Genomic DNA, 43,785 nt, shown 5'->3' with positions numbered 1-43,785 from the left:
TGATGGCTTTAAGAATAGAATATTATCTAAGATAATGGCAATGACTGTTATACAATGCATTAATAAACTAAACAATAGAAATATTAACAACTTAAAAACTCGTATTGCTTAAATGCACCACGGGTTAGATAAAGACTTATTTAACTGAATTTATAAAATAAAATCTTTTTACTTAGCAATGAATTTCATCATCCTATAAACCTGTAGAAGGCAGAATAAAAAATTTTGTATCAGGAAAATCAATTTTAATCGCTCTAATATATAAGATGAATAAAAGTTAATTCTTTTTTTGGAGACTTGCTTTGATGGATTACTCAACTTTAAAATGGACATTTAGAAAATTTTATATTTATTTCGTAAATTTGCCTTCTCTTTTTTAGTTATGGAATCAGGTTTAAAATCAGTGGCATTTCACACCTTGGGCTGTAAGCTCAACTTTGCAGAAACTTCTACTATCGCCCGTCAGCTTACCGATGCGGGTTATAAAAAGGTATCCTTTGACGAGGCTGCTCATATCTTTGTCATCAACACCTGCTCGGTTACCGAAAATGCGGACAAAGAATGTAAGCTAATTGTAAAACGAGCACAAAAAGCCAATCCTGAAGGTCTCGTAGTGGTGTTGGGGTGCTACGCACAACTTAAACCAGAAGAAATATCAGCCATTGAAGGTGTAGACCTTGTATTGGGGGCAAAAGAAAAATTTAATATTCTGAGCTACCTACGCGATCTTGAGAAATCTAACACGCGGGCAGAAGTACACGCCTGCGAAATTGAAGAAGCTGATTTTTTTATCGGCTCCTATTCTATTGGCGATAGGACGCGCGCTTTTCTTAAAATTCAGGATGGATGTGATTATAAATGTACTTATTGCACCATTCCTTTAGCACGGGGGATTTCTCGTTCAGATGCCCTGGACAACGTAATTAACAATGCACGTGAAATTGCCTCACAGGATATCAAAGAAATTGTACTCACAGGAGTCAACATCGGCGATTATGGTAAAGGGGAATTTGGCAATAAAAAACACGAACACACCTTTCTAGAGTTGGTAAAAGCACTGGATCGGGTAGATGGAATTGAGCGAATTCGAATTTCATCCATAGAACCTAATTTGCTCAAGGACGATACCATTGATGTAGTTGCCGCAAGCAAAAGCTTCGTTCCTCATTTCCACATTCCTTTACAATCGGGCAGCGATCATATTCTAAAAAAAATGAAACGCCGCTATTTAACTACACTTTATAGAAACAGAATCCATAAAATCCGAGAACTCCTACCTGATGCTTGCATTGGCGTGGATGTGATTGTAGGCTTTCCAGGGGAAACCGAAGAGGAGTTTCTTAAAACCTATCAATTTCTAAACGACCTGCCTATTTCTTACCTTCATGTCTTCACCTATTCTGAAAGGGAAAATACCGAAGCGGTAAATCTGCCGGAAGTAGTCCCCATAAACGAAAGAAAAAAACGCAATAAAATGCTACGCATTCTCTCTGAGAAGAAGAAAATGGCCTTTTACCAAAGTCAGATTGGAAGAAGTTTACCCGTACTGTGGGAACATGAGAATAAAGAAGGCTTTATGTATGGATATACCGAAAACTATATACGAGTACGCAAAGTATACGACATGAGTTCCGTAAATAAAACAGAATGGGTAAATCTACATCAAATAGAAGCTGATGGTACGGTAAGTATTCAACTAAATTTTGATGCTTTTTTAGCTAAAGTCTAAATTTTAAACACCATAATATACAGGGGACCTCTCTCTCCTATAAACATTTCGTCTAAAGGCTGATAACCCACTTTTTTATACAGATCATAGGCACGTGTATTCTTAATATGCACCCCCAATGCGATTTCTTGTATTGGGGAAAAACTTTCTTTTATAAAAGAAGAAAGCTGTAACAGCGCTTTTTTAGCTATACCTTTCCCTTGGTAATAAGGATTTAAACTTAATGATCTTAGAATGACCACCTTCTTATCCCTAGGTTTATAGAATCTGTGAAAAGAAAAATCTAAAGAAAAGAATCCCACGGCTTTTTCATGATATAAAATACTAAAGTTAAGGTAATCTTGGGCATCTTCTTTTGATGCATCCAAAATATCCGCAGGTTCAGATGTAAAACGGGCCTGATCTTGTGTAAGTGCATAAGAAGTGAGTGCATAAAAATGTTCCGGGTTATATGCTATAATTTTAACCATAATCCATAATTTTTCGTCTCTAAACTAATAGATCTTAAGCATTATATGTTTTAATACTATGTTAAATTATAATGCATATAAGTTATAAATATATAACAATTGTAAATTTCCAACATCATGATTTATGGAAAGAGAATAAGTGTAAATACACTTACGCTATAATTAACCTTCTACTTATACCACCGTATGCAACTATGAAAAAATATACTCAAAATGATATATGAATCTTTTTTCTAGAGGAGCATCTAAATTGGATAAGCACCAATTTCTTAATTGAAATGAAGCATGCTATCAACAAACATTTACGTTATTGGATCCTAAGACATAAATTTAAAAAAGCTAAAAGCTTCTCTATTCGATATGAGTTTCCCAAATAGCTTAATAAAGCTATAAAAAAAGCCCTTCTTAAACAAAGGACTTTCTTTAATATATATGTACTTTTTCTCTTTTTCTCACCTTTACCCCAAAAGAGGAAAGGAACAAGAATTAGTAGTCTAATTCGAGTTTCTCTTTTGTATAATCTCTTATTTGTTGGGTGAGCGCTACATTATCTTTAAGACGTTGACCGTACGAAGGCACCATTTCTAAAAGTTTTTCATGCCACTCTTTATGCAGCTTTTCTCCAAAACATTTCTCCAAAACGTTAATCATAGCAAAAGCAGCAGTACTCGCTCCTGGCGAAGCTCCCAATAGAGAGGCTATACTACCCTTATCATTGGTTACCACCTCAGTTCCAAACTCGAGTTTTCCTCCTTCTGCTTCATCTCTTTTAATAATCTGTACTCTTTGTCCAGCTACGAGTAAATCCCATTTATCAGCATTTGCATCTTTCACGAAATCTCTTAAATGAGCGATACGCTGGTCTTTATTCATAGTGACCTGTCGGATGAGATATCTGGTGAGTGACAGATTATGCCACCAGGCACCAAATAAGGAGCGAATATTTTTAAAATTAATACTTTCCGGCAAGTCCAGATAACTTCCATTTTTTAAAAATTTGGTAGAAAATCCAGCAAAAGGCCCAAAGAGTAAGGCTTTTTCCCCATCAATAATTCTAAGATCTAAATGCGGCACACTCATGGGGGGAGCACCTAATGTAGCCATGGTATATACTTTTGCCTGATGCATAGCTATGAGTTCCGGATCTCTGGTAACCAACCATTGACCACTTACGGGGAATCCTCCATAGCCTTTGCTCTCTTTTATACCAGAGCTTTCTAATAAGGATAAGGCATAGCCCCCTGCCCCAATAAACACGAAATCGGACTTTACTTCTACAGATTTATTATCCATTCGGTTTTTAATTTTCATCTTCCAGGTACCCTTTTTCTCCACAAGATCTTTTACTTCATGGTAGCAAAAAACATCTACATTGGCCACACTCTTTAGGTGTTCCACCATTTTTCTGGTTAGAGCACCAAAATCGACATCTGTTCCCATTTCCACACGGGTAGCTGCTAACTTTTCAGAGGCGTTTCTGGATCGCATAATTAAGGGGATCCATTCTCTGAGTTTATGATGATCTTCAGAAAACTCCATACCTTCAAAAAGGTGAGTTTTACTCATGGCTTGATAGCGGTTCTTTAGGAATTCTATATCTTTTTCTCCAAAAACCAAGCTCATATGAGGACAAGAATTAATAAACTCCTTAGGTGAATGGATATAACCTTTATTCACTAAGTATGCCCAAAACTGTTTTGAAATTTCAAATTGTTCTACAATCCTCTCAGCCTTAGCAATATCTACAGAACCATCCTGTGTCGGAACTGTGTAATTTAGCTCACAAAAAGCGGCATGCCCTGTACCAGCATTATTCCACGCCGATGAACTTTCCAACGCTACATCTTTGAGCCTTTCAAAAAGTGCAATTTTCAAATTGGGATCAAACTCGTGGAGTAGGGTCCCTAAAGTAGCACTCATTACACCTCCTCCAACAAGAACCACATCATATTTAGATTTCGGATTCATTTTATTATAAAGTTCAGTTAAGTTTAGCAGTTAATTTTTTAAATTGTTTTTCAGCATCTTTTCCCTCGTAAAGAATATTGTATATTACACTTACAATGGGGAGTTTTAATTTTCTTTTCTTCCCAATCTGATAGATACTTTTAGTCGCATAATAACCTTCGGCAACCATATTCATCGATTGAATAGCAGATTTTACGGTATACCCCTTTCCTATCAAATTACCGAGCATTCTATTACGACTGAATAAAGAATAAGCAGTTACCAATAGATCTCCCAGGATAGAAGATTGGTTTACATCTCGGGTATTAGGATCAATCGCTTTCAGATAAAGGGCCATTTCACGAATGGCATTGGATACATATACGGCATTAAAGTTATCGCCATACCCCAGGCCATAAGCTATTCCCGCTCCTATAGCATATATATTCTTCAATACAGCACTGTATTCATTTCCTAAAATGTCGCAAGATTGGTGTACTCTTATAAAGTGAGATGATAATAACTGGGCTATGATGCCACTTTTTTGTTTTTCAGAAGCAGATACGGTAAGGTAGGAAAGTCTTTCCATAGCTACTTCTTCAGCATGACAAGGACCAGAAATAACTGCCTGATTTTTTAAATCTATCTTATATTTTTCCTTTAAAAAATGGGCCACTATATCGTTTTGCTCGGGGACTATACCTTTAATAGCGGATACAAAGAGTTTATTCTTAACACTAACTTTCAAAGTTTGCAGTGCCTTATCCAGATAAATAGAGGGGGTTACTAAAATAATGACATCACAAACGGATACCAACTCATTAATATCAGTACTTAAACGCAATTGCTTTAAGTTAAAAAGTACCGCTGTAAGATAGGACGGATTATGGCGCCTAAGTTCAACAGCTCCCTTTACAAATTCGTTTCTTACACACCAATGAACGATTTCACAGTTTTCGGTGAGCATTTTCACAATAGCAGTAGCAAAACTACCACTTCCTACAACCCCCACACGCATCTCTGTATCGAACTTTTTTTTAGCCATTATCACAATTTAACTCGTACAAATATACAACTTAGCCGATAAACACTAAGTTTTAGCCTTTTATCCATAAGCGAGGATGAAGGAAAAAACATTTTTACAATTAAGAGATATGACTTTATAATTGTATAGCAATATTTGTTTTTTTATCAAAATTTATAAATTTAGAAACGATATAAAATACTTTAACCTTTGAAAAGAAATTTATAAAAAGACTATCGGCCCTAAAATAAAGAGGACCGTCTAGCTAGACGGTCCTCTTTATTTACTTAAGAGTAGAGAAATCCATTCTTCTCGTTGTAGTTTTTTATGTAGGCGAAGTTTTTGCCCTTCACACACCTGTAGGATATCTTCCTCATCAAAAAAACATAAACCCGAAAGCAATAGCTGCCCTCCAGGTTTTAATACTTTAACATATCTCGGAATATCCGAGATCAAAATATTGCGATTGATATTGGCTAAAATAATATCATATAAAGTTGTATCCAACTGATCAGCGGTCCCTAACTCTACTCGCATTGAAATGTTGTTACGCTCCGCATTTTCTCTAGAATTCTCTACTGCCCATTCATCTATATCGATCCCCAGAATATCAGAAGCTCCCTTTTTTCCAGCATAAATGGCTAAAACCGAAGTCCCACATCCCATATCGAGTACTTTTTTCCCTTTAAAATCCATATCCAACATCTGCTGAATCATGAGATAAGTAGTCGCGTGGTGGCCGGTGCCAAAAGACATTTTAGGTTGAATGATAATTTCTTCTTCAAAGCCTTGAGGCTGGTGAAATTCAGCCCGAATCAATACTTTATTTTCTACATTTATGGGCTGAAAATTTTTCTCCCACTCTTCATTCCAATTAATATTGGGCATTTTTTTAAAAGTATAGGAAACCTTTACTTCTTGATGATTGAGCAAGCTTTTTATTTTCAGGGCTTCTTCGTTGAATAAATCCGATTGAATGTAAGCCAGAATTCCATTATTTTTTTCGGTAAAACTATCAAATCCTAATTCGATAAGTTCTGCCATTAAGATCTCACTCCATGGTTCAACAGGCTCTATATTAAAATCAAATTCTAAATATTGTGTCATCTATCCTATTTTTAAGGCGAATCTGCAAATTACACATCCCTCCTCGCCTTTTGTTATTTCTTTTCCTTCTCTCTTCAGATTATTGAAAATTTAATCAAAAGCTTTAATAATCGCCGTAAAATCGTCAATTTTAAGAGAAGCGCCACCGATAAGACCACCATCTACATCGGGCTTAGAAAAGATTTCTTTGGCATTGTCTGGTTTTACGCTACCTCCATAAAGAATAGAGACTTCATCTGCTACCTCCTGTCCATATTTCTCTGCTATGAGCCCCCTAATATAAGCATGTATTTCCTGTGCCTGCTCTGGGCTAGCTGTTTCACCCGTACCAATAGCCCAAACCGGCTCATAGGCAATAACGACTTTTTTAATTTCATCTGGCGTAAGGCTGAAAAGCGCTACCTCGGTTTGATCTTTAATCACATTAAAATGCTGTCCTGACTTTCTTTGCTCCAGTGTTTCTCCATTGCAGTAAATGGGAATAAGGCCTTTATCCAATGCTAATTTCACTTTTTTATTGCAATTTGCATCGGTTTCACCGTGGTATTGTCTTCTTTCAGAATGTCCGATAAGCGTTCCCGTAGCACGAATAGAACTAAGCATATCCACTGATATTTCACCGGTAAAGGCGCCTTCTGTATGCAGGGATACCTCTTGTGAGAATACCCTCACTTCATGCTGGGTAAAAATATCCATAGCTGCTGTAAGATAAAGCGAGGGGGGAGCTATATATACTTCACAACCCGAAGTATGCTTCTTTTGGTATGTCGAAAGCTGGTTCATCAGCTCTTGTGCTTCAGAAAATGTTTTATTCATTTTCCAATTTCCAGCTACAATTTTCCTTCTCATAAATTATATTATATTTTTATTGATTCTTATCTGAAGATTAACATCCTCTCCATAACCTTTTGCTACAACTTAATACCATGAAGTGCTAAAAATAATCCGCTGTTCTTATTTATACTCTTGAATTAAATTTAATCGTTTCAATCGTTAAAATAATCTTTTGCCTCCTCTTTGAGTACAATCTTTCCATTTTCCAGAATAAGTAAAAAAGGGTTACTTCTGGCAATGGTTTTTATCGCTGTAGCATCCATGGTTCCATGAGGTACCTTACTGAAGGTATCTATTTGGGTAGAAACGGCATATATTTTTGCTTTTTCTCTTAAAAGCCCCTTTTCTATATTGTCGATTAAGCTTTGGGAAAGTTTTTCTGGTTTATAGGTAAACACTATAAATATTCGGGGCTCATTGAGAATTTGATCGGTAACATCCTGCCCATCAATATCGGTAATTTTAAAGTTTTTAATGGTGGATTCGTAACCTTTTTTCTTTAATTTCTCATAGGTTTTATCCGACTCTATCTGCCAATTTGCATCTTTCCAGATGTTAGAAGAAAGGTATTCATCCTGAGATAGGCTTTTGTGCTGACCTGTTTGTGTATTTTTAAGCGTATAAAAAACTTCGTATTCCGAAGGGTTTTCCTCTATTTTAGCTTTTTCCCACCTTAAATCAGTGCCTATTTTATAATCTCTAAAATCTATATAAGGTTCTCCTAGTACTCCTTTTAGTATTATAATGGATAAAAAAATGCAACTCAGTAAGAAGAAAGTTATCCTCGGGAAGCCACTTTTAAAAAAACAAATATTACTGCCTAGATCTCCTTTATAGGCTCGCCATAAAAATAAAATCAGCCCCAGCAATATGATGTCTTTAAGAAAAGAAGTCCAAGGTGTGAGTTTTAAAGCATCACCAAAACAACCACAGTCTGTAACGACATTAAAATAGGCGGAATAAAAGGTGAGGAAACCGAAAAATATACAAATCACCAGAAGACACAGCAAGGTGTCTCTAAGTTTTATTTTTAGGAGAAGTAAAACGCCTAATAAAAATTCGACTACTACCACAAGTATAGCAATAGGTAAGGCCCATTTTTCTAAAAATGCTATGTTAAATACAGCTGGTGAGAAATACTCTTCTAGCTTAAAGGAAAATCCGATGGGATCAACAGCCTTTAGGAAACCCGATATAATAAAAATAAAGGCTACAAAAACTCTAATTATTTTTTTCATCGTAATATTTTTTATTATTAGTAACGCCTAATTCATTTTAATTAAACAAAAAACAGCATAGTTCAACATATCAAAATAGTTAGCGTCTAAGCCTTCTGATACTAAAGTTTTTCCTTGATTATCTTCAATTTGTTTGGTGCGAAGCACTTTTTGATAGATAAGATCAGTAATAGAAGATATTCTCATTTCCCGCCAGGCTTCACCATAATCATGATTCTTTCGCATCATTAATTCTTTCGCCCGGTGAGCGTAATCATCGTATTGTTGCATGATGTTTTCTGCATCTTCTTCCAAGGATTGGATAAATCCTCTTTCCAGCTGGATAAGCCCTATAATAGAATAATTGATGATTGCTATAAACTCAACCCGTTCATCCTCATCTACCATTTTCACACTACTCATCTGCAAAGTGCGGATGCGGTTAATCTTAATATAAATCTGATCGGTAATCGAACTGGGTCTCATCACTCTCCAGGCAGCTCCGTAGTCCTGCATTTTTTTACTAAATAATTCCCTACATTCGGCGATTATTGACTCAAATTCAATTGCTGTATTTTGCATAAATTAGCATTCTCATGTCAAAGATACAAATTTAGCCTAAAGCAAGAAAGCTGATGAATATGAATATAGAAAAAAACGTGCATAATCAGACCTATAGCCTCAATTGTCGTGGCAAATTAATTTCTCTTGAAAAACCCCTTATTATGGGTATTCTTAATCTCACTCCCGATTCTTTCTCGGATGGAGGTTTGTTTAATCAAGAAAAATACGCTTACTCACATGCAGAAAGAATGATTAAGGAAGGGGCCTCCATTATTGATATTGGCCCTCAATCCACTCATCCGCGTTCGCAACAAGTAAGCGCTAAGGAAGAAAGAAAGCGTTTAGGCCATATCATTTCACAGCTAAAAAAGGAATTTCCGGAAACTTTACTATCGGTAGATACCTTCTATGCGGAAACTGTTCAATATGCTGCGGAAGAAGGAGTGGATATCATTAACGATATTTCAGGCGGACAATTCGATCCAGAAATGTTCGCTACTGTGGCAAGAGTAGGCCTTCCTTATATCTTGATGCACGTGAACCCGAGCTTCTCCCAAATGCATGATACTTTAAAGCATTCTGATATTATCTCCGATATCAATTATTTTTTTACACAAAAAATCGAAGCGCTTAACCAACTGGGCGTTCATGATCTTATTTTGGATCCCGGATTCGGATTTGGAAAGACCATTGAGGATCAGCTCAAGATAGTGCAAGACGCCGATTTATTGGGATTTAGAAGGTGGCCCCTCCTGATCGGCATATCGCGAAAATCATTTATCTACAAACCTTTGGGTCTCTCCCCACTGGAGATTACTACACAGACTCAGGCTTTACACCTTAACCTCCTTAAAAAAGGCGCTAACATACTCCGTGTACACGAGGTTAATGAAACTAGAAAAACCATTGAAAAATTCTTACAGCTCTCCTGAAATATTGAGATAAGCAAGACATATGAACAGCTTTTGTATGCCCTCTATTTTTTAACGATCAACAACAATATCTTATTCAGCATTATTAAAATATGCGTAATTTCATATCACCAATATACTGTTAGTGTATCTATTGAAAATAAATTTGTAAATCGCTTATCAGTATAGAAATGAGGTGTTGTTCCACACTTAAAAGCAAAATAGTATGTCACATGATCTTTTGGAAAAACATTATGTTAATCGTATGGGCTGGCTAAGGGCCGCTGTGCTCGGGGCCAATGATGGTATACTTTCCACCACCAGCATCACCATAGGTGTGGCCGCTGCCCACCCTTCTCGGGAAGCTATCATACTAGCTTCACTAGCTGGTCTCGTCTCTGGCGCCATGGCGATGGCAGCCGGAGAATATGTATCGGTAAGTTCACAAGCGGATACCGAAAAGTCGGATTTGGAAAGAGAAGCTCAGGAACTGGAAAACATGCCTGAAATAGAGCTGAATGAATTAGCCAAAATATACGAAAACAGAGGTCTAAATCCTACACTGGCCCTAAAAGTTGCGCAGGAACTCACCCACCACAATGCCTTAGAGACCCATGCCAGAGATGAACTGGGCATTAATGAAATCACCACCGCAAAACCTCTTCAAGCCGCAACCTCATCATTCGCCTCTTTTACAGGAGGTGGTTTATTACCTTTTTTAGTAGCTCTTTTCGCACCTATCTCCGATATGATTTATTATGAATATGCTTTTTCGATTGTATTCCTTATGTTGTTAGGGGCCATTGCGGCTAAAACTGGCGGCTCTAAAATAAGTATAGCGGTAGGAAGAATTTGCTGTTGGGGAACCGCTGCTATGGCTTTAACAGCTATAATAGGTTATATTTTTGGGGTTAGCACCTGATAGACTAACTTCCTGATAGCAAAAAACAGGTATGGGCAGCTCTCATAGCTCTTGTGTGACCACAGAATATGAGGTTTATAAGAAAAGCCGATCAATATATGCTTTTAGTCTTGAGATAATTTCTTGCTAAAGGTTTTGTTAAATATTTTTTTATCCTCTTTCAGTTGCTTCAAAGTACAAGGAAGTATATAGGAGGTAATGAGTTCTTGGTCTTTATTAAAAAAAAGTATCCGCTTTTCCTCTTTCTCATCTATCATTTTTTCGAAAATATCCCACATGGAAACATTTTGCTGCTTAAGCAATTCAAAAAACGCTTCTGCCTTAATCTCTACACTCTTCATACTGCAAAAATAAAAAAAACATATTAACCTCTCTGACCGGAATCTTCTTCCTTTCTATTTTAGAGGGTATAAAACTAAAGTTTTTACACCCTCTAAAAAAAGAAAATATACTTGCAGAAGAATTATTTCTCTTCCCTACGTTGTAATACTTCATCAACCATACCAAATTTTTTAGCCTCTTCGGATATCATCCAATAGTCCCTATCAGAGGATTTCTCTACCCACTCATAAGTCTGTCCAGAATGTTTGGAGATAATATCATACAACTCTTTTTTGAGTTTTAACATTTCTCGTAAATTGATTTCCATATCAGAGGCCACCCCTTGCGCACCTCCGCTAGGTTGGTGGATCATAACTCTAGAATGTTTTAAAGCAGAACGCTTACCTTTTTCTCCAGCTACCAATAAAACAGCTCCCATAGAGGCTGCCATCCCTGTACATATGGTCGCAACATCGGGTTTAATGATCTGCATGGTATCGTAAATCCCCAAGCCTGCATACACACTTCCCCCTGGAGAGTTAATATAAATCTGAATATCCTTACCCGGATCTGCGCTTTCTAAAAATAACAACTGAGCCGTCACAATATTGGCTACCTGATCATCAATCCCTGTTCCTAGAAAAATAATCCGGTCCATCATCAGTCGGGAAAAAACATCCATCTGAGCCACGTTCATACGACGCTCTTCCATAATGTAGGGGGTTAAATTGGTAGGGCCATACATCCCCATATACTGATCAGTAGCGAGACCATTAACGCCCTGATGTTTTACCGCGTAATCTCTAAATTCTTTTTTAATATCCATCGATTTAATTTTATCTTCTAACATGTTCTAATTTTATTCCAAACGAATATATGGACATTCTGGCAGATATCAACTACAATATTCTATATAGCACTCTATCCAATTCTATTTTAAGCTTGCTAAGCTTTAGTATTGTAGCATAATATTGTACATCATTCCCAGGATCTTGCTGTATTTTCAGCTGGAGATCTTTAATAATTTTCAATATATATTCGCGTTTATGGCGTAGGATAATATCCTGCACCAATTTATCGACCACCTCTTCTTCTGTACTGAAATAAATATTAAATTTATTCCAATCACTTACTTGATGGGGTTCTATTAATACGTCCGCAACTTTTTGACTAACTTCCTCATCCATCAAACTAAAGAAAAATTGCCCCGAACGAAATGCACTCTCAGCAAAGCCCTTTTGAATTTCATTAATAATTTTCTGGTGCAAAGGGCTCTGAATTTCATAGGAATCTTCTTCAAAATGATTCAATATTTCTTGGATAACAGAAGACTTGATCACTTTGTCTTCTTTTTTTCTGAACATTTCCCTATCACCATACTTTAACATCAGTTCTACTAATTTTTCTTCTAGAAATAATAATGGCGGAATAGAGGTCTCAAGCTGTGCAGTTTCAATTTTTTTTAACTGAGGCGGCTTAGTTTTTTCATGCTGCTGGAGGTGGTTCTTTTGATTCTGAAGTTCATTAAACAAATTCTGCTCGGAAACAGATAGCAATTTTGAAACCTGTTGTATAAATATTTCCTGCTGAAGATGATTGGGAACAAAAGCTATACTCTTGACCACTTCTTTAATAAGCTCTGCTCTCTTAAAAGGATCTTCACCAGCGTCTTTCTGAAGCACTTCTATCTTAAAGTGAATAAAATCTACTGCATGTTCCGCAATATATTTTTTAACATATTCCTTAGGGAAAGCTTTGGCAAAACTATCCGGATCATGTCCATCGGGAAAGAGCATTACCTTTATATTCATGCCCTCCTCCAACAACAAGTCTATACTCCGAAAAGAGGCCTTTATCCCCGCGGCATCACCATCGAACAAAATAGTTACATTCGGCGTAAGTCTTTTGATTAATTTTATCTGTTCTTTGGTCAATGCGGTACCACTACTGGCTACTACATTTTCTATACCGGATTGGTGTAAGGAAATAACATCCATATAACCTTCGACCAACAAACAGTGGTTTTCTCTGGATATAGATTGTTTGGACTGAGCAATACCATACAGCACATGAGATTTATGGTAAATTTCGGTCTCGGGAGAATTAAGATATTTGGCCGTTTTAATATTATTCTTCAAAATCCGCGCACCAAAACCTAATACTCTTCCTGAAAAGCTGAGAATCGGGAATATCACCCTTTCTCTAAAGCGATCTATTCCGCTAGGTATATTTTCCGGAAAAATAGACAAGCCTGATTTTTCGAGCAAATCTCTATCATAACCTTTTTCCTGTGCTATTTGTGTAAAAGCATTCCGAAGTTCTGGCGAATAGCCCAATTGAAATTTCTTAAGCACTTCATCATTTAATCTCCGCTCACGAAAATAGGAAAGTCCTATATTTTGTCCTTCTTCTGTTTGATATAATTGCTCTTGAAAAAAATGATTCGCTACTTCGTGTATTTTATACAGCAATTCTCTTTGGTTACGAGACTCTCTCTCAGTTTCCGAAACCTGCTGTATATCTTCTTCTATCTCTATGCCATATTTTTTAGCCAAGTAGCGTAATGCCTCGGGATAGGTGAAGTTTTCAATTTCCATAAGAAAAGAAACTGCTGTTCCTCCTTTTCCAGAGCTAAAATCTTTCCAAATCTGCTTACTTGGCGAAACAACAAAAGAAGGGGTCTTTTCATCATGAAAGGGGCTCAATCCCTTATAATTTCCTCCCGCCCGTTTTAGTTGTACATATTCGCCCACCACTTCTTCTACCCTTACGGCGGAAAATATCTTATCTATGGTGTTTTTTGTAATCATCTTAATCTTTAAAAAGTAAAATTAGCATTATTTCTAAGAAAAAAGAGATTGCCAAAGCAATCTCTGTCATATACTTAAAAAATTGGATATCAGTCTGTTTTTGAAGTTTTTTTCTTAGCTTTGGACATAAACTTAATTATCACAGGAACAGTAGTAATGACCACCAAAATAAGGATAATGAGTTCCAAGTGGCTTTTCAGATCAATCCCCATCTGGTCTCTGAACATTTTATCCAGATAATGCCCCCCATATACCAAAGAGAAAGACCACAATACACCCCCTATTATATTATATAGGGTAAATCTGGCCTTGTCCATTTTTACAATGCCGGCTACAATAGGGGCAAAGGTTCTTACAATAGGGAGAAATCTCGCCATAATGACCGCTATTCTGCCATGATCATCAAAAAAATCATGCGCTTTAAACAAATATTTTTTCTTGAATAACCAGGTATCTTTCTTTTCATAGAGCACAGGACCACTTTTATAGCCAAACCAATAGCCTGCCATATTTCCTAAAATAGCTGCTACGGCTATTAAAGTAGCTAAAATGGTGGTATCCATATAATCGCTTCCAGTCGATCCGAAACTCTCCGAAATAATGGTGGTAGCATAAATTCCGGAAACAAATAGAAGACTATCTCCGGGCAGAAAAAAACCAACAAATAAGCCTGTTTCAGCAAAAATAATAAAAAGTATGATCCAGAGTCCTCCTTTCGTAATATAATAATCAGGATTAAGCAGGTTTTCCCAGTTTTTCATGTAGTAGATTTATTGATCGACAAATATAAAAAAATAAAATATTCTAATGTTAAAAGCTATTCTCGTTTTATGAATAGAAATTTTATTTAATATAATTGTTTAACTTTTATGAGAAAGTAGAGTTTGCTCTTCATCTACCCCCTCTTAACGCAAAAATAATCTTCCAGCGGGCTTACTTAAAAAACTTGATCATCTGCTGTATTTTGCCCTTCATTCATGAGGAAAGCTTTTAGAAAAGGGGTAATATTACCATTCATTACAGCCTCTACATCGGAAGTTTCATAACCCGAGCGCACATCTTTCACCAATTTATAAGGATGCATCACATAATTACGGATTTGACTTCCCCACTCTATCTTCATTTTACTCGCCTCAATTTCATTGCGGGCTTTCATTCGCTCTTCAAGCTCTATTTCATAGAGACGAGATCTTAAAAGTTGCAGTGCTTTTTCTTTATTTTGAAGCTGCGAACGGCTTTCTGAATTTTCTATAATAATACCCGTAGGGGCATGCCGCAAGCGTACGGCAGTTTCCACTTTATTAACGTTTTGCCCACCTGCACCACTGGCCCTCATGGTTTCAAAAGTAATATCAGCCGGATTGATATTGATTTCTATACTATCATCAACCAAAGGGTATACATATACCGAAACAAAACTGGTATGTCTTTTTGCATTGGAATCAAAAGGGGAAATACGCACCAAACGGTGGACTCCATTTTCTCCTTTTAAATATCCAAAAGCATAATCTCCTTCTATCTCCAAAGTCACTGTTTTTATGCCCGCAACATCTCCATTTTGATGGTTGAGCTCTTTTATTTTGAAACCTTGTTTTTCGGCCCACATTATATACATCCTCATCAACATACTAGCCCAATCACAACTTTCAGTACCTCCAGCGCCAGCGGTAATTTGGATAACGGCTGACAATTCATCTCCTTCGTTAGAGAGCATATTGCGAAACTCCAATTCTTCAATTTTTTCGATTAACCTGGGAAAGGCTTTATCCAAATCTTTTTCACTTTCTACATCTTCTTTGGCAAATTCCTGCAACACCAACAAATCTTCAAAAGCGACTTTAATTTCATTATAATCTTCAACCCAACGCTTCTTGCCTCGTAATTGTTTTAAAAAAGTCTCAGCAGCCTTAGGATCATTCCAAAATTCGGGTGCAGCCGTTTTTTCGTCATCGTTAATGATTTCTAACTTTTTTTTCTCAATTTGTAGATATCTATATAAGTCTTCAATACGCGCTAGCACATCTTTTAACTGGTCATTATTTATCATTTAGCAAAGATAAAACTTAGATGGTGAATGCCGGTAATAATTTATTATTTAATAAATTAATATATATTTACAAAACAAACACACTCCAATATACCTTCTACTAAAAAAAATAGTGATCATAAAAAAAAACAACATACGATATTGATGGAAAATATTAGAGAAATATTTGATAGTATTATTCAGCTTACAGATGAAGAGTTCAGCTATTATCTTAGTAAGCTATCTTACAAAGAATATAAAAAAGGAGAAATCATTACGAAGAAGGGCAGTATAGAAAATTATGCCTATTACGTACAAAAAGGGATTGTGAGACGCTTTATCGACAAAGGAGAAGGAGATCTTACTTTCTATTTTTCTTTTGAACACGATTTTGTTTGTGCTTACGACTCTTTTATTACCCAGACGCCGTGCAGATATATGTTACAGGCTTTAGAAAACACATCAGTGATGAGAATGTCATGGCAGGATGTACAAGATCTTTATCGTCAGTCCCTAAAATGGGAAAGAATAGGCCGGATACTCAATGAAAAAGCCTATTTAGAAAGAGCTGAGCGCGAATTTTCCCTACTTGCCCAATCCCCACAGGAACGCTACGAAAGCCTTTTTCAACAAAATCGAGAAGTTATCAAAAGAGTCCCTTTGAAATATATAGCCTCTTATATCGGTATTACTCCACAAGCCTTAAGCAGAATTCGAAAGCGTATTTTTTAACCGACATTCATTTTATGCAGTATGGAAAATACATAAATTTGTTATAGTTTTAAATTTTAAGTTTAAAATATTATTTGATCTCAAATTCACAAATGACAATGGAGCGACTCCTATCGCTTTGAAAAGAAGTTTATTGCCTGGATTTTCTTCAGGCAATATTTTCGTTAAAAACCTATCTTTATAAAAATAAAGATTCATAGCATCTTAAGAAATATATTTACCAAATAAGACTATTTATACGCTTGCATAAATAGTACTCTGATACAGCATGTTATCGGTGAACATAAAGGTAAAAAATGAGTTTGAAAATTTTTAATATCACTTCACTCTCACTCCCTTAATCTTACATTAACGATATGAGTGTTTTGTACCCTTGAATGTTTGCTGTATAATTGAGTAAACTATTCTTTTACATATTATAATGATATACTTCTTCCAGATTGAATTGAATTACGTCTCCTGTATCTGGATATTTATCTGCTCACTTGAGAATTCTATTTCGTTCTTCTAACTGTAAAATTTTTACTAGTAGATACTTAGAGCTATTACCTGCCTTGCCAAAACTTCATTAAAGCTATCGGCTAAACAGAAGTTTCAGCCGATAAGCTTATGCAAGCATCACCTATAAAATTCAGCGTTTTTCTTTTAAAGACCAGCCTTGCCTTAATCCTATTATAAATATCACCAATAAAAGCTCTCCCGCCCCTAATAGAATATCTCCTGGTACCCGCATCCATCTAAAGAAATGTATAATATCCTTCTGCATAAATTCTGCTGAACGTGCATACCAATATCCCTCTTTAATAGATGCTATAGCTTGCATAATTCCTATGGGCAAAAGACTAATTACCAACATAAGAAATAAGCCTATATTAATTAGCCAAAAGGCTGAAGCGATTAACTTTTCATTCCATTGTCGTTCGGGATATAAACCCCGCAATACAAACATCATCAATCCTATACCTAAGATTCCATATACCCCAAAGAGGGCGGCATGTCCGTGTAAAGCTGTGGTGTTGAGTCCTTGAATATAGTAAAGCGCAATGGGCGGATTAATCGCAAACCCAAAGATACCAGCCCCCAAAAAATTCCAAAAACACATGGATATGAAACAATAAATTGGCCATTTGTAAGCTTGAATCCAACGAGTGGATTTACTCAATTGATAATTATGATAAGCCTCATAACCAATAAAAACCAAAGGTACTATTTCCAGAGCACTGAAAGTGGCTCCGACTGCCAAAACCGATATGGGAGTCGCCGAAAAATAGATATGATGAAAAGTACCTAAAATACCCCCACTTAAAAATACAATGGTAGAAAATAGTACTGCACGAGTTGCTGCTACCACGCGTAACAATCCTAATCGGGTAAATAAGAAAGCTGCTACTACGGTAGCAAAAACTTCGAAGAAGCCTTCCACCCAAAGATGCACCACCCACCATCGCCAATACTCTGCAATAGCCATATGCGTCTGCCTACCATACATTAAACCTGCTGCATAAAAAACAGCGATCGCAACGGAGGAAGCTATAAATAAAAGAAGCATATGGTGGCTTTCATCCTTTCTTTTTAAAGCAGGCATCAGGGCACGTAACATCAGAACTAACCAAAGCACTAATCCTAATAAAAGTAAAATCTGCCAAATCCTACCCAACTCTATATATTCATATCCCTGGTGACCCCAAAAGAAATTAGCCTCTAATCCTAACTTCTGCATTACACCTAACCATTGCCCAGTAAGAGAGCCTAATACCACTATCAATAAAGCAAAAAATAATATATTGACTCCTAATTTTTGGTATTTGGGTTCATAGCCCGACACTGCAGGAGCTATATACAAACCGGTGGCTAACCAAGAGGTCGCAATCCAAAAAATAGCCAACTGTACATGCCAACTTCTTGAGACCGACTGAGGGACGTACTGATCCAGTGGAAAACCATAAAAAGCACTTCCTTCGACTCCGTAATGAGCCGTCACCACCCCCGCCAACATTTGTACCAGTATTAATAGCCCCACTACCCAAATATACTTTAAAGTGGCTCTCATAGAAGGAGTGGGCTTCATATTACGCAAAGGATCCTCTAAGGGGAGAAGTTCTTCTACCTCTTCTTCTTTATTTTTAGCATAATATAAAGCCATGAAGGATAAACCTGCTAATAACAATAATATACTAAATCCCGACCATATATGCAGAGCGCTCGAGGGGATGTTACCTACTAACTCATCGTGAGGCCAGTTGTTGGTGTAAGTGATACTATCATCAGGACGCTGCGTAATACATACCCAAGTGCACCAAGCAAGAAAAGCATTCATTTTATCCATTCGATCCCTATTTTTAATGGTATTAATAGGAATAGCATAAGCCTCTCTTAATTTATTCATAGAAGGATCGTCCATAAAAAGACGACTGTAATAATTGGCCAATTGCTGCTGTACCGTTGCACGCTGGGGAGATAAATAAATCGTATTCGTCTTTTCATCGAAAGTATTGGTACGCAATTCTTTTTGTAATATAATTTTATATCTGGCTTGTTCTTCTTCGCCCATATTTTTATAAATACGCCCCTCTTTTCCGGCCAAGGCTTCTAATAAAAGCAAGGCTTCCCGATGCAGATAATCTGCTGTCCAATCGGGGGCAATATAAGCTCCGTGCCCCCAAACACTCCCCACAGTTTGACCGCCGATGGACTGCCATACATTTTGACCATCTTTTATATCTTTCCCCGTATAGAGTAGCCTGCCTTCAGTAGTCATTACCCGCTCGGGAATAGGAGGTACTTTTCGATAAATCTCCGCTCCATAATAAATGAGTACGGCAAAAGAGATTACCATAACGCCTATTAAATAGTACCACAGTCTTTTAGATGTCATATTTTTCATATATTTTCTTTTATTGTAATCTTAACTCTCTTTCTAAATCAATAGACTTTGGAAATAAAATATTGTTTTCTAAATGGATATGGGTATGAAGATTGTTTTCAAAGTCCTCTAACATTGAAAAAGTAACTTTATAGGTATTACAAGCATCTTCAGGCGGGGTATATCTATTGGTAAGCCCGGAAATTTTTTGAAGTCTTTCTCCTTCCACCTCATGCTCATGTCTCATCATATTAACTGGATATTCAACCCTTACAAAGTGAGGAGTAGTTAACTCTTGTCCGCTATTCTTTGTCTTTACCATATTTCTGATAAAGGGAAAAAGTATCAGTTCTTCCTTTTTCATATGGACACTTAGATCTCTAGCCGATTCGTTAAAGAGCTCACGAACATCTAAAAGTTCGGGATGTGCATGGCCATGCACCTTACAAAGTTTATCCAAAAATGATTGTAAAACCAATGTCTTCTCTTCTACATATTGATGATGGGTTTTCTCTATATAATCTGCTAATAAATCTAAAGGCCAGAAGGTAAAATCAAAATCTGTGGATTTATCTTTAGGTAAACCTTCTATTTCTGTATAAATTAGATATTCGTCCACTCCATTTTTCTCACAAGCTTCTTTAATCGTTCTGCTTCCTTTACAACAAAAGTCGATTTCATATTTCTTAAAAATAGCAGCTGTTCTAAAGTCCTCAGCCACCATTGCACCGATGTAATCTGTTTGTATATTCATAATAAAATACCTTTTTATCTTTTATTTTTATAATTTTTTTTTATCTCTTTAAACCGCTTTTAAAAGCGGACTCTTTTCGTTTTTTATTTTTTTAAGGAAAGAATATATTTCACGATCAATTGAGCCTCCTCTTTAGCTATACCAGGATGCGGAGACATCGGGATTTCTCCCCACACCCCTTTTCCTCCCTGTATAATTTTATCCGCCAAATAGTCCAAGTCGGCTTCTGTATATTTTGTAGCTATTTCCTGATAAGATGGCCCTATTACTCTACTATCGATAGCATGGCAAGTGAAACAATCGGATGCTAGCATGAGCTTGCTTCCTTCTTCTGGAGAAGTTTTTTTTTCTGAAACAACTTTAGGTTCCTCCAGCATCACATTGGATTCTTTTTGGTCCGACTCTACAGTCGTATTTTTTTTAGCACAAGAAGTTAGCATCCAAGCAGCAACAACTGCAATAAAAACAACTTTTTTCATTTATTTTTTTATTTCAAATTTTATGGAGGCGGCTAAGGTTGATATATGTATTCCCAGTGATTGAAGCTGAGAAAATAGTTTAAATAACTTCTGGTTTTATTCTTTTTATTTGCAATATTATACACATAAGAATCAAAATACACTTGATCACCTCAGCATAAATAAAATAAGTATGTAAAGAACCAGACTCAAATGTTTTATGGTGATCTACCCAATCTACCTGATCGTTTAATATGGGCAACATCCAAAATTTTTGCAAGCACAAGAGTAATACTAGAAGGCCATATATGCAGAGCAGAGATTTGGTAAGCTCTTTTTTTAAAAACATGAAATTGAGACCAATCCCTATTGCTAAACCCATCTGTATATAGGTAGAAACATTAAACATTAACTTTCCTAATTTTACGGCAACAGGCAAGGTCATTCCCTCCACCTGAAATTTTAAGGGTGCCTCTAAAAAGCTAATGCTCAATAATACGCCTAACCAAAAAAATAAAGCAGCATATACAAATGGATATCTAACTCCTATTTTCATTTACTCAATGTTTAGATTTTAATAGATTTGAAGCAATTTATTTTTTCAAAAAGATTTCACAAGCGTCTAATTTATCGACAAACTCACCTATCTTAGAGCTTTCCAGCATCTCTTTTAATTTATTCCGAATTTGTTTAAATTCATAATGCACAGGACAAGGATGCGTATGGGAGCATTCCCTAAGCCCCATCGCACAACCTTTAAATATACGCTCACCATCCACTTTTACTACAATATCTGCTAGAGATCGGTTCAAATCGTTTTGGTCCAGATAAAAGCCTCCTGTAGGTCCTTTTGCAGACTGGACCAAACCTTTTTTAGTCAGATCCTGAAGAATCTTAGCAATAAAATATTCAGGAGAGTCTATTCCCTTAGCGATATCTTTTATTCCGACGCGATTTCCGCCCCTTGTTTTTTGAGCAATAAAAATCAACGCTCGAATGGCATACTCACAAGTTTTTGAAAACATTTAAACTCTTTTATAAAGCAAATATACAATAAAAAAATAAAAGACCTTTTTATCCTTTATTTTTTTTATAAATTAAATATGTTCAACTTAGCTGCGACCTGCAATGCGTGTATATTGATGACCTATCTTGTAAAATTAACTGCACAAAAAAAAACGCCAGATGATTGAAGCATCTGGCGAAATAACTTATAAAAGATCTAAGGCCTGCAAAATAACTTTAGGATTTCATTTATATTTTCTTCGCTCACACAATAAGGCGGGACCAGATCAGTAATATTTCCCAAAGGGCGAAATAGGATGTCTTCATTTCCCGAGTACAGGTGGTATCATCTCCAAAGGTAAAGTTCCACCTTCCAGCCCTTTGGAACACGGTATTAATCCGAAAAGGTGAACGATTTTGCATATTTTATTTTGAGTAATTGAGATTTTTTTATTGTTAATAAAGGTTTATTTTACTAAAACTTCAAAGCAAAACTGCCAAGAAAACGTGCAGGAGCCTGTGGTGTTAACCGCACCGACCAGGCTTTTTCATTGGTCATATTATCCACTTTAAACCCGATTCTGTATTTTAACTGATCATAGAAAACACCTGCATCAAACATGCTGTAAGAAGGAATGATCACCTTAGCAGTTTGTGTGTTGGTCTGATAGGACGCTGAACCTACATTTCCTCCGATCCCGATCCCCAGTCCTTTTAATTTTCCTTGGGACAGCCTATAGCTTACCCAAAAATTAAATATATTATCCGGACCAGAAAGCGCAGGTCTAAGATTGTTTACAGAAGGATTGGCACGTGTATATTTGCTATCATTATACGCATAACCCGCTACAACATTAAATCCTTTAAACGGATTAACCGTTAATTCTACTTCTATACCCTTACTCAGCTGACTACCATCCTGAATTGAATAGTTAACATCTTCCGGATTGGATCTCAATACATTATCCACCTTGATATTATAAAAACTGAACGTTCCCACCAGTTTATGATCAAATAAATCTGCTTTCATTCCCAGTTCCATCTGATTGGCATATTCCGGTTTAAAGGAATTTCCATTAATATCTGAACCACTCACATTATTAAATCCACTCATATAATTTCCAAATAGGGAAAGTTTATTGCTCAGAACCTGATAAACAATGCCTAATTTAGGAGAAAATGCCGTCTGTCCGTATGGACCTGCTTGCGAACCACTGCTACTAAGCCCTCCTTTTGTTTCACCGGTCATAATATTATAGACACCTTTAAATTGAAACCTATCAATACGCAAACTGGCCATGAGTATAAACTGATCGTTCACATTGAAAACCTCCGACACATAAGCAGCATAAGTATTATCACTATTTTTTTCTTTTCTAACGGTAGAAGTCGCTGTCAATGCATCAATAATATTACGATTTACCCGAAAATCAGTAGACGGATGAACAAAGTTAAATGCTTTGGTTTGGGTATGATAGCGATCGAAATGATTAGAATTATTATAATAATCTAAGCCTATAAGTAAACGGTTCCGAAAACGCCCAATATAAAAATCTCCTATAAAGTTTTGCTGCAAGTTAGTCGCCATAAAAGCCGTAGTTCCTACCATAACCTGTGCACTTGCGGTAGAATCTGTTTTACCGTTAATCGCAGAAATATATCCATTAATCACAGAACGCGCCCGAGACATAATCGTCTGAGAAGTCCAATGTTCAGAGATTTTATAATTCAGTTGTCCGAAAATGTTCATCATCTGAGTCTCATAAGCTAAATCGTCTCCCAGAAAATTTTTATAATATGGAAAATTCATGTTTGCAATCGACTGAACTTTTTTGCTTCGATAAGGATTAAATCGAACTACAGAAGTGCCTTTTGCCTGATTAAATTCGACATCCAAAAGCAATGATAATCGGTCGTTTATCTGATAGGAAAAACTAGGTGCTATCGCTAGAGAATTGGTAAAGCCTGAGTCCTGGAAACTTTTTTCATAGGTCGTTGCCGAGTTTAATCGAAAAAGAGCGGTTCGCTCTTTGTTGATCGGACGATTAAAATCCACTGTCAACCTGTTGTAACTCCAACTCCCACCGACATAACCGACTTCTCCACCAAAGCCGTTATAAGGTTTCTTGGTCACACGGTTATAAACCCCTCCGTAACCACCAGACACATGTTTTCCAAACAGAGTAGCCGAGGGGCCTTTTATGGCTTCTATACGTTCCAGATTAACCGGATCAATTACTGAAAAGGCGGCTCCTGCAACTCCATTTCGTGCATTAGGCTCGGCTTGAAAACCTCGTGAACGAAATGTCACCCTTCCCTGATTGGCAATCATAGGAATACCTGCTCCGGGTACATTTTTAGAAATTCCTCCTAAATCTATGGCCATTTGTTCCTGAAATAATTCCTTGGATACAGAAGTATATACCTGTGGGTTCTCCATATTTTTCAAAGGCAATCTGGCCACATATACACTTTCTTTTTTGGAGAACGAATGGAGATTATTCTTCACCAAAACCACTTCCTGTATGGACAAAATATTTTCCTTTGGCAACTGGTAATCCAATATCGTGATCTTTCCTGCCACAACCTCAACAGGTAAAAGTATTTCTTTGATTCCCAAAATTTGAAATTTTACAATATACCTTCCCTCATTTAAATTTTGGAACCTATAAACTCCCTTATCATCGGTTAAAGTCTGAAGTTTCATTTCCTGTAAAGAAACCGATATGGATGGCAGAGGCTGGCCATCAACCATGGTAACTTTACCCGATAATCCTCCGGTAAGAGCTTGGGCTTGTAGGCCCGCCCCCGTCCAAAATAATAAAAACAATATAAACCTTTGATACCAACAGGTGGTTATACTTTTTGATTTAGTCTTACGCCTCCCTGTAAACGAAATACAATTTAAATCTTTCCGCTTTAGTTTACTTTTATTACCACATTTCATCATTACCTAATGTTATTTAAAATCATTATAAATAAGGATGTAAAATAACGCAATCGACAAATGTCTCACAACAGACAGGTATAAATTTTTATTCTGGCACTATGATATCGGCAATACTATAGCCAGATAAAACCTATGAATGTGATATTTACGTTTTTTATTTTTAAAAATTATATTTTCGCCCACTCGCTTTTGCACTCAGTCCTACTTAATTCATCTACTGCTTCACAACAAAAATCGATTTCATACTGCTTAAAAATAGCCGCTATTATAAGATCTTAACCCCCTTTTTATTCTTTATTTTTCTCTAAATTAAAAATGCAGGTCTAGCTCAGACCTGCAATGCTTGCATATTGATAATCTATCTTGTACAAGTGACAGCATAAAAAACGCCAGATACTTCACTCATCTGACGCTATAACTTATAAAAGCTCTAAGGCCTGCAAAATAACTTTATAGATCTCATTTAGATCTTCTTCGCTCACACAATAAGGCGGCACCAGATAAATAATATTTCCCAAAGGGCGAAGTAGGATGCCTTTTTCTAAAAAATAAGCATATAAAGTCTGGTGCATATCACTGAAATAAGAGGTCCCGTTAATCGTTTTACACTCCAGGGCCAATACCGTACCCATTTGGCGAACTTCCTTTAGTTTAGGGTGATTTTTTATTTTTTTTATAAACGCCTGATGCAAACACACTATATTCTTAATCTTCTGCTGCGTACTCTCCTCCAATAATAAATCAAGGCTTGCCAATGCTGCAGCACAGGCAAGAGGACTTGCTGTAAAGGAATGTCCATGAAATAAGGCTTTTGACTTATCATCAGCATAAAAAGCTTCAAAGATTTCCTGAGTACAGGTGGTAATCCCCAAAGGTAAAGTCCCTCCTGTCAATCCTTTGGAAAAACACATTATATCAGGAACTTCTGTGAGATGATCTACGGCAAATAACTTACCTGTTCTGCCGAATCCCACAAAAACCTCATCCTGAATCAATAAAACATTCTTTGACTTACAAAAGCGCATTAATAACGAAAGGTCATCGGCTTTATGCATTAACATTCCACCAGCTCCCTGGATAAGAGGTTCGTATATCATACAAACTGCCTCTTCGCTATGTTCATTGAGCAGCTGCCGGGTCATTTCTATGTTTTCAGAAGTGGGAGCATCTATAAAAATCACTTCAAATAATTGTCCTGCGAAGGGAGAGGTCCAGGCCCCGCGACCACTTACAGACATTGCACCAAATGTATCTCCATGATAAGCATTTTTAAAGGCCAAAATTTTATTTTTAGGCTTCCCTAGATTGTAATGATATTGTATACAAATCTTAAGTGCCACCTCAATAGCGGTAGAGCCATTGTCAGTGTAAAAAACTTTTTGCTGATTGATGGGCAAAAGATTTAGGAGTCTCTCCGATAATTCAATGGCATTTGGATGGGTAAAACCCGCAAAAATAACTTGCTCCAAGAGGTACAACTGTTCTGAAACTTTTTGTGCAATATAAGGATGAGCATGCCCATGCAAAGTTACCCACCAAGATGAGACCGCATCTATATATCTCCTTCCGTCTGCATCGTAAATATAAGCTCCTTCTGCTTTTGTAATAGGGATAGGACAGGCTGTTTTCATCTGAGTATAAGGATGCCAATTTACCTTTTTATCTCGTTCAATCAATTGTTGCTGCATGCTGCTGTTTTTTTACTCACCATAGGTCGTAATCCTAAATTCTGAAGCATTTCCATATCTTCGGTTACACCAGGGTTGGGGGTTACTAGTAGGGTTTCTCTTTCTCCTGTAAAAATAGAATTTGCCCCAGCCATAAAACACCAAGCCTGTTCAATTTCGGACATTTCTATGCGACCTGCACTCAGGCGGACCATAGAAGCAGGCATGGCGATACGAGCTGTAGCAACCATGCGTACCATATCCCAGGTATCTACTTTGGGGAGATTCTCCAGAGGAGTTCCCTTTACACGTGCCAGCGCATTGATCGGGACCGAATCCGGATGTTTTTCCATATTTGCTAAAGTCCTCAACATCCCCATCCGGTCTTCAGGTGTTTCCCCTAAACCAATAATTCCACCTGAACATATACTAAGCCCTGCTTTTCTGACATTCTGAATCGTATTCATGCGACTATTAAACTGTCGAGTAGAGATAATACTATTATAATATTCTTCTGAAGTATCAATATTATGGTTATACGCATATAAACCCGCTTCCTGAAGTCTTTTGGCCTGATCTTCGGTCAGCATGCCTAAGGTACAGCACACCTCTAATCCCATTTCATTTACCCCTTTTACCATATCTATTATACGATCGAAGTCTCGATTATCCCTTACTTCCCTCCATGCCGCCGCCATACAAAATCGGGAGGCCCCTCGTTCTTTGGCTTTTTTTGCATGCTGTAATACGGTATCAGTAGGCAATAAGGACTGAACTTTTATATTGGTGTGGTAGCGGGCTGCCTGTCCGCAATAGGAGCAATCTTCCGGACAGCCCCCTGTTTTAACAGATAATAAGGTAGATATTTGGATCTCATCGGGTTGATGCCATGATCGATGTACCGTAGCCGCTTCATAAATAAGCTCTAACAATGGTTTGTTATAAATTTCAAGCAATTCTTCTTTCGTCCAATCATGACGCAATTCTCCTAGTTTGATCATATTTACTTACTTTTTAATTTATTTTTAATGTGTTAGATATTTCGGCTATAACCGTAGGGGTTAATCGTGAAATTTCAGGTAATTCTATGTGCAGCGTTCCCTTGGGCAGACATTTGAGAATTATTGCTTTGGTATCAGCTACAAATTCGCCATTAAAAACCACAAAAGCGATTTCTATATGGCGGTTAATGAGTGCCTCTAATGATAATAGGGTATGGTTAATGCAGCCCAAGTAATCCCGGATCACCAATACAACAGGTGCTTCCAAATGTTGGATTAAATCTATCATAAATTCACATTGGTTTAAAGGCACAAATAGCCCTCCTGCTCCCTCTATCACTAAGCTTCTAGTTGTAGAAGGTATTTTAAATTCTGATAGTTGAATCTTCACCCCCTGCATGGCCGCAGACTGATGAGGAGAAGCCGGATACTTTAAGCGGAAACACTCGGGGTGGATCTTATGTCCTTTTCCAACTAAATCGAATACTTTCATACTATCCGAATCGTCTAAATCTCCTGCTTGAACAGGCTTCCAATAATCTGATTGAAAACACTTTACTAATATAGCACTCACCACTGTCTTTCCTACTCCTGTACCGATTCCAGTAATAAAAAATCTAATATTCATGTTGATAATTTTTGATAATGCTCACCAGTTGATCAATCTCAGAGGCTGAGTTGAACTGGTGCAACGTAATTCTCAGCCGCTCATATCCTACCTCTACCGTAGGTGCGCGAATGGCACAAGTATATATGCCCTCTTCTTTCAATGCCCCCACTGCCTGATGCAAATGATCTAGGCTAGGAAACTGTACCACCTGAATAGGACTTTTGTCGTCGGATAAACTGTGGACACTATGTTGCCGGAAATATTGAATGTTATGTTGCAAATCTTTTCTTAGAGAAGGATGTTGCTCAATAAATTGATATGCCTCCTCAATACACAATATTTGAAAATCGGGCATGGCTGTCGAATAGATAAAGGGGGAAGCAAAATTGATCAAATAATTCTTAAGCGTAGAACTCCCTAATACCGCTGCTCCTTGTAAAGCAAAAGCTTTTCCATAGGTGACCACTCGAGCTAATACACGATCTTGGAGCCCATATTCATTAACCAAGCCTCTATTAAATACTCCTATCGCATGCGCTTCATCAACAATCACCCAAGCAGAATACTTTTCAGCCAGCGTAACAATTTCAACCAAAGGAGCAAAATCTCCATCCATAGAGTATAAACTCTCTACAGCAATGAATACCCTACCCTTGGTTTTGCTTAACAAATCTTCCAAATGTGATACATCATTATGCTTAAATTTCTTTTTTTTAGCATAAGACAAACGACAGCCATCGTGAACGGAACGATGGATATACTCATCGACTAATATCGTATGATTGCGCCCAGCAATACAAGAAAATAAAGCTAAGTTCGCTTTATAACCGGAAGGAAATAAAGTAGCACTCTCTACCTGATGTTTCTGAGCGATAAAATACTCGGTTTGAGTACAATGTAATGAATTACCACTTAACAGCCTAGATCCGGTGGCGCCTGTCAATAATCGGGAATCACCATGGAGTAACTGGAGTAAATCTCTCTGAAATTTAATATTCTGCGCAAGACCTAGATAATCGTTGGATAGAAAATCAATGCCTATAGCAGATAAAGAAAGTGATCTATACTCCCCCCTATGCTGCCTCTTGGATAGGTCATTACTCCAATGATCAGGCAGTTTCATAAGCTATTATTTCTTTTGATAGAGCATTGCTCCACTCTTCAAATAAGGCTTGCTCCATCTTCAAAACTACCAACGCATAGCTTTGCCAGTGTTCATTAAAATCTTCCAATTGCTGCATCATTTCTTCCAAATGCCCTTCTTCTTCTAAAATAATAGATTTCACCATCACTCTTGATCCAGCTTCATCCAATGCTTGCTGATAAATAGGATATAAGTAATCGGCCCTCATTTCTATAGCATAAGTTACAAACAGATAGGAGGCATAGCGAAAAGATTTACCTACTAAACCCAAACTCTGTTTAAGAAACCTACCGGTCTGGATATCCAGTCTATGCAAATATTGTCGGGTGTAAGTAGCAGCTAACAACTCATGAGCATGATAATACTGACAGGAATCGGGTGAAATCTTTAGAATCTGCTTCTTCAAATAAAAAGCATGACGGTGTTCTTCTGCAGCATGCTTTAACTGCATTAAGCTAACCTCTACCGGATCCTCACAATCTGAAATTTTACGCGCTCCAGCATTTTCCATAAACGACAGCGTGTTGAGCCATTTCGCATGTACCTGATGATCTTTGATAATGGTATGAAGTATTTTTTGCATATTTTTTGAGACAAAATTATTATCTTTCCGGACCCTAAAGGGTGCCAGATTTATATTTGTGAGTAGTCCGGATAGTTTTTTATATAGCAATATCATTCATATTGAAAGAAATTCTTCGCAACCTGTATATCTGCAGATTGTTTATCAGGTTATAAACGCCATTCAACGCGGATATTTATCCAAAGGGATGAAACTGCTGGGTACCCGCAGCCTTAGCCATATTTTAAAAGTGCACCGAAAAACAATCATCGCCGCTTATGAAGAACTAGATGCCCAAGGGTGGGTAGAAACCATTCCCAATAAAGGAACTTTTGTAATAGAGAGTGGAGAGAATAGGGGGATCCGCATCCAAACTGATCAACAAAGGGATTTGGCGAGTTATCCAAAAAAAACCGGATTCCGCTTTCGTCAGAGCAATCTTTTGGACAACCCCTTTGAACATGCTCCCTGCACTTACATCTTCAATGATGGCGTTCCGGATCCGCGGTTGTCCCAAATCGGTTACTATTCCAATTTCTATAGCGCCAACCTAAAGCGGAAAAATAGTTATCAAAAAATAGGTTATTATAATACAGAAGGCAGTGAATACTTTAAGGAATATTTATCCCAATACCTTAATATTAGTCGAGGTCTCCACATTAGTAAAAATAATCTCCTAATTACCCGAAGCACCGAAATGAGCCTTTATATTATTTCGGAAATACTTCTTTCAAGGGGCGATATCGTAGTGGTAGGAGATCCGAGTTATTTTGCGGTGAACATGATATTTCAAAAATCAGGAGCGCTCATCACTCCGATTCGCGTAGATGAAGCTGGCATTCGGGTAGATCTCATTGAAGAGCTTTGCAAAAAAGCGCCCATCAGAATGCTTTATTTAACTCCCCATCACCATTATCCTACCACAGTGACCCTGAGTGCCCAACGCCGCATTGAACTACTTACACTAGCCTCACGATATGGATTTGTGATTGTAGAAGATGATTATGACTTTGAATTTCACTACGACAATAGTGCTATACTCCCTATCGCAAGTGCAGATACCGACGGCATGGTAATCTACGTAGGTTCTTTTGGTAAATCTCTAGCCCCTGGATTTCGTACAGGCTTTATCGTCGCTCCAGAAAATCTAATGATAGAAATGCGTAAATACCTTGGGATTATCGACAGACAAGGTGATATTATCATGGAGCAAGCTCTAGGAGAAATGATAGAGGGAGGAGAAATTAATAGACACTTAAAAAAATCGGCTAAAATATACAAGCAAAGAAGGGATTTTTTCGCCAATTTACTTTACTTATATATGGGTTCTCAGCTTAGATTTAGCATTCCTACTGGGGGGCTGGCTTATTGGCTCTGCTGGCAACAACCGATTAGCTTACTTCAATTAAGTATACATTGTTTGCAGAAAAATCTATTTATTCCGCGTACGCTTCTCTACCAAAACAAAGAATATACAGCTTTAAGACTGGGCTTTGGACACTTAAACAATGAAGAAATGGAATCTTGCTTACAGATCTTACAAGAGGTAAGCGAAGCCCTAAAAAAATAAAAATTACAATTCTTAATCCACAGTGATCATCTGCTTTTTTACGAGTGGAAAAGTAAAAAAAATTAAATACCTAAAGGTTTTACTTGACCATACTCATTAGCAGGAAGTATCTCTAATTCCCGTTATACAGCTAAATTAAATACAATTAACATAACCGCTCTATATTAATTTATGGAGCTATCCTGTCATTTTACACATTATGATAGTATCATTTCTTCTTTTACAAGTATTAGACCGTTAGATTTGTAGCAACACCTGAAGTAATATATAAACATAAATGTTTATATATGGTAAAAATTTATAAATAAAACCACTATAGCCTATAATATTGTTAATTTAAAAGATTAGAGAAAATATTATCATAACATCTAGACATAGCCAAAAATAAGACAAGATCCCAGATTTGCATTCAGCCAGACTAGAGTGTACCTCTGCAAAGATTATATAAAACCGTATATATCTCTCTAGACTGATATCAGGAGTCACAAAAAATTATTCCATGGATGATATTTTAATCGATATACCATTAAATAGAAAGAATACTCATACTAACCTAATAAAATTGTAAAAACAGAAACCTTATCGCCCAGAGCAAATGGATCAGACTCTTTATAAAATCGTTGCAAAACAATATAAAAGCATAGTCCAACAGTATTTAGATACCTCTGGTGATAAAAATAAGAGCAATACTTTATCATTTGTTGTTTGCCAAGCTAAGGAAAGTAGACCCAAAGCTTACTTTAAAAGAATAATTACTACACTGGACCATACTTCAGCCTTTAGACAAAATTAGTTTACAAACTAAATAAAAAATTAATAATTGCATATTATTTTTTTATAATTAATAATAATTGTATATTTAAATATATTTAATTAAATTTTAGCATTTAAAAACATTATCACAAAATAAAAAAAACCTAAATTCAATTTAATATGAAGAAAATTATTTCAGTAATCTTCTGTTTTCACATCTTCTTATCGTACGCCCAACCCCGGAATGCTTATGATAAGGTTTCTTACAAAATTTTTTCAGAAACCTCTGGAAAAAATTTTGCAAAAGCTTTGGAAACAGCAGATTCATTGTATACCGCATCGGGGACTTCTTTACAGAAGATTAAAAGCTTAATGCTTTCTGCTCGAATATACCAACAAGCTGGAGACATAAAAAAGAGTATATCCTACGCTTTGAGTGCAGAAAATATCATTCAAAAAACAGATAATTCTCTATGGAAAGCTTATGTTTATAGCTTTTTAAGCACACAATACCGTGTTTTAAAACTGCAGGGGCAGGCTGAAAAAGCATTACAAAAAGCATTTAAGGCTACCGAAGAAATCCAAGATCCGAATGTAGCCAACCTTCTTAAAAGTAAGCTATGGCAAGAAATGACCTATCATGAAATATCTAAGAAAAATTATGCAAAATCTATTCAGTATACTTTAAGAGCACAACAGCTTATAAAAGACAATTACCCTGGAGCAGTGCAAAATCATTTTGTGGAGTTAGCTTCAAATGAGTTATCAAAAGAAGGCAGCAGACAAAAAGCCGAAGTCTATATACTTTTAGCTTTAGAAAAACTTGAAAGATTAGGTCAAACAGCCTCAATATCAAAGCAATACCAAGCTTCTAATGCAAATTATATTACAGTTGATTTCCCTACAGAGAGCTCACTTAACCAAACAATAAACAACGACTCTGCAGACATCTATACTTTACAACACCGCAATCGTATTAAAAACTGGATTATTTTAGTGATAAGCTTGTGTTTAGTAGGCAATATTATTCTTTTTTCTTTGTACAAAAGAAAACTCAGAAAAAATCTTTTAAACTTTAGCAATCAGATTTCAACAAATGAAAAGGCAACAGAGATACAAACCTATCGCACTCCTATGCCTTTTACCCATGTACCTCCTCAGAAGAAATTTCAGGCTAGAGAGAGTGAACCTTCTGTGATCATGACCTCAGCTATGGAACAAAAAATATTAGCCAAGCTGCGGGAATTTGAAAGCTCAAAACTTTTCACTCGAAAAAACATTTCTCTCTCTTATTTAGCAACCTATTGCGATATTAATTCAAGATATTTATCCCATATTATCAACACTCATAAAAAGAAGGATTTTAATAATTATATCAATGAACTTAGAATAAAATATATCGTTGATAAATTAAAACAGCTTCCACAATACAGAAAATATAAAGTGGCTACCCTAGCTGATGAAGCGGGATTTTCTTCTCCTAATAAATTTGCGACTATTTTCAAGAAAGAAGTTTCCGTTCCACCATCTTTATATATTAAAGAATTAGAAGAACAATTATCATAATTTTTGCCAATGGGGGCTAAAAAAGACGAAAAACAGCTTTAGAGAGGTATTTTCAGAGTCTTTCCACAAAATGAGCAGCGGTGACATCACGTACTTCTGCCAAGCTAGCCCCCGGCATTAATTCGGTTAATGTAAGTTTTCCTTCTATAAATTCGAATACAGCTTTATCCGTGATAATTACGTCTACAGATTTTGGAGCAGTCAAAGGCAAACTACATACAGGCAAAATTTTGGGATCTCCATTTTTTTCAGTATGCATCATGGTGATGATTAATTTATTGGCTCCCAGCGCTAAATCCATCGCACCTCCTACACCTAATAATGGTAATCCTGGGACCGACCAGTTGGCTAAATTCGCCGCTTCATCCACCTGTAAGCCACCCATTATAGCTACATCAACATGTTTTCCACGTATCATGGCAAAAGATTCGGCTGAGTCAAAATAAGAAGTCCCTTTGAGAGCCGTAACCGGTGCCTTACTAGCATTTACGGGATAATCCAAAGCACCCCCTCCATCTAGAGGAGTAGGACCTACGCCTAGCATACCATTTTCAGTATGCAAGATAATACCATCTTCTTCTGAAATAAGATCTGATACAAGAGTAGGAATACCAACACCCAAATTGACAACATCTCCTTTTTTAAGCTCTTTCAAAGCACGCTTTGCCATGTTTAAACGCTTTTGAGATACTATTTTACTAGAGGAAACATTGGCAGAACTTCCTAAATCTTCAAGAGTAAGTGTAGCCTGCACTAAGTAATCTACATATGTCCCAGGTGTGTGAATCGCCTCTGGTAGAATTTCACCTATCGGCACAATATGCTCTACTTCTGCAATCACTAAATCTGCTGCTGTAGCCATCACTCTATTGAAATTTTGCTCTGTCATCCTATACTGTAAGTTCCCAGCAGTATCCCCCTTCCAAGCTCTTATAAACGCTACATTTCCTCTGATACGAGGGATAAAAACTTGCTCTACACCATCAATGTATCTCGTTTCTCTCCCCTTGGCCAGCTCCGTTCCAGCTGAAGTAGGAGTAAAAAAACCACCTATTCCAGCCCCTCCGGCACGTAAAGCCTCTACTAAGCTCCCCTGGGGAAGGAGTTCTACTTCTACCCTACCAGCCTGTACAGCCTGAACGGCTTCGGGATTAGAGGTAAGATAAGAACCTATTATTTTTTTTAATTGTCCGTTCCTAACCAGTCTCCCTATTCCCAATCCGGGCTCTCCTACATTATTACCTACATATGTTAAATTCATGGTAGGGGTATCGGCCAAGGCATTCATCAGGTGGACAGGGTTACCTGTCATTCCAAAGCCTCCCTGTAAGACAATATCTCCATCTTTTACTTTTTCTGCTGCTTGCTGCACTGTTATTTGCGGTACTGTTCTCATAAATATTATTTAAGGTGAATTGACGTAAGAAATGCTGTTTTAAAAAAGGGGATAACTTAGTAATAGTAAATCTTTATTCAGCTTTGTTTAATTCTAAAGATACTTAAATTTTATTTAAAATCAATGCTTTATGTAAAATTTTTATTGTTTTTTTTTAAAAAAAACAAGATTTAAATAAGCAAAAAATCAAAAAAAGCCAATAGATCCTTCTCAGGATTGAGGACGATCGAAGTTTTCTTTTATTGACAAAATTAAATCCTTTTATTGAGGGACTGTTGATAAGTTATGAATGGATATTCCCCTAAAAAAAAACCGATATAAACAACTGATATCGTGAAATAAAAGCAATTTTATATTCATGAGTATTCTTCTGAAAAATCATACTTTTGAATATTCAGAAATTCATTTTGTAGGTTGTACTCCTATCTGTGATTAAATAAAGATTCATCAACATAAAAACCTTTAAGGGTATAACTTTTAGAGGCCAATGCTATATCGGGTGGTTTGATGGATACAAACTTTAGGTATTCATCCATTATAAAGTCAGAATCGTGAACGAAATGATGATCACAGGGAAACTTACCTACATAGAAAAAAGCTATTGCGTAAACTATTTTTGATCCTTGCAAAAATACATCATTATAAGGCATTTTTTATAAAAAAAAACTTTTCTAAATATAAATTCACAGAGAAAAAAATATTTTCCTATAGCCATCGCAAGCTGATATTATTTAAAATAAAGTATACTCTCTGCAAATTCAGCTGCAGCTTCTACAGCTGATAAATGAGCGGCTTCTAAAATTTGCAGTTTTGAATTTTTAATATTCTGCTGTAAAAATAGCGCATCATCAACAGTTGTCACTATATCTTCCCTTCCAGCGATAATTAAAGTCGGCAATGTGATTTTATTAAGCACATAACGAAAATCGACGTCTCTAATGGCAGCGCAGTTTGCACAATATCCCTCAACAGGGCTATTTTGATATCTCTGGAGAATAAGGGATACCTCTGCATCCTGAGTTTCCCTGAATTTGGAAGTAAACCAACGCTGAGCTGTTTGCTCTAATACCGAACACATCCCCCTTGTTGAGACTTCTTGAATCCGAGTATTCCAAGCTTCCTCATTTCCTATTTTAGCGGCAGTATTGGCCAATATAAGACTGTCAAAATATTCCGCATAATGTAAGCTTAAATACTGCCCAATTAATCCCCCCATGGAAAGCCCACAAAAAATTATAGGGGTATCTATGCACAAAGATTTTAATAATTGTATAACATCTTTTGCTAAATCCTCTATTGTTATTTGTTTTTGAGAATTGGTGGATTTTCCTTGCCCCCGTATATCATAAAGGACGATGTTAAAATCTGATTTTATAATCTGAACAACCCACTCCCACATCGAATAATCAGCCCCTAATGAATGAGAAAAAATAATGGTTTTAGACTTTCCAAAATCCAAAAACTCATAATGGCAGGTAGCATATGCTAAAGAGAGACTGGTCATTTCCTATTTTTTTAAAGTTTGGGCTATATCGGGCAGCTGTTTTGTATTATTTATTTTAAAGATTTTATTTTTATTCTGTTATATAAAATAAAACTATCAGCTTATAGATACGCGGGTTCTATTATTTTCACCATCGGGAAGATGTTCCTGCTCTCTTACCAGATTAAAATTGAATTCGATTTTAGCAAAAGCTTCCTCTTTTCCATATTCAGACGCTTTATAAGCTGGTATACGCTGAACAGGAGGAATAAGACCTTCACGGGTGGCAAAGGCGAAATCCTCGAAAATAAGAGGATCTCCTTCAATATTAATCTGAGTCGTAAGTTTTCTAAATCCTGGTGCTTTTACAAAAAAATGAATATGCGCAGGCCTAGAGGAGTGCCGTCCCAAAAGAGACATTAAAGTTTCTGTACAACTCCCTGGCGGACATGAGTAGCCCGTGGGTAAAAAAGATTTAAATTCATATCGCCCGTCTATGTCCGTAATAATAGCTCTTCTCAAATTAAATTCGGGCTGACTAGAGTCAAAATAAGAATAAAGTCCTTTTAAGTTACAATGCCAAACCTCTACCTTGGCCCCCTCAATGGGCGTACCTGTTTCATCTAAAACAAAACCACTCATATATAACCTCTCAGCATTGGGCTCTGGTATGGTTTCTAATTCAGCATAAGATTTAGATTCAGGGGCACCTGCCACATACAAAGGTCCCTCAATAGTTCTGGGAGTTCCGAATTCAATTCCAGAAACTTCATCTTCCCAATCCATCTTGACATCTATAAAATGTTCGATTCCTAAACCTGCGAAAACAAGTCCCCATTCACCATTTTTCCCTAACTGCTGCAAATAATCACAGGCGATCCACATTTCTTCGGACGTAATGTCTAAATCTGCCATGGCATTAAAAAGATCTTCAAGCAGCCTATTTACGATTTGCTTAACCCTAGGATCTCCTTTACTAGGGCTCTCTTTAGACTTAATGTAATTTAAGACGGCATCAATACGAGCCTGATCCATTCTTTTCATAATATTACGTTTGTTGGTGAGTACTGAGGTTTAGTTACACCACTTTTTCGCTTAAGGCATTTGGGTGTTTACATATACTGGTAACCTTTATTTCCATATAAGGAAATAAGGGTAAAGAGCTAACAATCTGATGTAGTTCCTCGGGGCTCTCCACTTGGAATACCGAAATATTGGAATATCTTCCGGCTACCCTCCACAGGTATTTCCATTTGCCGGAAGATTGCCATTTCTGAGAACATTCTCTCTCTCTTGCGAGATAATCTACAAGTTTTTTTTCATTCCATGTTTCTGGGATATGCACATCCATTTGTACTAAGTATACCATTATTTTCTTTTATATTTTTCCACCTGATTCATATCAAGTTCAATTCCAAGTCCTTTTCCCTGAGGAATTTCCAAACCAAAATTTTTATATATGATATTTTTTTTAACGATATCATCTGTTAATAAAAGAGGCGCAAAAAGCTCTGTCCCCCAATCAAGATTGGGAAGGGTAGAAAAAATATGAGCTGCCGCTGCTGTACCTATAGATCCCTCTAACAGGGTTCCTCCATAAAGAGGAACCCCTGCAGATTCAGCTATGGCAGCTTGTCGCGCCACATTGGTAAGACCTCCTGCTTTTGAAACTTTTAACGCAAACACACTAACCGCGTTAATTTTAGCTAACTTAAAAGCATCTTGAACGGTCTCCAGAGCTTCATCTGCCATAAGAGGAATTTCGAAATAGGAAGTAAGTCTCGCCAATCCTTCAAAATTATATTTAGGCAAAGGTTGCTCTATTAAGTCTATGCCTGTTTCTTGTAATTTTCTTATAGCCGTTTTGGCAATTCTTTCGGTCCAAGCCTGGTTGACATCCACAGTGATCTTAATGTCTTTACCTAAGGCTTCTTTAATTCTCGACACATGTTCTACATCTTCATCTGGTTTTTTCTTACCAATCTTAAGTTTAAAAACACAATGCCTTTTCTTCTGGATAAGTTCCTGAGCTTCCTGAATATCTTTATCCGTATCCCCGCTGGCCAAAGTCCAAAGAACAGGTAGAGTATCGGATATAGCACCCCCGAATAAACAGTGAACAGGAACACCGAGTCGTTTAGCCTGGGCATCTAATAACGCAATCTCAACCCCTGATTTAGCAAAATAATTGCCCGAAATATTTCGATCCAACCTCGCCATGAGAGCATTTACCTTAGTAGGATCTTGACCTATCAGAAGGGGGGCAAGATAAATATCTATGGCCAACTTAATGCCTTCTGGAAATTCTGTTGCGTAAGAAATTCCACCAATAGTCGTAGCCTCGCCTAATCCCTCAATACCATCAGAGGAAAAAAGCCGGATGATCACCATAGATTGCTTTTTCATAACAGTCATAGAGAGATGGTGAGGCCTTATGGTAGGCACATCTACTATGATTGTCTCTATATGGGTAATACATACCGGAAACACTGTTTTTTTTAGGCTATGTTTGAATCGCTTTATCAATGCTGACATATAATTATGGCAAACATAGCTTGAAATATTATAAGTGATATAGGATTTTTATATTTTTATTATCACAAATATCGCATAAAGGTTTAAAAAGTGTAATTTAAGTCTTTAACCCCATTTTTACTCTGAACTGCTTAGGGCTTAACCCAGTTTTCTTTTTAAAAATTCTAGAAAAATAACTTGGATCTTCAAAGCCTATACTATATCCTATTTCATTTATACTCTTATCAAAATCACACAAAAGTAATTGTGCTTGCCCCATAAAGTAATCCATTATGATTTCTTTTGGCGACTGCCCTGCTACATAGGTGCAAACCCGATGCAAATGACCAGGGGTTATATTTAGCTCGGCTGCATATTGTTCGATACTTTTTTTATAAGTTTTATTTTGTCGTATCAGTTGAAAAAATCTTCTAAAATATAGTGCAGAGGGATGGTCTTTTTTTAAAATAAGAGACTGCTGATCTCCACCCGGTATACGGCTTAACTGTACAATAAGAGTCCCCACCATATAATGCAGCATTAGCAACCTGCCAATCTGGGAGCCGTGATATTCCTCAATACATTCGAGCATTTTATGAAAAATAACTTCGGTATAGCTTCCCGGTGAAACTTTTACAAGCTGGAAGCGTTCTACTGTATTGATCACCTCTATTTCCTGCCTTATAATATGCTCCAATAACAGATCCGAAAGACTGATAATCCAGCCTTTCATCTCCGTATGATGCTCAAATCCATGTTCTATATTTCTGGGAATGGTGATAAAAGATCTTCCGGATATAGGTATTCTTTCCCCTTTATAGAGTAAAACGCTTTCCCCTTGAATAATAACAAAAATCTGAAACTGGTTATGATGAATATGGGGTTTAACACTATTGTTATTTTGTTTACCTATTACACCAAATGGGTACACATATAACAAACCTTTTTCGAAATCAATACTGTCTCTACCATACAAGCCTTCAAAAAAAACACGTTTATTATTTTTCATAATATGAATTTAAACTATAAACTTTAGATGAGCTTTCGAATAAAGATACAGTAAAAAAAACGAATATACCAGAGTATTCCATGCCATTTGAAACGAAAAAACGAATCTTATAGCCTATCCTCGAAACCAAGCGAAAAGCCCGCAATACAAAACCTCTACAAATTTGGAAGAGCACTTTCCCAAAGAATAACCCGACCTTGCCGAAGTGATTTCTGAACTTCGATGATACGCTGATTGCTACTCCCCCGAAAGAGAAGAGTTGTATCTTTCTTTTTCTCAATGAAACGACCATCTACCAAGACATCAAGGTAATAAAGAATAGGCTCAAGTGTAGGAGTTCTTTTTATTTTCTCAAATGTAAAGCCGGTATAGCACCAGATATTTTTTCCGGTTTCCTGTTTTATTTTTTTTGCTAATGTTGTAAAGGCTTGAGGCTGACAGAGAGGATCGCCTCCAGAAAAGGAAACCTGTGCGAGAAAATTATTTTTTACTACTTCAAGAATCCTATCAATCTCCATGAAGGTTCCGTTTCGATGTACCCAAGATGCTGGATTATGACACCCCACACACTCATGTATGCAACCCGCAGCGTAAATAGACGTACGGAAACCCGGCCCGTCTACCAAAGTGTCTTCTACAATTTTAAGAACTGAAAGCTTATTGGTGAATGACACGATCTCTTAATTCAGCGAGTTTTGCACTATTCCAGCGTTGGGTTGTACCAACAAGATACCCCGTAATCCTCTGTAAGCAATCTATTTCCATACTCCCACAACGAGGACAGGTTTTCAGATGAGGGATCGCATTTTCATAACCGCAATCTAAGCAACGATTTCTATTGTGGTTTACAGAAGCATATCCCATATTGTAATGGTCCATTAAATCGACTATATTCATAATAGCTTCGGGGTTGTGAGTAGCATCTCCATCGACTTCAACATAGAAAATATGCCCTCCTCTGGTGAGATTATGATAAGGTGCTTCCACCTTTGCTTTATGATGGGCACTGCACTTATAATATACAGGGACATGATTAGAATTGGTATAATAGTCGCGATCTGTTACCCCTTGTATTTTTCCGAAATCCTTACGATCTTGGAGGGTAAATTTTCCGGAGAGTCCCTCCGCAGGTGTAGCCAGGAGGCTGAAATTAAGATCATACTTTTGAGCATAAGCGAGTACTTTATCCCGCATAAAGGTAATCATCTGAAGACCTAACACCTGCGCAGCTTCATCTTCTCCATGATGTTTTCCTGTAAGTACTACCAAGGTTTCGGCAAGACCTATAAAACCTATCCCCAATGTTCCTTGCCGGATCACCTTTTGTATGCTATCATGAGGCTGAAGATCCTCACTATGACACCATAAAACGGACATTAGCAAGGGGAACTGCTTAGCATAGGCTGTTTTCTGAAAATCGTACCTACTCATCAGTTGCGCTGCCGTAAGATCTAGAATACGATGAAGTTTATCAAAATACGTTCGAATTCTACATTCTTGATTTTGAATTTCTCTACACTCTAAAGCTATGCGCACAAGATTTACGGTGGAAAAAGAAAGATTCCCCCTCCCTAATGCGGTTTTTTCACCATGGCGATTTTCAAATACCCTGGTTCGACAGCCCATAGTAGCCATTTCATAATGATAGCGTTTTGGATCGTCTGCTCTCCAGGCTTCATGGACATTAAAAGTTGCATCCAAATTGAGGAAATTTGGAAAAAAACGCCTAGCACTAACTTTACATGCAATCTGATAGAGATCGTAATTGGGATCTTCAGGCTGATAGTTAACCCCCCTTTTCTTTTTCCATATTTGAATAGGGAAAATAGCTGTTGCTCCATTTCCCACTCCTTCATAAGTAGATTTTAAAAGCTCTCGTATCACACATCTTCCTTCCGCAGAAATATCTGTACCATAGTTTATAGAACTAAACACAACCTGATTACCCCCGCGAGAATGTATGGTATTCATATTGTGAATAAAAGCTTCCATAGATTGGTGGACCCTTTTTAGCGTTTTGTTGATAGCATGCTGAAGTATGCGCTCTTCTCCTTTTAAATCTTGTAGATCAGTAAAGAGGTAATCCTTAATTTCCACATGATAGAGATGGGTATAGTCTTGATCATAAACCACTTCCAAAGCTTTTATTTCTTCAATAAAACTCTCACGAACAAAAGGGGCAAGGTAAAAATCAAAAGCGGGGATCGCCTGCCCTCCATGCATTTCATTCTGAGCCGTTTCTAAGGAGATACAAGCAAGCATACTGGCCGTTTCAATTCTTTTAGCCGGACGCGCATCTCCATGACCAATGCAAAAACCATTATGCAGTATTTTATCCAAGGGGTGTTGTACACAGGTAAGAGACTTTGTAGGATAATAATCCTTATCGTGGATATGGATATAGTTATGTCGCATCAACTCCTTAATCTCTTCCTTGATCAAATAATCGTCTACGAAAGGTTTAGTGGTCTCGCTGGCAAACTTCATCATCATCCCTGCCGGCGTATCCGCATTCATATTAGCATTCTCACGGGTAATTTCATTGGACTTCGTTTCAATAATTTCGAGAAAAACATCTCTTGTCTTTGCCTTTCTTGCGGTACTCCGCTGATTTCTATAAGCAATATACTTTTTGGCTACCTCTTTTCTTGAGCTTTTCATCAGCTCCAGCTCCACCATATCCTGAATTTCTTCCACCGTCATCTGTTCCCCTCCATTACAGCGGATATCATCCATAATTCTTTTGATTAAAATAAAATCCTCCCCTCTATCCGTATGCAACATCGCCTTTTGTATGGCTTTTTCTATTTTTTCTCCATTAAAATCTACAATACGACCATCCCTTTTGACCACTTTCTGAATCATATCACTTTGGGTATATTTTGTTAATAAAAAGGCAATAAAACAATATTCTAATGATATCTATAATTTTAATGCCCTTATGCTATACCTTAACAAAGGTAAATCTTAGCTGTATAAAAAACAGGGATGTAGATATGAGAAATATCAATAGTAGTCGTTTTACTTTACAGATCAATCTTCTATAATATAAAATTTGTAGCACTGACCCTCCCTATACTTGATGAAGCATATGAGCAGACTCAAGTATAAAATGTATAGAGTTGTTGTACTACTGCTCTCATATTTTATATAACCGAATATGCTTGGAAATTATTGGAGGATTAATTTAAAAAGTAAATTAAGCTACTGAAGTGACTGCCATTATTACTTTAACAGCATCAGGAATAAAAGCTACACACGAACTATTAGACAAAAGACTTGCTAATTCATCCACCAAAGTTGGGAGAAATTTCAGCTTCTATCCCCCAAGAAGGATAAGATTTCATTTCTCTCCATTATAACCCCTCTCCTTGAGTGGAAAGTTTAAATTTTAGCTAGGCGTGTAGTAAAGTTAAGGTTAGAATTACCACTTGTGAATGTTTAATGTTTTACAATAAAAATCCGGTAGTAGCCTTTTCTTTATCCATTAAAAGTAGCTCTACAGTGATGAGCTAAGTATTTACTATTTAAGAGAACATCCTTCAGAAAAAACAGCCTATAACAAAATCTTGGGAAACACTTCCTCTATATTATAACTGGATACTCTATCTAGGTTTAAAGCTAATTCCTTTAATCTGTAATTTATTGCGGGTTTTATTCTTTTAGCCATTGCGTATAAAGAATTGACCTTTTCTTGCTCAGCTTAGCGGTTTTATAAGAAAAAGTCAATTCTTTTATTGAAGTTGTTTAAACTTATTTACACAAAAAGAGTTCCGAGAAAATTAGCAAATTTGTATTGCAATTTAAATAACTAATAATCTGGAACTCATCAGTAAAGATAAAATAGAAAGGTGGATTTTACCTCA

At 36.8% G+C, this 43,785-nt stretch carries 38 protein-coding genes and 1 pseudogene; 7 read left to right on the top strand and 32 right to left on the bottom strand.

All coding sequences use genetic code 11. From position 1 onward, the window contains the following. Together GNY06_RS15790 and mtaB are read left to right on the top strand one after the other, a co-directional pair. Positions 1-112: pseudogene (locus GNY06_RS15790) on the top strand (IS982 family transposase); the annotation flags it as partial. Between the two features lie 270 nt (positions 113-382). After that, positions 383-1,729 (top strand): tRNA (N(6)-L-threonylcarbamoyladenosine(37)-C(2))-methylthiotransferase MtaB, encoded by a 1,347-nt coding sequence (mtaB, locus tag GNY06_RS11390; RefSeq protein WP_166520177.1) that lies wholly within the window; start codon positions 383-385, stop codon positions 1,727-1,729. Here mtaB and GNY06_RS11385 read toward each other — a convergent pair. The 7 genes from GNY06_RS11385 to GNY06_RS11355 all read right to left on the bottom strand — a co-directional run bounded on the left by GNY06_RS11385 (position 1,726) and on the right by GNY06_RS11355 (position 8,910). Next, complete coding sequence (locus tag GNY06_RS11385) at positions 1,726-2,199, bottom strand: GNAT family N-acetyltransferase (protein ID WP_166520176.1); 474 nt, start codon at positions 2,197-2,199, stop codon at positions 1,726-1,728. The two genes, mtaB and GNY06_RS11385, sit on opposite strands and share 4 nt — an antisense overlap. A gap of 486 nt (positions 2,200-2,685) precedes the next feature. Then, positions 2,686-4,167, bottom strand: a complete 1,482-nt coding sequence (gene mqo / locus GNY06_RS11380; protein ID WP_166520175.1) for a malate dehydrogenase (quinone) — start codon at positions 4,165-4,167, stop codon at positions 2,686-2,688. Between the two features lie 13 nt (positions 4,168-4,180). Further along, positions 4,181-5,191, bottom strand: coding sequence for an NAD(P)H-dependent glycerol-3-phosphate dehydrogenase (locus tag GNY06_RS11375; RefSeq protein ID WP_166520174.1), 1,011 nt, complete (start codon positions 5,189-5,191; stop codon positions 4,181-4,183). 258 nt (positions 5,192-5,449) lie between these two features. Next, positions 5,450-6,277 (bottom strand): 50S ribosomal protein L11 methyltransferase, encoded by an 828-nt coding sequence (gene prmA / locus GNY06_RS11370; protein WP_166520173.1) that lies wholly within the window; start codon positions 6,275-6,277, stop codon positions 5,450-5,452. A 90-nt stretch (positions 6,278-6,367) separates the two neighbouring features. After that, positions 6,368-7,126 (bottom strand): triose-phosphate isomerase, encoded by a 759-nt coding sequence (gene tpiA, locus GNY06_RS11365; RefSeq protein ID WP_166520172.1) that lies wholly within the window; start codon positions 7,124-7,126, stop codon positions 6,368-6,370. A gap of 137 nt (positions 7,127-7,263) precedes the next feature. Beyond that, complete coding sequence (locus GNY06_RS11360) at positions 7,264-8,349, bottom strand: BT_3928 family protein (RefSeq protein WP_166520171.1); 1,086 nt, start codon at positions 8,347-8,349, stop codon at positions 7,264-7,266. A 27-nt stretch (positions 8,350-8,376) separates the two neighbouring features. Beyond that, on the bottom strand, positions 8,377-8,910 hold the full coding sequence (locus GNY06_RS11355; protein ID WP_166520170.1) for a DUF1599 domain-containing protein: 534 nt from the start codon (positions 8,908-8,910) through the stop codon (positions 8,377-8,379). A 59-nt stretch (positions 8,911-8,969) separates the two neighbouring features. On the opposite strand from GNY06_RS11355, the gene folP reads away from it, so the two are divergent. Both folP and GNY06_RS11345 read left to right on the top strand, forming a co-directional pair. Continuing rightward, complete coding sequence (gene folP / locus GNY06_RS11350; protein ID WP_244614425.1) at positions 8,970-9,824, top strand: dihydropteroate synthase; 855 nt, start codon at positions 8,970-8,972, stop codon at positions 9,822-9,824. Positions 9,825-10,029: 205 nt separating this feature from the next. Next, positions 10,030-10,725, top strand: a complete 696-nt coding sequence (locus GNY06_RS11345) for a VIT1/CCC1 transporter family protein (protein WP_166520169.1) — start codon at positions 10,030-10,032, stop codon at positions 10,723-10,725. Between the two features lie 104 nt (positions 10,726-10,829). Here GNY06_RS11345 and GNY06_RS11340 read toward each other — a convergent pair whose 3' ends face one another. From GNY06_RS11340 to prfB, 5 genes are all read right to left on the bottom strand, one after another. After that, positions 10,830-11,066 (bottom strand): hypothetical protein, encoded by a 237-nt coding sequence (locus GNY06_RS11340; RefSeq protein WP_166520168.1) that lies wholly within the window; start codon positions 11,064-11,066, stop codon positions 10,830-10,832. Positions 11,067-11,188: 122 nt separating this feature from the next. Continuing rightward, on the bottom strand, positions 11,189-11,872 hold the full coding sequence (clpP, locus tag GNY06_RS11335) for an ATP-dependent Clp endopeptidase proteolytic subunit ClpP (protein ID WP_166520181.1): 684 nt from the start codon (positions 11,870-11,872) through the stop codon (positions 11,189-11,191). A 73-nt stretch (positions 11,873-11,945) separates the two neighbouring features. Continuing rightward, on the bottom strand, positions 11,946-13,856 hold the full coding sequence (gene dnaG / locus GNY06_RS11330; RefSeq protein ID WP_166520167.1) for a DNA primase: 1,911 nt from the start codon (positions 13,854-13,856) through the stop codon (positions 11,946-11,948). A gap of 89 nt (positions 13,857-13,945) precedes the next feature. After that, a complete protein-coding gene (locus tag GNY06_RS11325) occupies positions 13,946-14,617 on the bottom strand; it encodes a DedA family protein (protein WP_166520166.1) in 672 nt (223 codons plus the stop codon). A gap of 176 nt (positions 14,618-14,793) precedes the next feature. Further along, positions 14,794-15,903, bottom strand: a complete 1,110-nt coding sequence (gene prfB, locus GNY06_RS11320) for a peptide chain release factor 2 (RefSeq protein WP_166520165.1) — start codon at positions 15,901-15,903, stop codon at positions 14,794-14,796. Between the two features lie 144 nt (positions 15,904-16,047). Between prfB and GNY06_RS11315 the strand changes: the two genes are divergently transcribed. Then, positions 16,048-16,614 (top strand): Crp/Fnr family transcriptional regulator, encoded by a 567-nt coding sequence (locus tag GNY06_RS11315; protein ID WP_166520164.1) that lies wholly within the window; start codon positions 16,048-16,050, stop codon positions 16,612-16,614. A gap of 631 nt (positions 16,615-17,245) precedes the next feature. Here GNY06_RS11315 and GNY06_RS11310 read toward each other — a convergent pair. The 11 genes from GNY06_RS11310 to GNY06_RS11260 form a co-directional block, all read right to left on the bottom strand. Then, positions 17,246-19,489: a nitric-oxide reductase large subunit gene (locus GNY06_RS11310; RefSeq protein WP_166520180.1), complete on the bottom strand. Its 2,244-nt coding sequence runs from the start codon at positions 19,487-19,489 to the stop codon at positions 17,246-17,248. Between the two features lie 19 nt (positions 19,490-19,508). Next, positions 19,509-20,231: an iron-sulfur cluster repair di-iron protein gene (gene ric, locus GNY06_RS11305; RefSeq protein WP_166520163.1), complete on the bottom strand. Its 723-nt coding sequence runs from the start codon at positions 20,229-20,231 to the stop codon at positions 19,509-19,511. An 83-nt stretch (positions 20,232-20,314) separates the two neighbouring features. Further along, the gene (locus tag GNY06_RS11300) at positions 20,315-20,710 is read right to left on the bottom strand and encodes a c-type cytochrome (protein WP_166520162.1); all 396 of its coding nucleotides are present in this window, start codon (positions 20,708-20,710) and stop codon (positions 20,315-20,317) included. 79 nt (positions 20,711-20,789) lie between these two features. Then, positions 20,790-21,245: a hypothetical protein gene (locus GNY06_RS11295; RefSeq protein WP_166520161.1), complete on the bottom strand. Its 456-nt coding sequence runs from the start codon at positions 21,243-21,245 to the stop codon at positions 20,790-20,792. 37 nt (positions 21,246-21,282) lie between these two features. After that, on the bottom strand, positions 21,283-21,714 hold the full coding sequence (locus tag GNY06_RS11290) for an RrF2 family transcriptional regulator (protein ID WP_166520160.1): 432 nt from the start codon (positions 21,712-21,714) through the stop codon (positions 21,283-21,285). 455 nt (positions 21,715-22,169) lie between these two features. Further along, a complete protein-coding gene (locus GNY06_RS11285; protein ID WP_244614424.1) occupies positions 22,170-24,524 on the bottom strand; it encodes a TonB-dependent receptor in 2,355 nt (784 codons plus the stop codon). Positions 24,525-25,063: 539 nt separating this feature from the next. Further along, a complete protein-coding gene (gene bioA / locus GNY06_RS11280) occupies positions 25,064-26,332 on the bottom strand; it encodes an adenosylmethionine--8-amino-7-oxononanoate transaminase (RefSeq protein ID WP_166520159.1) in 1,269 nt (422 codons plus the stop codon). Then, positions 26,317-27,312: a biotin synthase BioB gene (gene bioB, locus GNY06_RS11275; protein ID WP_166520158.1), complete on the bottom strand. Its 996-nt coding sequence runs from the start codon at positions 27,310-27,312 to the stop codon at positions 26,317-26,319. The genes bioA and bioB overlap by 16 nt, the downstream gene beginning before the upstream one ends. A gap of 13 nt (positions 27,313-27,325) precedes the next feature. Continuing rightward, positions 27,326-27,940, bottom strand: a complete 615-nt coding sequence (bioD, locus tag GNY06_RS11270; protein ID WP_166520157.1) for a dethiobiotin synthase — start codon at positions 27,938-27,940, stop codon at positions 27,326-27,328. Beyond that, positions 27,930-29,045, bottom strand: a complete 1,116-nt coding sequence (locus GNY06_RS11265; protein ID WP_166520156.1) for an aminotransferase class I/II-fold pyridoxal phosphate-dependent enzyme — start codon at positions 29,043-29,045, stop codon at positions 27,930-27,932. The genes bioD and GNY06_RS11265 overlap by 11 nt, the downstream gene beginning before the upstream one ends. Then, positions 29,032-29,649, bottom strand: a complete 618-nt coding sequence (locus GNY06_RS11260; RefSeq protein ID WP_166520155.1) for a hypothetical protein — start codon at positions 29,647-29,649, stop codon at positions 29,032-29,034. The genes GNY06_RS11265 and GNY06_RS11260 overlap by 14 nt, the downstream gene beginning before the upstream one ends. Before the next feature lie 58 nt (positions 29,650-29,707). Here GNY06_RS11260 and GNY06_RS11255 point away from each other — a divergent pair, with 58 nt between their 5' ends. After that, the gene (locus GNY06_RS11255; RefSeq protein ID WP_166520154.1) at positions 29,708-31,198 is read left to right on the top strand and encodes an aminotransferase-like domain-containing protein; all 1,491 of its coding nucleotides are present in this window, start codon (positions 29,708-29,710) and stop codon (positions 31,196-31,198) included. A gap of 933 nt (positions 31,199-32,131) precedes the next feature. Then, the gene (locus tag GNY06_RS11250; RefSeq protein ID WP_166520153.1) at positions 32,132-33,517 is read left to right on the top strand and encodes a helix-turn-helix domain-containing protein; all 1,386 of its coding nucleotides are present in this window, start codon (positions 32,132-32,134) and stop codon (positions 33,515-33,517) included. A gap of 52 nt (positions 33,518-33,569) precedes the next feature. Here the strand turns inward: GNY06_RS11250 and GNY06_RS11245 are convergent, their stop codons facing one another. From GNY06_RS11245 to GNY06_RS11205, 9 genes are all read right to left on the bottom strand, one after another. After that, positions 33,570-34,913 (bottom strand): 3-oxoacid CoA-transferase, encoded by a 1,344-nt coding sequence (locus tag GNY06_RS11245; protein ID WP_166520152.1) that lies wholly within the window; start codon positions 34,911-34,913, stop codon positions 33,570-33,572. 422 nt (positions 34,914-35,335) lie between these two features. Then, positions 35,336-35,563 carry a hypothetical protein gene (locus tag GNY06_RS11240; RefSeq protein ID WP_166520151.1) on the bottom strand — a complete coding sequence of 76 codons (228 nt, stop codon included), beginning with the start codon at positions 35,561-35,563 and terminating at the stop codon, positions 35,336-35,338. Positions 35,564-35,640: 77 nt separating this feature from the next. Continuing rightward, positions 35,641-36,417: an alpha/beta fold hydrolase gene (locus tag GNY06_RS11235; protein ID WP_166520150.1), complete on the bottom strand. Its 777-nt coding sequence runs from the start codon at positions 36,415-36,417 to the stop codon at positions 35,641-35,643. Between the two features lie 96 nt (positions 36,418-36,513). Continuing rightward, positions 36,514-37,440, bottom strand: a complete 927-nt coding sequence (locus GNY06_RS11230; protein WP_212995113.1) for a dioxygenase family protein — start codon at positions 37,438-37,440, stop codon at positions 36,514-36,516. A gap of 34 nt (positions 37,441-37,474) precedes the next feature. Continuing rightward, complete coding sequence (locus GNY06_RS11225) at positions 37,475-37,765, bottom strand: muconolactone Delta-isomerase family protein (protein ID WP_166520149.1); 291 nt, start codon at positions 37,763-37,765, stop codon at positions 37,475-37,477. Next, positions 37,765-38,931: a muconate cycloisomerase family protein gene (locus GNY06_RS11220; protein WP_166520148.1), complete on the bottom strand. Its 1,167-nt coding sequence runs from the start codon at positions 38,929-38,931 to the stop codon at positions 37,765-37,767. Before GNY06_RS11220 ends, GNY06_RS11225 begins: the two co-directional genes overlap by 1 nt. Positions 38,932-39,028: 97 nt before the next feature. Beyond that, positions 39,029-39,919: an AraC family transcriptional regulator gene (locus GNY06_RS11215; RefSeq protein ID WP_166520147.1), complete on the bottom strand. Its 891-nt coding sequence runs from the start codon at positions 39,917-39,919 to the stop codon at positions 39,029-39,031. 155 nt (positions 39,920-40,074) lie between these two features. Next, positions 40,075-40,593 carry an anaerobic ribonucleoside-triphosphate reductase activating protein gene (gene nrdG / locus GNY06_RS11210; protein ID WP_166520146.1) on the bottom strand — a complete coding sequence of 173 codons (519 nt, stop codon included), beginning with the start codon at positions 40,591-40,593 and terminating at the stop codon, positions 40,075-40,077. Then, on the bottom strand, positions 40,577-42,784 hold the full coding sequence (locus GNY06_RS11205) for an anaerobic ribonucleoside triphosphate reductase (RefSeq protein WP_166520145.1): 2,208 nt from the start codon (positions 42,782-42,784) through the stop codon (positions 40,577-40,579). Before GNY06_RS11205 ends, nrdG begins: the two co-directional genes overlap by 17 nt. Between the last annotated feature and the right edge of the window lie 1,001 nt (positions 42,785-43,785).

The sequence above is a fragment of the Elizabethkingia argenteiflava genome, assembly GCF_009904105.1.
Taxonomy (GTDB): domain Bacteria; phylum Bacteroidota; class Bacteroidia; order Flavobacteriales; family Weeksellaceae; genus Elizabethkingia; species Elizabethkingia argenteiflava.
The sequence above is the reverse complement of the archived record's forward strand: the minus strand, read 5'-3'. Positions and strand labels throughout refer to the sequence as shown.

Coding starts and splice junctions, on each gene's coding strand:
- mtaB (WP_166520177.1), top strand. CDS start 383: ATGGAATCAGGTTTAAAATCAGTGGCATTTCACACCTTGGGCTGTAAG.
- GNY06_RS11385 (WP_166520176.1), bottom strand. CDS start 2,199: ATGGTTAAAATTATAGCATATAACCCGGAACATTTTTATGCACTCACT.
- mqo (WP_166520175.1), bottom strand. CDS start 4,167: ATGAATCCGAAATCTAAATATGATGTGGTTCTTGTTGGAGGAGGTGTA.
- GNY06_RS11375 (WP_166520174.1), bottom strand. CDS start 5,191: ATGGCTAAAAAAAAGTTCGATACAGAGATGCGTGTGGGGGTTGTAGGA.
- prmA (WP_166520173.1), bottom strand. CDS start 6,277: ATGACACAATATTTAGAATTTGATTTTAATATAGAGCCTGTTGAACCA.
- tpiA (WP_166520172.1), bottom strand. CDS start 7,126: ATGAGAAGGAAAATTGTAGCTGGAAATTGGAAAATGAATAAAACATTT.
- GNY06_RS11360 (WP_166520171.1), bottom strand. CDS start 8,349: ATGAAAAAAATAATTAGAGTTTTTGTAGCCTTTATTTTTATTATATCG.
- GNY06_RS11355 (WP_166520170.1), bottom strand. CDS start 8,910: ATGCAAAATACAGCAATTGAATTTGAGTCAATAATCGCCGAATGTAGG.
- folP (WP_244614425.1), top strand. CDS start 8,970: ATGAATATAGAAAAAAACGTGCATAATCAGACCTATAGCCTCAATTGT.
- GNY06_RS11345 (WP_166520169.1), top strand. CDS start 10,030: ATGTCACATGATCTTTTGGAAAAACATTATGTTAATCGTATGGGCTGG.
- GNY06_RS11340 (WP_166520168.1), bottom strand. CDS start 11,066: ATGAAGAGTGTAGAGATTAAGGCAGAAGCGTTTTTTGAATTGCTTAAG.
- clpP (WP_166520181.1), bottom strand. CDS start 11,872: ATGGATATTAAAAAAGAATTTAGAGATTACGCGGTAAAACATCAGGGC.
- dnaG (WP_166520167.1), bottom strand. CDS start 13,856: ATGATTACAAAAAACACCATAGATAAGATATTTTCCGCCGTAAGGGTA.
- GNY06_RS11325 (WP_166520166.1), bottom strand. CDS start 14,617: ATGAAAAACTGGGAAAACCTGCTTAATCCTGATTATTATATTACGAAA.
- prfB (WP_166520165.1), bottom strand. CDS start 15,903: ATGATAAATAATGACCAGTTAAAAGATGTGCTAGCGCGTATTGAAGAC.
- GNY06_RS11315 (WP_166520164.1), top strand. CDS start 16,048: ATGGAAAATATTAGAGAAATATTTGATAGTATTATTCAGCTTACAGAT.
- GNY06_RS11310 (WP_166520180.1), bottom strand. CDS start 19,489: ATGACATCTAAAAGACTGTGGTACTATTTAATAGGCGTTATGGTAATC.
- ric (WP_166520163.1), bottom strand. CDS start 20,231: ATGAATATACAAACAGATTACATCGGTGCAATGGTGGCTGAGGACTTT.
- GNY06_RS11300 (WP_166520162.1), bottom strand. CDS start 20,710: ATGAAAAAAGTTGTTTTTATTGCAGTTGTTGCTGCTTGGATGCTAACT.
- GNY06_RS11295 (WP_166520161.1), bottom strand. CDS start 21,245: ATGAAAATAGGAGTTAGATATCCATTTGTATATGCTGCTTTATTTTTT.
- GNY06_RS11290 (WP_166520160.1), bottom strand. CDS start 21,714: ATGTTTTCAAAAACTTGTGAGTATGCCATTCGAGCGTTGATTTTTATT.
- bioA (WP_166520159.1), bottom strand. CDS start 26,332: ATGCAGCAACAATTGATTGAACGAGATAAAAAGGTAAATTGGCATCCT.
- bioB (WP_166520158.1), bottom strand. CDS start 27,312: ATGATCAAACTAGGAGAATTGCGTCATGATTGGACGAAAGAAGAATTG.
- bioD (WP_166520157.1), bottom strand. CDS start 27,940: ATGAATATTAGATTTTTTATTACTGGAATCGGTACAGGAGTAGGAAAG.
- GNY06_RS11265 (WP_166520156.1), bottom strand. CDS start 29,045: ATGAAACTGCCTGATCATTGGAGTAATGACCTATCCAAGAGGCAGCAT.
- GNY06_RS11260 (WP_166520155.1), bottom strand. CDS start 29,649: ATGCAAAAAATACTTCATACCATTATCAAAGATCATCAGGTACATGCG.
- GNY06_RS11250 (WP_166520153.1), top strand. CDS start 32,132: ATGAAGAAAATTATTTCAGTAATCTTCTGTTTTCACATCTTCTTATCG.
- GNY06_RS11245 (WP_166520152.1), bottom strand. CDS start 34,913: ATGAGAACAGTACCGCAAATAACAGTGCAGCAAGCAGCAGAAAAAGTA.
- GNY06_RS11240 (WP_166520151.1), bottom strand. CDS start 35,563: ATGCCTTATAATGATGTATTTTTGCAAGGATCAAAAATAGTTTACGCA.
- GNY06_RS11235 (WP_166520150.1), bottom strand. CDS start 36,417: ATGACCAGTCTCTCTTTAGCATATGCTACCTGCCATTATGAGTTTTTG.
- GNY06_RS11230 (WP_212995113.1), bottom strand. CDS start 37,440: ATGAAAAGAATGGATCAGGCTCGTATTGATGCCGTCTTAAATTACATT.
- GNY06_RS11225 (WP_166520149.1), bottom strand. CDS start 37,765: ATGGTATACTTAGTACAAATGGATGTGCATATCCCAGAAACATGGAAT.
- GNY06_RS11220 (WP_166520148.1), bottom strand. CDS start 38,931: ATGTCAGCATTGATAAAGCGATTCAAACATAGCCTAAAAAAAACAGTG.
- GNY06_RS11215 (WP_166520147.1), bottom strand. CDS start 39,919: ATGAAAAATAATAAACGTGTTTTTTTTGAAGGCTTGTATGGTAGAGAC.
- GNY06_RS11205 (WP_166520145.1), bottom strand. CDS start 42,784: ATGATTCAGAAAGTGGTCAAAAGGGATGGTCGTATTGTAGATTTTAAT.